Origin of the sequence: Paracoccus sp. SM22M-07, assembly GCF_001887735.1 — a bacterium.
In the GTDB taxonomy this organism is placed as follows: Bacteria; Pseudomonadota; Alphaproteobacteria; order Rhodobacterales; family Rhodobacteraceae; genus Paracoccus.
The window spans coordinates 261,572-317,914 of the sequence record NZ_JPKW01000003.1 but is presented as its reverse complement, the minus strand read 5'-3'; the positions used below and the strand labels follow the sequence as shown (position 1 = coordinate 317,914).

Here is a 56,343-nt window from a genome sequence, read left to right as displayed (position 1 = left end):
GCCGGTCCCATCATCCGGTCGCAGCGGGTGACCGACCATTCCAGCCGCCAGGTGGTGCCGCATTTCACCGGCCAGACCCCCGCGCCCGATCTGCCCAAACCCGATCCCTCCGCGCCCGATCCCTCCAAGCCCGATCTGCCCGGCCCGACCCTGCCGCGCCTGATCGCGGGCAGCCGGCTGGTCCTGCGTGACAGCGCCATGGAATGGATTGCCCTGCCGACCGATCTGGCGGCATGGTCGCGGCTGACGCGGCTTTTGTCCTTGGGCAAGCGCCGGGCAGCCAAGGGGCAATGCCACCTGACGGGGGCGGATCTGGCCGAATGGGGCGCGGGAATGGTGCTGATCGCGCTGCCGCCCGACCCTTTGGGCCAGGCCCCCGACAAGGACGACCTGCTGGCCGTGGCGCGGCGCTTTCCGGGCCATGCCTATCTGGGGGCGGCGCCGCGCTATGACGGGCGCGACCAGGGGCGGCTGGATGCGCTGGCGCAGGTTTCGGCCGCCACGGGCCTGCCGATGGTGGCGGTGGGGGACGCGCTGATGCATCGCGCCTATCGCCGTCCCGTGGCCGATGTGCTGACCTGCCTGCGCCTTGGGCGCAGCATCGACAACATCGGCGCGGCGCGCCTGCCCAATGCCGAACGTCGCCTGAAATCGGGGGCGGAAATGGCGCGGATGTTCCACCGTTATCCCGCCGCACTGAACCGCAGCATCCAGATCGCGGCGCGCTGCACCTTTGCGCTGGACGATCTGCGATACCAGTATCCGCAGGAGGACAGCAGCTCTGAGACCGCCCAGCAGCGGCTGGAGCGCCTGGCCCGTGAAGGCGTGGTCTGGAGGTATCCCGCAGGCGCCCCCCAGAAGGTGCTGGACGGCATCGGCAAGGAACTGGCCCTGATCGCCGACATGGAATACGCCCCCTATTTCCTGACCGTCCATGACATCGTGGCCTTTGCCCGCAGCAAGGGCATCCTGTGCCAGGGGCGGGGGTCGGCGGCCAATTCGGTGGTCTGCTACCTGCTGGGCATCACCGAGGTGCCGCCCGAATCCATCACGCTGATCTTCGAGCGCTTCATCAGCAAGGACCGGGGCGAGCCGCCCGATATCGACGTCGATTTCGAACATGAACGGCGCGAGGAGGTGATCCAGTGGATCTATGAGAAATACGGCCGCGAACGCGCCGGGCTGACCGCGACGGTGATCCATTTCCGGTCCCGCGCCGCCATCCGCGAGGTGGGCAAGGTCATGGGCCTGTCGCAGGACGTGGTGGCGCGGCTGACGGGGCAGATCTGGGGCTGGTCCTCGGCGGCGCCGGGCGATGACCGGCTGCGTGATGCGGGGCTGGACCCGCGTGACCGGCGGCTGCGCCAGACGGCCTGGCTGATTTCCCAGATCATCGGCTTTCCCCGCCACCTGTCCCAGCATGTCGGCGGCTTCATCATCACCCGCGACCGCCTTGATGAACTGTGCCCCATCGAAAATGCCGCGATGGAGGGGCGGACCATCATCGAATGGGACAAGGACGACATCGACACGCTTGGCCTGCTGAAGGTCGACATCCTTGCCCTGGGGATGCTGACGGCGATCCGCAAATCCTTTGCCCTGCTGGCCGATCACCGCGCCCGTCACCTGACGCTGGCCAACATCCCCCCCGAGGATCCCGCCGTCTATGACATGCTGTGCCGCGCCGATGCGGTGGGGGTCTTTCAGGTCGAAAGCCGCGCGCAGCTGAATTTCCTGCCGCGCATGCAGCCCCGCGCCTTCTATGACCTGGTCTGCGAGGTCGCCATCGTCCGCCCCGGCCCCATCCAGGGCGGCATGGTCCATCCCTTCATCAACCGCCGTCAGAAACGCGAACCCATCCAGGATCTGGGCCCCCAGATGATGGAGGTTCTGGGCCGCACCTATGGCGTGCCGCTGTTTCAGGAACAGGCCATGCAGATTGCCGTGGTCGCCGCGGGCTTCACCCCCTCCGAGGCCGACCGCCTGCGCCGGTCGCTGGCGACCTTCAAGCGGATGGGCACCATCGGCAGCTTTCGCGACCGCTTCGTGTCGGGAATGCTGGCGCGGGGCTATGACGCGGATTTCGCGCAGCGCTGCTTTGCCCAGATCGAGGGGTTCGGCAGTTACGGCTTTCCCGAAAGCCATGCGGCCAGTTTCGCGCGGCTGGTCTATGTCTCGGCCTGGCTGAAATGCCACCACCAGGCGATCTTTACCTGCGCGCTGCTGAACAGCCAGCCGATGGGGTTCTATGCACCCGCCCAGCTGGTCCGCGATGCCCGCGACCGCGGCGTCGAGGTGCGTCCGGTATCCGTCAACCATTCCGACTGGGATTGCACGGTCGAACCGCGGCAGGACGGGTCGCTTGCCATCCGTCTGGGGTTTCGCCTGATCCGCGGCATGAAATCCGAGGATGCGGCCTGGATCGGGGCGGCGCGCGGCAATGGCTATGCCGATGTCGAGAGCCTGTGGCGCCGCGCCGGCGTGCCGCCCGCCACGCTGGAACGGCTGGCGGAATCCGATGCTTTTGCCGCCTTGGGCCTGACGCGGCGCGATGCGCTCTGGGCGGCCAAGGCGCTGAATGCCCCCAAACCCCTGCCGCTGTTCGGCCTGGATGGCGAGGGCGGGGATGAGCCGCAGGTGATCCTGCCCACCATGTCCCTGGGCCAGGAGGTGGTCGAGGATTACGTATCCCTGCGCCTGTCGCTGCGCGCCCATCCGCTGGAGCTGTTGCGTCCCGACCTGCCGGGCTGCGTGCCCCATGAACGGCTGGGGCAGGCGTCGGGGCGCATTTCGGTCACCGGGCTGGTGATCACGCGTCAACGTCCCGGCACGGCATCGGGCGTGATCTTCCTGACGCTGGAGGATGAGACCGGCAACGCCAATGTCGTCGTTTGGAACAAGGTCTATGAAGCCTTCCGCAAACAGGTGGTCACGGGGCGCCTGCTGCGCGTTCGGGGCCGGGTCCAGCGCGACGGCCAGGTGATCCACGTGATCGCCGAACAGATCGAGGACCTGTCACCCCGCCTTGGCGAACTGGGCCGCCCCGTCACGATGCAGGTGAATGACGGGCGTGCCGACGAAACCCGCCGCCCGGTCGGGGGCAGCATGGGGTGCGGTGCGCGCCATCCCCGCGACCAGGCCCGCCAGCTGTTCCCCAGCCGCGATTTCCACTAGGCCGATCTGGCGGCGGGCTGCGCCACTCCGTGCCGCCCCAGGGGCAGCATCAGCGGCCGCCCCGAGGCCGGGTCGCTGATCACCATGCTGTCCAGCCCGAAAACGCGGCGCACCATGTCGCGCGTCAGCACCTGGTCGGGCGGGCCGAAGGCGTCGATGCTGCCCGCCCGCATCGCGACCAGGTGATCGGCATAGCGCGCCGCCAGGTTCAAGTCGTGCAGCACCATCACCACCGTCGTGCCACGCGCGCGGTTCAGATCGACCAGCAGGTCCAGGACCTCGACCTGGTGACAGATGTCCAGATACGTGGTCGGTTCGTCCAGCAACAGAAGGTCGGTCTGCTGGGCCAGTGCCATGGCGATCCAGACCCGCTGACGCTGGCCGCCCGACAATTCGTCGACCGCGCGTTCGGCCAGATCCTGCGTGCCGGTGGCCTGCAGCGCCTCGGCCACGGCCTGATCGTCCCCGGCGCTCCAGCGCGACAGGAACCCCTGATGGGGGTGGCGGCCGCGCCCGACCAGATCGGCCACCGTGATGCCTTCGGGGGCGATGGGGGATTGCGGCAGCAGGCCAAGGGTCCGGGCCAGATGCCGGGGGGACATGGCGTGGATCGATTTGCCGTCCAACAGCACCTGCCCGGCCTTGGGCGCGATCAGCCGCGACATGGTCCGCAGCAGGGTGGATTTCCCGCAGGCATTCGCCCCCACGATGGCGGTGATCCGGCCCGCGGGGATCTGCAGGTTCAGCCCCTGGAAAATCATCCGCTCGGCATAGCCCGATGACAGGTCATGGGCGGCAAGGCTGTGCTGGGTCATGCGGTCTGGCATCAGGTCGCTCCGGTCTTGTTGGCGCGGATGATCAGGAGGATCAGATAGGGGGCCCCGATGGCGCCGGTCACGACACCCACCGGATAGCGCCCCGGCAGCAGGAACTGGCCCGCGAAATCGCCTGCCAGCACCAGAAGCGCACCGACCAGCGCGGCGGGGATCAGGACCGATCCGCGCGGCCCCACGATGCGCGCGGCGATGGGGCCGGACAGGAAGGCCACGAAGGCGATGGGGCCGGTGATGGCGGTCGCCACCGCGATGATGCCCACCGCCGTCAGGATGACGATCAGCCGCGTGCGGGCGACATCCGTGCCAAGGGCCGCGGCGGTGTCATCGCCCAGCCTCAGCATCTCCAGTCCGCGCCGCTGGCCGATCAGCAGGCTGCCGCAGGTCGCCAGGGCCAGCGCGGGCCATAATGCCTGGTCCAGCGTCGCGCCGTTCAGGCTGCCGGTCAGCCAGCGCATCGCCTGCTGCAGGTCCCAGGCCGGTGCCTGCGCCAGCAGGAAGGCGATGGCGCTGTCCAGCATCGCCGACACCCCGATCCCCACCAGGATCAGCCGCCCCCCCGAAATGCCGTCCCCGAAGGACAGCCCGAAGATCGCCGCCGCCACCGCCAGCCCCGCCACGACCGCCATGATGGCGACCCAGGGCCCGCCAAGCGACAGGGTGACGATGGCAAAGACCGCCGCCGCGCTGGCGCCCGCATTGATGCCGATGATGTCGGGGCTGGCCAGCGGATTGCGCAGCATCACCTGGAACGCCGCGCCGCCCAGACCGAAGGACAGGCCCGACAGCACCGCCAGCACCGCGCGCGGCAGGCGCAGCTGCCCCACGGTGAAGGACGCGCCGGGAACGTCGATCCCGGCCAGCACGCGCAGCACGTCGCCAGGCGGCGTCACGGATTGCCCGACGCAGAGCGTGATCAGGAAGGCCAGGATCAGCGCCCCCGACAGGCCGGCCACGGCCCGCGCATGGGTGGTCCGACGCCGATGGCGGGCGGTCCGAAGGCGGGTCAGGGTGGTCTGCAGGGTCACAGGCTGGCGATCCTCTGGCGGCGGACGATCCAGATGAAGAAGGGCGCGCCGATCAGGGCGGTGACGATGCCGACCGGCAGTTCGGACGGGCGGATCAGGATGCGCCCAAGCGTGTCGGCCCCCAGCAGCAGGCAGGCCCCCGTCAGCGCCGACAGGGGCAGCAGCCAGCGATGATCGACCCCGAACAGCAGCCGGCACAGATGCGGCACGACCAGCCCGACAAAGCCGATGGGCCCGCAGATCGCGGTCGTGGCCCCACACAGCAGGATGGCCGACACCGCCGCCAGCCCGCGCGCGATGGCGGGGCTTTCGCCAAGGCCGCGGGCCAGATCCTCGCCCAGGGCCAGCATGTTCAGGCGGCGGGCGGTGGGGATGGTCAGCATCAGCCCGACCGCCAGAAAGGGTGCCACCTGCGCGATGCCCGCAAAGGTCGCGCCGCCCACGCCGCCGATCTGCCAGGATCGCACGCCGCCCGCGATGTCGTTGCGCGGCAGCACCACCGCGATCACCATCGAAGACAGCGCGACCGATGTCGCAGCCCCCGACAGCGCCAGCTTCAGCGGCGTGGCACCGCCCCGGCCCATCGACCCGATGGCATAGACCAGCACCGCCGCCGCCGCCGCGCCCAGGATCGCGACCCAGACATAAGCCGCGAGGGTGGACATGCCGAACCACGCGATGCCGATCACCACCGCCAGCGAGGCGCCCATGTTCACGCCCAGGATGCCCGGATCGGCCAACGGGTTGCGCGTGACCCCCTGCATGATGGCCCCCGCCAGCCCAAGCGCGGCCCCCGCCATCACGGCCAGCACGGTGCGCGGGATGCGGGTGGCGACGGCGGCCTGGCCGATCGTGTCGGCGTGACCGGCCAGGGCCGCCAGAATGTCATCCGCGCCGACGTGACGCGTACCCACCACCACCGACAGCACGCACAGCGCCGCCAGCGTCAGCAGGGTCGCGCCCAGCCAGAATCCCTGTGACCGGGTCCGGGTCATCGCGCGTTCTGAGCGGCCTGCGCCAGCTGCGCGACATAGCCCGGCAGGACATAGGGGATGGCCAGTGGCGTCGGATTGGCGGCCGCCGCCTGCGGCCCCGTGCCCAGCATCACCACCGCATCATTGGCCACCGCCGGCATCCGGCCCAGCAGCGGGTCGGCGCGCATCTGTTCCAGCAGCTCTGGCCCGCCATAGGTGACGATGATGTCCACGTCGTCGAACATGTCCACCCGCTCGGCGCTGATCGAACCCGAGAACTGGCCCGGCTCGGTCGCTTCGATCACGCTGGAGGGCGAGGCCAGCCCCAGGTCGTGAAAGAAGCGCACGCGGGCATCGTTGTCGTTGTAGAAATTCACCACGCTCAGATCGGTCGGGTCCAGATGGGTGACGAACATCGCCGTCTTGCCCCGGATCTGCGGATGCCGGGCCACGGCCTCGGCGATCTTTGCCTCGGTGCTGGCGATCAGGGCGTCGCCTTGGGCGGCCATCCCCATGCCCGCGCTGTCCAGGCGGATCATGTCGCGCCAATCGGTGGTCCAGGGTGCCTCGGGATAGGCGACGACCGGGGCGATCATCGACAGTGTGTCGTATTCGGACTGTTCCAGCCCCGAATAGGCGGCCAGGATCACGTCGGGACGCGATGCGGCGACGGCTTCGAAGTCGATGCCCGCGCCTTCCTCGAACAGCGGCGGGGGGGATGCGTCCAGCTGATCCAGCCGCGCGCTGACCCAAGGCAGGATGCGGTCGTCATCGTCATCCCCGAATGTGGCCGCCGCAAACCCCACAGGCAGGACGCCAAGCGCCAGGGGAACCTCGTGATTGGCCCATCCGACGGTGGCGATGCGCTGCGGCTTTGAGGGGATGGTGGTGGTGCCAAGCGCGTGGGTGATCACCTGCGGATAATCGCTGCCCCCGGCCAGGGACGGCATCGCGGCTGGCAGGGACAGGCAGGCGGCAAGCGCGGCCACGCAGGGCAGGGATCGGCACCACATCGGCGTCACTCCGTTGAAATTGATCGGTCTTTCGGCGAACGGGCCGGGATTTCAGGGTCGAGGCGTCGCATTTCTGCGACAGTCGGTCAGTTTCTTACAAAAACACTAGGAATAAGCAAGACGTTTACTGACGCCGGGATTAAAAGGCCCCGATCAGCAATCCGGCAGCGCGGCGCGACATGGCGCGGCCCCCGGTAGCCAGCAAGACAACATTACATTGCGGAAGATCTTCATGCGGATCACGACAGGAAACGGCCTTGCGACGGGCCGTCGGGGCAGGGTGCTGATCGCAACCCTGCTGGGATGCAGCTCGGTCATTGCGGTGATGGCCACGGGGCTGCACGCGCAACAGGCGGATGACCAGGTGGTCGTCCTGGAACCCATCGTCGTCGATGGCGAGGATAACGGATCGATCGTGGCATTGCGGTCGGGCGGCGCGGGCAAGCTGGACACGCCCTTCCTGGACAGCTCGGCCTCGGTGTCGGTCGTGACCGAGGCCGAGACGCGCGCCCGCGGTGCCGAAACCATCGAGGACGTGCTGGCCTATACCGCCGGCGTCGTCACCGACCAATATGGCGCCGATGAGCGGTTCGATTATTTCAAGGTGCGGGGTTTCGACCCCAATACCTATCGCGACGGCCTGCCCCTGGGCGCCCCCTTCGGCTCGATCCGCGAGGAGGCCTATGCCTATGACCGGTTCGAGATCGTCAAGGGCGCCAATTCCAGCGCCTTTGGCGTGTCGGACCCCGGCGGGGCGGTGAACTATCAGACCAAGCTGCCGAAAACCGACCGCTTCGGCGAGGTTTATACCACCCTCGGGTCCAATGAACGGGCCGAGGCGGGGTTTGATTTCGGCGACAACCTGACCTCGGACGACACGCTCTCCTATCGCCTGACGGGCAAGCTGCGCGATGGAGAGGCCGATTACGAACCGTCCCGCAACGACGAGAAATTCCTGATGGGCGGCCTGGCCTGGCGTCCCGATGCCGCGACCAGCGTCAGCCTGGTGGTCGATGTGCTGGACCGCGACGGCATTCCCGGCAGCGGTGGCTTTCCCATGGGCACGCGTTTCGACCGCAGCGATTTCTTCGGAGAGCCGGATTTCAACTATCGCGGCACCGACCGGACCACGGCGTCGCTGATCATGGATCATGATTTCGGCGGCGGCCTCAGCCTGTCCTCGACACTGCGCTACAGCGATACCGAAAGCGATTTCGGCTATGCCTATATCTCGGGGACGCCCGCCGAGGGGACCATCGCGAACCGTGCCTTCTTCACCGACGACAACCGCGAACATCGGCTGATCGGCGATGCCCGCCTGACATACGACACGGCCTTGGGCGGCATCGACAGCCGCAGCCTGCTGGGGGTCGAGTTCAGCAAATCCACCCAGACGCGGTCATACGGCTTCGGCCCGGCCCCCGATATCGACTGGACGAACCCCGTCTATACCGGCGCGCCGGGCAGCGTGCCGATCATCACCGATACGCAGACGCAGCAGCGCGGTCGCGCGATCTATGGCCAGCAGGAACTGACCTTCGCGGGCAAATATGTGCTGTCGGCGGGCCTGCGCCATGACTGGCTGGACACCAGCATCGACAACCGCTTGGCTGGCACCAATGCCAGCGGCGACATCAGCGAGACCAGCGGTCGTCTGGGCCTGACCTACAAGGCCACGGACGAACTCTCGGTCTATGGCAGTTTTGCCCAATCGGTGGTTCCCGCTGCCGTGGGTCTGGCCCCCGAACGCGGCGAGCAGTACGAATTGGGCGTGAAATATGCGCCGCTGTCCAGCCGTTCGATCTTCAGCGCGGCGGTCTATGACCTGACCAAGGACAACATCACCCGCACCGATCCCGTCACCAACCGCGCCTCGACCATCGGCGAGGTCCGGGTGCGCGGGCTGGACCTGGAAGCCAAGTCCGAGATGACGCCGAACATCACGCTGACCGCCGCCTATTCCTATGTCGACAGCAAGATCGTGCGGAACGGCACCGCCGGAAACGAGGGAAACCAACTCGGCCTGGTTCCCGAACACACGGCGTCGGTCTGGGTGGATTACCTGGTCGAAGGCGAGGGCCGCCGTGGCGACATGACCTTCGGGCTGGGGGCGCGTTATGTCGGCAGCTATGCCTATGACGATACGAACACGTCCTCGACCTCGGGGCATGTGCTGCTGGATGCGGCCTATTCCTATCGGGTGAACGACCAGACCAGCCTGTCGGTCAATGTCAGCAACCTGACGGACGAAACCTATTCGGCCTATGGCGGGCTTTATGCCGATTTCTACAATGCGGGCCGCGAGGTTTCGGCCACGCTGCGCCGCAGCTGGTAATCACATCGCCCCATCCGCCCGCGCGGGTGGGGCATCATTCGGGTTCCGACGGCTCGGCCTGTTCGGCGGCCCAGGCACCGGCAGCTTCGACCGCGACGGGCGACGTGGTCGGGATCACCCCCAGATAGCTTTCGGTCTGCGCCACGGGAATGGCCGCCCGTTGCGTCATCCGATAAAGCGCATAGAGCGCGATGGTCGTGAACAGCGCCCCCAGCACCGACCAGAAACCCGCCGGCCCCAGCCTTTGCATGGCCCAGCCCGCAATGATCGGCCCGGCGATCGCCCCCAATCCGAAGGTGAAGACCAGCCCGCCCGACGCGGCCGGCATGTCCTGGGGCGCAAGGGCGTCGTTGGTATAGGCCAGAAACAGCGCATAAAGGGGCGTCGTCACCCCGCCCGCGAAAAACGCCGCCGCCATCAGCGGCCACAGATCGCCCCCCACCATGATGCCAAAGGCGCAGAACAGCGCGCCCAGCAGCGCCGCCCCGAAGATCAGCTTGCGCCGGTCCATGCGGTCCGACAGCCAGCCGATGGGATATTGCAGCAGCAGCGCGCCCCCGAACAGCATCGCCACGAACAGCGCGATCTGCGATGCGGTCATGCCGATCTGGGTGCCAAAGACCGCTGCCATTCCCGATTGCGTGGCATAGACGCTGCCCAGCAGGAAGATCCCCACGGTGCTGAGGGGGGCGGCGCGCAGCAGGTCCGTCATCGACATGGGTCGCGCGACCTCGACCACAGGGGCCGGGGCCACCGACAGCAGGATCGGCGCGAAGGAAATCGACACCAGGATCGAGGCGACAATGAACAGCGCCGAATTGCCCGCGTTCCCGAAGGGCAGCAGCGCCTGCGCCCCGATGATGCCCAGGGTCTGCGCGATCATGTAGGCCGACAGGACCTGGCCCCGCGTCTGGTTGGTCGATGCCGCGTTCAGCCAGCTTTCGGCGGCCACATAGATGCCCGACATGCAGAAACCGATGATGGCGCGCAGGATCGTCCAGGCCCATGGCTCGGGGACCAGCGGCAGCGCGATCAGACCTGCCGAGGTGAAGCTGCCAAGGGCGGCGAAGACCCGCACGTGACCCACGCGGCGGATCATCACGGGCGTCAGCCGTGCCCCCGACAGGAAGCCCACGAAATAGCCCGAGGTGACGATGGCCAGCGCGATCGAGGAAAAGCCCTCGATCTCTCCGCGCAGGCCGATCAGCGTGAACTGCATGCCGTTGCCCATCAGAATCAGCACGACGCCGACAAGAAGGGCCCAGACCGACATGAGGGTGCTGATCATCGCGCTTGTCCTTGCAGGTTTCCCGGTCCGGGCACCTTGTCAGGGAATGACCCGCGCGTCACACCGATTTCGCCATCCCCCGGCCGGTTTGCGACTCTGGGCGCCGGCAATAGACCCTAGACGTCCAGTTCTTCGACGAATTGCGCGTTTTCCTGGATGTACTGAAAGCGCAGCTCGGGCTTCTTGCCCATCAGGCGTTCGACCAGATCGCCGGTTTCGCCGCCTTCGTCATCGTCGATGCTGACGCGGATCAGCTTGCGGGTGGCGGGGTTCATCGTGGTGTCCTTCAGGTCCTTGGCGTCCATCTCGCCCAGACCCTTGAAGCGCTGCATGTCGATCTTGCCGCGTCCGCCCAGACCCTTGGCCATCATCCGCTCCTTCTCGGCGTCATCCGAGACATAGACGCGATGCGCCCCCTGCGTCAGGCGGTACAGCGGTGGGCAGGCCAGGTACAGATGCCCGCGGTCGATCATCGGGCGCATCTGCGTGAAGAAGAACGTCATCAGCAGGCTGGCGATATGGGCGCCGTCCACATCGGCGTCGGTCATGATGATGATCTTGTCATAGCGCAGATCGTCGACGTTGAACCTGGTCCCCATCGACACCCCAAGCGCCTGGCACAGGTCGTTGATTTCCTGGTTGGCGCCCATCTTGGAAGACGCCGCGCCCAGCACGTTCAGGATCTTGCCGCGCAGGGGCAGCAGGGCCTGTTTCGTGCGGTCGCGCGCCATCTTGGCGCTGCCGCCGGCGCTGTCGCCCTCGACGATGAACAGCTCGGTTCCTTCGCGGTTGGTGGCGCTGCAATCGACCAGCTTGCCGGGCAGGCGCAGCTTTTTCGTGGCGGTCTTGCGGGCGGTTTCCTTTTCCTGGCGGCGGCGCAGGCGTTCGTCGGCCCGCAGGATCAGAAAGTCCAGAATCGCGCCGGCCGATTTCGTGTCCGATGCCAGCCAGTTGTCGAAATGGTCGCGCACGGCGTTTTCCACCAGGCGCGCGGCCTCGACCGTGGCCAGGCGGTCCTTGGTCTGACCCACGAATTCCGGTTCGCGGATGAAGCAGCTGACCAGCGCGCAGCCGCCCGTCAGCAGGTCCTCGCGCGTGATGTTGTTGGCCTTCTTGTTGTTGACCCGTTCGCCATAGGCACGCACGCCCTTCAGGATGGCCGACCAGAAGCCCGCCTCGTGGGTGCCGCCTTCGGGGGTGGGGACGGTGTTGCAATAGGACTGGATGAAGCCGTCGCGCGCGGGCGTCCAGTTGATGGCCCAATCGACCTTGCCGGGCGCGTTGAAGCGCTTGAAATCGATGCTGCCCGCGAAAGGGCGTTCGGCATAGGTCGTGGCGCCCGACAGGGTTTCCGACAGGTAATCGGCCAGGCCGCCGGGGAAATGGAACGTCGCCTCGCGCGGGGTTTCGCCGTCGTCGATCTCGGTCTTCCAGCGGATTTCCACGCCGCTGAACAGATAGGCCTTGGACTTGACCATCTTGATCAGCCGGGCGGGCTTGAACCGGTGATGGCCAAAGATCTGTTCGTCGGCGTGGAAGGTCACGGTGGTGCCGCGCCGGTTCGGGGCGGCACCGATCTTGGCCACCGGCCCTTCGGGAATGCCGCGCGAAAAGCGCTGTTCGAACAGTTCCTTGTTGCGCGCGACCTGCACGACCATGCTGTCGGACAGGGCGTTCACCACCGATGCGCCGACCCCGTGCAACCCGCCCGATGTCTCATAGGCATCGCCCGAGAACTTGCCCCCCGCATGCAGCGTGCACAGGATCACCTCCAGCGCCGATTTGCCGGGGAATTTGGGGTGGGGGTCGATGGGAATGCCGCGCCCGTTGTCGCGCACCACGACGCTGTGATCGGCCAACAGCTCGATCTCGATGCGGCTGGCATGGCCCGCCACGGCCTCGTCCATCGAGTTGTCCAGGATTTCGGCCACAAGGTGGTGCAGCGCCCGTTCGTCGGTGCCGCCGATATACATGCCGGGGCGCTTGCGGACAGGTTCCAATCCCTCCAGAACCTCGATCGAGGATGCGGAATAGCTGTCGGTGCTGTTGCCACCGGAGAGAAGATCATCGGCCATCGGGTATGCTCGTTTCGTCGCGTGTTGGGGGCGGTTATCTCACGCCCAAGGGGCGGGCGGCAAGGGCTTGTGGTCCCCCGCTTTGCCCGCCACCAAGGATTGCGGCGCGATCAGGCAGGTTCGGCCTCGCGCAGGGCGACCATCTGGACAAAGCCCTGCCGCTGCTGACAGGCGGTCAGCCAGTCGCGGGTCGCGGGGAATTGCGACATCAGGTCGTCATGCCCCTGGGCATAGCGCAGCACCTCGGCCATGTTCAGGTCCGCGACGGTAAAACGGTCGCCGACCAGATGGCCCTGCGTTGCCAGCTGCTGTTCGACGACCTTCAGGGGGCGGATCAGCCGCGTCGCGGCCTCGGCCACCAGGCCCGTATCCTCGGCCGATTGCAGGGTGCCGCGGTTGTGCAGGAACAGGATCGTCAGCGCATCGGGCTCGATGCTGGTCGCCGCATAGAACGACCACTGCATCATCAGGGCGTCTTCGTTGTCATCCTGCGGACCCAAGGGACCGCCATGCTTGCGCGCCAGATACAATGTGCAGGCCATGGATTCCGACAGCGTCAGGTCCCCATCCTGCAGGACAGGCACCGCGCCCGCGGGTGACAGGGCCAGGAAATCCGGGCTGCGCGTGTTGGTCGGCGCGTCCGCTGCCCCTGCATCGGCCAGGCGATAGGCCTGAATGACGGGGCGGTGCAGGAACGGCAGGCCCAGTTCGTGGCACAGCCAGATGATGCGCGAGGCGCGCGACCGCGCGACGCCGTGAATGGTCAGCATGATGCCCCCTTGTGATCTGGCCCTCAAGGTGGAGGTTCGGCACGCGGGGCGCAAGCCTCCTCAGCGGATGCCCGCCCGCGCGGCGGCCCGGTCGATGGCGTCGACGATGGCCTGCGGATCGGCGTGATGGGGCATGTGCCCGATGCCCGGCAGCACGGTCAGGCGGGCATTGGGCAATTCGCGCGCCATGCGGCTGGAATGGACATCCAGATAGACGGTATCGTCTGCATCGCCATGCACGATCTCGATCGGCATGGTCAGTTCGGGGTATTTGGGGGCCATCGCCGCCAGATAGGGCTTCAGGTTGCCCACCTGTTCGGAATTGGCGATCAGGCTTTCGCGCCGCGCCGACAGTCCGGCCCCGATGTAATCGACATAGCCCTTGGGCGGGTCCTGCGGTTCGAAGATCCCCGCGACGATGTCGTCCACCCGGCTTTCGGGGGCGAATGCGGTGATCAGCGGCACGGCGGTATGTTCGCCGATGCTGCTGTTCATGAAATCGTACCAGCGGCTCAGCTCTCCGGGCCAAGGATAGGTCGCGCCCGAGACCAGCACCAGCGCCGAAGGCCCCGACGGGTCGCGCAGCGCCCAGCCCATCGTGACGGCCCCGCCATAGCTGTGGCCCAGCACGATGGGGTCCCTGACATCCAGCTGATTGGCGGCCGCCCGCAGCAGATCGGCCTGCGCCAGCGGGTTGTCGGTCTGATCGCCGATGGAATCGGTCCAGCCCAGCCCGGGTCGGTCCAGCGCGATGACGCGATAACGGTCGGTCAGGCGCCCGACCAGGTCGAAGGTGAAATCGCGCGTGTTGCCGCTGGCCCCGTGGATCAGGACCAGGTCCGGCCCGCTGCCGCGCACGTCGGCATGGACCGTGGTGCCGTTTACCTGCAGCAGCTGGCCCGTCGGCGGGAACTGCGCCTCGAAGGCGTTTTCGCGGGATGTGGCGCGTTTGTCGACCAGGGCGGCACATCCGCCCAACAGCAGCGCCGCCGCAAGTCCCAGAAGCAGCGGTTTCGTCTTCGGCATGGAGGAGGTCCCTTTCGCGTTCCCTTGGGCAACAGACACGCATCGGATCGGGTTCCAGTGCAGGCCTGCGTCAAACCGCCGGTCGGCGCATCGTTGATTTGCACCGAACCCGTTTGCGCCGTAACTGGGGGCGATCCGCCGCTACAAGGTGCCCCAGCCCCATGAACGCCCGTCTGACCCTCATGTCGCTTGCCCTGACGCTGGCCCCGCTGGCCGCCGGGGCCCATCCCCATGTCTTCATCGATGCCGGGCTGCGGCTGGCCTATCGCGATGACGCCCTGCAGCAGGTGCAGGTCGAATGGGCCTATGACGCCTTCTATTCCCTGCTGATCATCGAGGATCTGGGCCTTGACCCCGATGGCGACGGCATCCTGACCCAGGACGAACTGCAGCGGCTGCAGGGATTCGACGCGGATTGGGAACCGGGCTTCGACGGGCGGCTGTTCCTCAGCGTCGATGACCGAGCGGTCGCGATGGGACCGGGGACGGATTTCAAGGCGCGCTATCAGGACGGGCAGCTGATCTCGACCCATCTGCGGACGCTTGAAACGCCCCTGGCCCAGGATGCCCCGCTGACGATCCAGGTCTATGACCCCGAATATTACGTCCAGTTCAGCATGCCCGATGCGCCCCTCATCACCGGCCGCGCGCCTTGCCGCATGACCCAGCAGACAGGCGACCCCCAGGCCGCCGCCAAGGCCTATGACGATGCCGTCGAAGCGGCCCTGGCCCAGGTTGACGGCACCCAGCCCGAAATGCTGACCGTCGATATCGGCAATGTCGGCGCCGATCAGGTCCGCATTGATTGCGGGGCCGGGGGATGATGGCCGCGGCGATGCGCCCAATCGCCCTGACGGGGCTGGTCGTCGCCGCGATGCTTGCGGCGCTATGGTTTGCCGGGGGGCTTGATGGCATCCAGAACTGGGCCGCCTTGCAGCAAAGGCAGGCGCAGGATCTGATGGCCGGATCGCTGCGCGCCCTGCGTGGCGGACAGCCGGGGGCCTTGCTGGGGCTGATGGCGGTCTGCTTCGGCTATGGGTTCGTGCACGCGGTGGGGCCGGGGCATGGCAAGCTGGTCATCGGCAGCTATGGCTTTGGCACGCAGGTGCCGCTGGGCCGGCTGGCGGTGCTGTCGGTCCTGTCATCGGTCGCGCAGGCCGGGACGGCCATCGCGCTGGTCTGGGGCGGCATCACGTTTCTGAACCTGACGCGAGAGGCGCTGACCGACCTGACCGAGGATCACATGACCACCATCAGCACCGCCCTGATCGCGCTGATCGGAATGTGGCTGGCATGGCGGGGCGCGCGGATGCTGATGGCACGGGCCGCGCATGACCATCACGACCGCCATCACGGCCCGGATTGCGGCTGCGGCCACGCCCATGGACCGACGCCGCAGCAGGCGGTCCAGGCGCAGTCCTGGCGCGACGCGATTTTGCTGGTCGCCAGCATCGCGGCACGGCCCTGCACCGGCGCGCTGTTCCTGCTGATCCTGACATGGCGGATGCAGATCTTCGGGGCGGGGGTGCTGGGAACGCTGGCGATGGGGCTGGGGACGGCCTCGGTCACGCTGGCTGTGGCGGGGCTGTCGGTCTGGGCGCGGCAGGGCAGTTTTGCGCTGTTCCCGCAGACGGGGCCCCTAGCGCGCGTGGGGCAGTGGCTGCCGGGCGCGATGCAACTGGGCTCGGGCTTGCTGATCGCCGCCGTGTCGGCGGCGATCCTGCTTTAGGCGGCCCTGCTTTAGGCGGTCAGGCCCAGCTGATCCAGAAAGGCCCGCATCTGCGGCCCCTGGGCGGCGCGATTGGCAAAGAGCGTCGCCTGCGACCGCAGGATCGGTTCCGCCTGAAGGATGCGCAGGTTGTTGGCCTGCAGCGTCGCCCCCGACGACGTGATGTCCGCGATCGCCTCGGCGGTCAGGTTGGCCACGGTGCCCTCGGTCGCGCCCTGGCTGTCGACCAGTTGGTAGTCGGCGACCTCGTGCAGGGCCAGAAAGGCGCGGACCAGGCGGTGATACTTGGTTGCGATGCGCAGGCGGAAGCCGTGTTCGGCGCGGAAATCGCGGGCGATGGCCGCGAAATCGTCCAGATCGCGGCAATCGCGCCAGCAATCGGGCACCGCGAGGATCAGGTCGGCATGGCCGAAACCCATCGGCGCCAGTTCCACCACGTCCGAGGTCCATCCGGCCAATTTTTCGCGCACCAGATCGGTGCCGGTGACGCCCATCTCGATCCGGCCCGCGGCCAGTTCGCGCGGGATCTCGCCCGCCGACAGCAGGACCAGGGACACGCCCTCGGCCCCGTCGACACGGCCCGCATATTCACGGTCGGACCCGCTGCGCGACAGCGTCACGCCGCGTTCCGCGAACCAGTCGAAGGTCTGTTCCATCAGCCGCCCCTTGGACGGCACGCCAAGGCGGATCATGCGCTGGCCTCCAGTTCGGCGATCAGGCCGGGGCGGATGATGCCACCCACGGCGGGAATTTCGCGACCCTTGCCCAAAACGCGGGTCAGCGCGTCATAGCGACCGCCCGATGCGATGGCCGGCCAGCCGTCGCGGTCGGCGACGAAGCTGAAGGTGAAGCCGTCGTAATATTCCAGCGTGGTGCGGCCGTGGCTGGCGTCGAAGACGATGCCGTCCAGATCGATGCCGCGATCCGCGATGGCCTGCATGCGCGTCGCGATGCGCGCCACGGCGGGCGCGATCGAGGGCATGTCGGCGGCCAGGTCGCGCAGCGCGGGCAGGGCCTGCGGTGCGGGCACGCGCAAGGCGAACAGGCGGTGCAGGCGTTCGGACCAGATGGCGGGCAGGGGGGGGACGGCGGCATCGGCCTGCAGGCGTGCGATGCGGCGGGTCATCTCATCCTGCGTGCGCATCCCGGCCCAGGCCGCGCCCGGCTGATCGAACTGCCGCATGGTCGAGGGGGTCGAGAAACGCTGCAGCAGGCGGTCGAAACGCCCCGGCCGCCAGATATGGTGCGACAGCGCCCGCGCCCGGTCCTGCGTCAGCGGCAGCCCCGCCACCGCATCCAGAAGCAGCCCCATGTCGCCCATCCGCGCGGTCAGCCCGTAGGGGGCGACCAGCCCATGGAACAGGGCGAACAGTTCGGCATCGGCATCGGGGTCGCGGCTGAACAGCTCGAACCCCGCCTGCAGGTATTCGTTGTCGCGGGGGTTGGCGGGGCGGGTGTCGCCCATGTCCTGCTTGCGAAAGACTTCACCCAGATAGCAGTACCGCGCGGGTTCGGCGCCGTTTTCCATATGCGCCTGGACGACCGGAACGGTGAAGTCGGGACGCAGCATCATCTCTCCGCGGATCGGGTCGGCGGTGACATAGGCGCGGGCGCGGATATCCTCGCCGTAAAGGTCCAGCAGGCTTTCGGCGGGCAACAGGATGTCGGGTGCGATTTCCGCCGCACCCGCATCGCGGAACGCCGCCAGCAGCCGCTGGCCGATGACCTGCTTGTCGCGCTTGCCGATCATCCCAGGATCCGCCGGACTTCGGCGACCAGGTCGGCGCGGGCGACTTCGGTCTGGGCGGGCTGGGATTTCCATTCGTCCAGCGTGGCGTCGGCGGCGATCCTGGCGCCCAGGACCAGGTCCTTGACCTGCACGACGCCGCGCTCGGCCTCGTTGCCGCCCTGGATGATGGCGACGGGCGATCCGCGTTTATCCGCGTATTTCAGCTGGTTGCCGAAATTCTTGGGATTGCCCAGATAGACCTCGGCGCGGATGCCTGCGGCGCGCAGGTCGGCGGCCATGGATTGGTAATCCGACATGCGGTCGCGGTCCATGACGGTCACGACGACGGGTCCGATATCGGTTTCACCGGCCAGACCCTTGGCCCGCAGGGCGGCCAACAGGCGGTCGACGCCGATGCTGACGCCGGTGGCGGGGACCTTCTGGCCGGTAAAGCGTTCGACCAGCCCGTCATAGCGACCGCCGCCCGCGACCGACCCGAACTGCCGCTTGCGGCCCTTTTCGTCCAGGATCTCGAAGGTCAGCTCGGCCTCGAAGACGGGGCCGGTGTAATAGCCAAGGCCGCGCACGACGGACGGGTCGATGACGGCGCGATCCTCGGCCACGCCCATCGCGGCCAGCATCTCGGCGATCTGGGTCAGTTCGTCCACACCCTCGGCACCGATTTCCGATGCCCCGACCGCGGCGCGCAGATTGGCCAGGGTCGCGGCGTTGTCGTCCCCCTTCGAGGTCAGGAAGGCCAGCACGGGGGCCGCCTGTTCGGTGGTCAACCCGACGCCGTCGATCTGGGCGCCGCTGTCGTCGCGCCGCCCCGTGGTCAGCAGGGCCAGCACGCCCTCGCGCCCGACCTTGTCGAACTTGTCGATCGTGCGCAGCACGTCGTCGGATTGATCGGCGCTGACCGAAGCCGCCTCCAGCACGCCGTTCAAGACCTTGCGGTTGTTGATGCGGACCATGTAATCGCCGCGGTCGATGCCCACGGCCTCCAGCGCGTCGGCCAGCATGGCGCAGATTTCCGCATCCGCCGCGACCGAGGCGCTGCCGACCGTGTCGGCGTCGCATTGATAAAACTGGCGGAAGCGGCCCGGCCCCGGCTTTTCATTGCGCCAGACCGGCCCCATCGCATAGCGGCGATAGGGGCTGGGCAGGTCGTTGCGGAACTGCGCGGCCACGCGCGCCAGGGGCGCGGTCAGGTCGTAACGCAGCGCCAGCCAGTCGCCTGCGGTGCCGCCACCGGGGACGGCTTCCTCCTGCCAAGCAAAGACGCCGGCATTGGGTCGGTCCACATCGGGCAGGAACTTGCCCAAGGCATCCACCGTCTCGACCGCGCTGGTTTCCAGCGGATCGAAGCCATGGCGATGATAGATCGCGGCGATGCGGTCCAGCATCTGCTTGCGTTCGGTGACATCCGCGCCGAAATAGTCGCGGAAGCCCTTGGGCGTCTCGGCCTTGGGCCGGGGCTGCTTCTTTTGATCTTTTGCCATGGTTCCTGTGCCTTTACGGGGCCAAATCCAAGCGCCGACTTAACGGAAGGATCCGACATGGACAAGAAGCCCGAAGACCGTATCACCGAACTGGAGGAGGCTTTGGCCTATCTGACCCGCGTCACCGACGACCTGTCCGAGGTGATCGCGCGGCAGGATGGCGACATCGCGCGGCTGACGCGCCGCCTGGACATGCTGATGCGCGCCGAGGCCGAGCGCCAGTCCCTGGGCGAAGGCAGCGTGGCCGTCGCCGACCGGCCGCCCCCCCATTACTGAAGCGCGGTTTGAAATCGCGGCTTCCCCCGCGCGGGCCGATGCGCTAAGGCCGGTCCGAAAAGATTTCGGAAAACGGAAGGATCGTCCATGGCCAATGTTGTGGTTGTCGGAGCGCAATGGGGCGACGAGGGCAAGGGCAAGATCGTCGACTGGCTGTCTGAACGCGCGGATGTGATCGCGCGTTTCCAGGGTGGCCACAATGCCGGCCACACGCTGGTGATCGACGGGAAGGTCTTCAAGCTGTCGCTGCTGCCCTCGGGCATCGTGCGCGAGGACAAGCTGGCCGTCATCGGCAACGGCGTCGTGCTGGACCCCTGGTCGCTGTTCGCGGAGATCGACAAGCTGGCGGGCCAAGGCGTCAAGATCAGCACCGAGAACCTGATCATCGCGGAAAACACGCCGCTGATCCTGCCGCTGCACCAGGACCTGGACAAGCTGCGCGAAGAAGCCGCCGGCAAGGCCAAGATCGGCACGACCGGCCGCGGCATCGGCCCCGCCTATGAGGACAAGGTCGGCCGCCGCGCCATCCGCCTGGCCGATCTGGGCGATGAAAAGACGCTGGACGACCGCATCGACCGCCTGCTGGCCCATCACGACGCGCTGCGCACCGGTCTTGGCGCCGAGGCCATCGACCGCGCCGAGCTGAAGGCCAAGCTGCTGGAGATCGCGCCCAAGCTGCTGCCCTATGCCCAGCCCGTCTGGAAGATCATGTCCGACGCCCGCAAGGCCGGCAAGCGCATTCTGTTCGAAGGCGCGCAGGGCAGCCTGCTGGATATCGATTTCGGCACCTATCCCTATGTCACCAGCTCGACCACGACGTCGGGGGCGGCGGCTTCGGGGACCGGCATGGGTCCGGGCGCGATCGATTTCGTGCTGGGCATCGTCAAGGCCTATACCACCCGCGTGGGCGAGGGCCCGTTCCCGACCGAGTTGCAGGACAAGGACGGCCAGCGCCTTGGCGAACGCGGCCATGAATTCGGCACCGTGACGGGGCGCAAGCGCCGCTGCGGCTGGTTCGATGCCGTCCTGGTGCGCCAGACCTGCGCCATCAGCGGCGTCAACGGCATCGCGCTGACCAAGCTGGACGTGCTGGACGGTTTCAAGACGCTGAAGATCTGCGTCGGCTATGAGATCGACGGCGTGAAATACGATTATCTGCCGACCGCGGCTGCGTTGCAGACCAAGGTGACCCCCATCTACGAAGAGATGGACGGATGGCAGGAATCCACGCAAGGTGCACGCAGCTGGGCCGATCTGCCCGCCGCCGCCATCAAGTATGTCCGCCGGGTCGAGGAACTGATCCAATGCCCCGTGGCCATGCTGTCGACCAGCCCCGAACGTGACGACACCATCCTGGTGACCGACCCGTTCGAGGACTGAACCCCGCCTGAACCTGCCTTGGGGGCGCACGGTCGCGGTGCCCCCTGCAAAGGAAAGACCCGGATGAACCTCAAGTCCCGCAAGCGCCTGTCGCTTCTTGTCCTGCTGGTGCTGATGCCGCTTTACGTGGTCGTCGCCGTCACGCTGATGAACTGGATGGATGCGCGCTTCGGTCGCCAGCATATCCTGGTCGAGGTCGCGATCTATGTCGTCCTTGGCATCCTCTGGGCGCTGCCCTTCAAAAAGGTGTTCCTCGGCGTCGGCAAAGAGGAATGACCGCAGACCCCGTGATGCGCCCCATCACCAGCGACCGGGGCATCACCGTCATCGGGGGCGGCCAGGTCAGCGATGCCGATCTGGCCCTGGCCATGACCATCGCGCCCGTTCTTGTCGCCGCCGACGGGGGGGCTGATCGGGCGCTGGAACTGGGCCGCCTGCCCGATTGGGTGATCGGGGATCTGGACAGCATTTCCGATCGGGGGCGGGCCGCCGTGCCGCCAGACCGGCTGCTGCATGTCGAAGAACAGGACAGCACCGATTTCGTCAAATGCCTGACGCGTATCGATGCGCCCATCGTCATGGCGGTGGGTTTTGCGGGGCTGCGGCTGGACCATACGCTGGCGGCACTGACGGCGCTGGTGGCCCAGGACGTGCCGCGGGTGATCATGATCGCCTCGGATGACGTGATCTTCGTGGCGCCACCCCGGGTGACGTTGCCGCTGATGCCGGGCACGCGCGTCTCGCTCTATCCGATGGGACCGGCACGCGGGACCAGCAGCGGGCTGGAATGGCCCATCGACGGCATCGATTTCGCGCCGGGTGCGCGCGTGGGGACGTCGAACCGGGCGACGGGGCTTGTCTCGCTGCGGATCCAGGGCAAGATGCTGGTCATCCTGCCGCGCAAATCCCTGGGCACCGTGCTGACCGCCCTGTCGGTGCCTGCGGGCTGATCCCGACAAGGTGATCGGGCCGTGGCGGTTGTCGTCGCGCCCCGCATGGCCTATCTGAGGGGCAACCCGTCCCCCGGAGGCTTGCAGATGTCGCTGAACCCGATCCGCCCCTGGCGCAATATCGAGCGTCGGAAATCCCGTCAGATCATGGTCGGCAACGTGCCCGTGGGTGGTGATGCGCCGATCAGCGTCCAGACGATGACGAACACGGACGGGCATGACGTGCGCGCCACGCTGGATCAGGTCATCCGCGCCGCCGATGCGGGGGCCGACATCGTGCGCATCAGCGCCCCCGATCAGGACACGACGCGGGCGTTGAAGGAGATCTGCCGCGAAAGCCCGGTGCCGATCGTGGCGGACATCCACTTCCACTACAAACGCGCCATCGAGGCCGCCGAGGCCGGTGCCGCCTGCCTGCGCATCAACCCCGGCAATATCGGCAGCGCCGACCGCGTCCGCGAGGTCATCAGGGCCGCCCGCGACCACGGCTGTTCCATCCGCATCGGCGTCAATGCGGGCAGCCTGGAACGCCATCTGCTGGAGAAATACGGCGAGCCTTGCCCCGACGCGATGGTCGAAAGCGGCATGGATCACATCAAGATCCTGCAGGACAACGATTTCCACGAATTCAAGATCAGCGTGAAGGCCAGCGACGTGTTCCTGGCCGCCGCCGCCTATCAGCAGCTGGCCGAGGCGACCGACGCCCCGATCCATCTGGGTATCACCGAAGCGGGCGGCTTTGTCGGCGGCACGGTGAAATCGGCGGTGGGACTGGGCAACCTTCTGTGGGCCGGCATCGGGGACACGATCCGCGTCAGCCTGTCGGCCGACCCCGTCGAGGAGGTCAAGGTCGGCTTCGAGATCCTGAAATCCCTGGGCCTGCGCACCCGCGGCGTGCAGATCATTTCCTGCCCAAGCTGCGCCCGGCAGGGCTTTGACGTCATCAAGACGGTCGAGGCGCTGGAAAAGCGGCTGGAACATATCAAGACCCCGATGAGCCTGTCGATCATCGGCTGCGTGGTCAACGGCCCCGGCGAGGCGCTGATGACCGATCTAGGCTTTACCGGGGGCGGGGCGGGCAGCGGCATGATCTATATGGCCGGTCGCCAGAGTCACAAGCTGTCGAACGAGAAGATGGTCGATCACATCGTCGAACTGGTCGAAGCACGCGCCGAAAAACTGGAGGCGGAAGCCTCGGGCGAATGATCTCGGCCCGCGCTGGCCGGGGGCGTTCTGACCTCCGGCCACTGCGGGTCATCACGATCAGGGTGTGTCAGCCGCCCGTATGGCTCATGTGGCGGGTCATCTGACCTTCGACCTTCTGGCGGGAATAGTCGAAATCATGGCCCTTGGGCTTGCGCGCGATGGCGTCGCGGATTTCCTGGCGCAGGACGGTGTCGTCCGAATGCGCCCGCAACGGCGCACGCAGGTCGGCGCGGTCTTCCTGACCCAGGCACATGTACAATTCGCCCGTGCAGGTCACGCGGACCCGATTGCAGCTTTCGCAGAAATTATGGGTCATCGGTGTGATGAAGCCGATCTTCTGCCCGGTTTCGGCCAGCTTGACATAGCGTGCGGGGCCGCCGGTGCGTTCGGCCAGATCCAGCAGGGTGAAACGTTCGGCCAGCTGGGCGCGCAGGTCCGACAGCGGCCAATACTGGTCCAGCCGATCCTCGTTGCCCAGATCGCCCATGGGCATCACTTCGATGAAGGTCAGGTCGTGGCCTTCCGCGCCGCACCATTCCACCAGCCGGAACAGTTCGACATCGTTGAAGCCCTTCAGGGCGACGGCGTTGATCTTGACCTGCAGGCCCGCGTCCTGTGCCGCCCTGATGCCGTCCAGAACCTGCTGCAGGCGTCCCCACCGGGTGATCTGGGCGAATTTTTCGTGGTCCAGCGTGTCCAGCGACACGTTCACCCGGCGGACGCCGCATTCGTACAGTTCGGCCGCGTGGCGGGCCAGCTGGCTGCCATTGGTGGTCAGGGTCAGTTCGTCCAGACCGTGACCCAGATGGCGCGACACGTTGCGGAAGAAACCCATGATGCCACGGCGGACCAGCGGTTCGCCGCCGGTGATGCGCAGCTTGCGCACGCCAAGGCCCACGAAGGCCGTGCAAAGACGGTCCAGTTCCTCCAGCGTCAGCAATTCGGCCTTGGGCAGGAACTGCATATGTTCGGCCATGCAATAGACGCAGCGGAAATCGCAACGGTCGGTGACCGAGACCCGCAGGTAATTGATGGGGCGGGCGAAGGGGTCGATCAGGGGGGCGTGCGTTTCCATGGCTGCAATCTAGGCATGCCGGGCGCCGCTCACAATGGGCAGGATCACGGGACTGCCAGTGGACCTTTCGTTTTTGTCGTGCCTAAACTGCGCCAACACATAATCGCAGGAGACGCCGATGCGCATGACACCCCTTGCCGTGACGATGGGACTGGGGCTGGCGCTGGCCGGATGCAGCCAGATGACCAAGACCCAGACCCGCCCGGATATCCAGCCCACCCAGACCGTCAGCGCCGAACAGGTCGCGGCCGCGACCGCCATCACCCGCGCGCCCGCGCCGCGTCCGGCCGCCCGCGCCACCCCCGCGCAGCTGGACACGACCACCCAGGAACAGCGCGAGGCCGCCGCCAAGGCGCCCGAGGCCAGCGCCGAGACCAAGCTGGGGTCGACCGTCGGATCGCTTGGCAATCCGTCCGAAGGGGGCTTCTGGATCAAGACGCCGCTGGTCAAGACACGGGCCATGGGGCGCATCGTGAATCCGGCCAACGGCAAATCCGCCAAGGTCGAGCTGATCCCGCTGACCAGTGGCGGCAGCGGCAGCCAGGTTTCCCTGCCTGCGCTGCAATTGCTGGGCATTTCGCTGACCGATCTGCCGACGCTGGACGTCTACAAATCCTGATCGCTGGCCGGGTCCGTTTCGGCGGGCCCGGTTGTATCCGGCGCATCGGCGTCATCTGATTTCTGCGCCTGAACCTGCGCTTGCGCCTGTGCGATCGCGGCTTCGCGATCCTTGCGCCATTCGGCGACACGTTCGGGCGCTCGCTTGGCCAGGTCCCGCAGCCAGGTATCGACCGCCTGGCGCACGGCGCCGTTGCCGTCATCGGCCAGATGCGCCGCCCAGTCCAGCACGCGTTCGCGGATCTCCAGATCGGCGGGCTTGGGGTTGTTCATCTTGGCCCATGGCAGGGTGCCCATCAGCGCCGCACGGCGCATGAACGGGTTCGGGGATTGCGCCCAGTCCAGCATCTCCTCGATCCGGGCCGGATCGGCGACAAGGCGCTTGGCGCCTGCGACCATCACCGCATCGGCGATCTCGGGGCCGTCCATGCCCGGCGCCCATTCGCGGATGGTGTCCCAGACGGCATCGTCGGGACGGATGCGCGCCTGTACCAACAGGCGGGCGGCGGCCAGGCGGGCCTCGTGGATGTCGCTGTCCCACAGGGCGCGGGCCAGCGCGACGCGGCCGTCGATGTCCAGATTGTCGCGCCAGCCGGCAACGGCGGTCTCGATCTGGGCAGGGGTCAGGCCAAGCGTCTGGCGGCCGGTCTTGTGACGCGCGGCGTTGCGTTCGGCCAGTTCGGGATTGGCCAAGGCGCGAAGCTGGTCCAGTTCCTGCATGAAATTCTCCTGTTTTCCGATCTCCTTCTAGGCGCGTGCGGGCCAAGCCTCAAGAAGATGGTGGAAGCGGGGCTGGCGGCGCGGTAAAAGGCCCGCAAAATCACGAGGTAACCCATGTCGCATTCCGCCCCAGCCCGTCCGATGACCTCTCGCCGCAGCGGCCCCTTGACGGGCGAAGCGACGGTGCCCGGTGACAAGTCGATCAGCCACCGCGCGCTGATCCTGGGGGCCCTGGCCGTGGGCGAAACGCGCATCACCGGCCTTCTGGAGGGCGAGGACGTGCTGGACACCGCCAAGGCCATGCGCGCCTTCGGGGCCGAGGTGACCCAGCACGGTCCCGGCGACTGGAGCGTGCATGGCGTCGGCGTCGGCGGTTTTCGGTCGCCCGAAGGGGTGATCGATTGCGGCAATTCCGGCACCGGCGTGCGGCTGATCATGGGGGCGATGGCCACGACCGACATCACCGCCACCTTCACGGGCGATGCCAGCCTGTCGCGCCGCCCCATGGCGCGGGTGACGGTGCCCTTGGCGCAGCTGGGCGCACGGATCACCGCCCGCGAGGGCGACCGCCTGCCCATCACCATCGAAGGGGCCGCCGATCCCGTGCCGCTGACCTATCGCACGCCCGTGGCCAGCGCGCAGATCAAATCCGCCATCCTGCTGGCCGGACTGAACGTGCCGGGCGACACGGTGGTCATCGAATCCGAACCGACCCGCGACCATTCCGAACGGATGCTGGCAGGTTTCGGCGCCGAAATCCGGTCCGAGACCACCGATGAGGGCCACAGGATCACGCTGAAGGGCCGCCCCGAACTGCGCGCCCAGCCCGTGGCGGTGCCCCGCGACCCCTCCAGCGCGGCATTCCCGGTCGCGGCGGCGCTGATCGTGCCGGGCAGCCATATCCGCGTGCCGGGCGTCAGCCGCAACCCGACGCGCGACGGTCTCTATGTCACGCTGCAGGAGATGGGCGCCGACATCGCCTTCGAAAACCCGCGTGAGGAAGGCGGCGAACCCGTCGCCGATCTGGTGGTCCGCCATGGTCCCCTGAAGGGCGTGTCCGTCCCTGCCGAACGCGCCGCCAGCATGATCGACGAATTCCCGATCCTGTCGGTCATCGCGTCATTTGCCGAAGGCAAGACGGTCATGAACGGCGTCGCCGAACTGCGCGTCAAGGAAAGCGACCGCATCGACGCTATGGCCCGCGGGCTGGAGGCCAACGGCGTCACTGTCGAGGAAACCCAGGACAGCATGACCGTCCATGGCGCTGCATCGGTGGCGGGCGGCGGTCAGGCCGTCACCCATCTGGACCACCGCATCGCCATGTCCTTCATGGTGCTGGGCCTTGCAACCGAAAACCCCGTGCAGATCGACGATGGCAACCCGATCACCACGTCCTTCCCCGATTTCGTGCCGCTGATGACGCGCCTTGGTGCGCAGATCGACTGATCCCTAGCGTTTGCAGGGATAACCGACGCCGGCTAATGCGGCCCTGATCTCGTCCAGGATGGCGGGATCGTCGATGGTGGCGGGGGTCTTGACCTCTTCCCCATCGGCGATCTTGGCCATGGTCGCGCGCAGGATCTTGCCCGAACGCGTCTTGGGCAGGCGATCGACGACGCAGGCCGTCTTGAAGGCCGCCACAGGGCCGATCCGGTCGCGGACCATGGCGACCACCTCGGTCATGACCTGCTGCGATGTCGCGGTCACGCCCTTCTTCAGACACAACAGACCCACGGGTGCCTGACCCTTTAACGGGTCCGCAACGCCGATCACCGCGCATTCCGCGACGGCGGGATGGGCGGAAAGGACCTCCTCCATCGCGCCGGTGGACAGCCGGTGTCCGGCCACGTTGATGACGTCATCGGTGCGCGCCATGATGAAGACATAGCCGTCATCGTCGACAAAGCCCGCGTCACCGGTTTCGTAATAGCCGGGGAAATGGTCCAGATAGGCTTTGCGGAAACGGTCTTCGGCATTCCACAGCGTCGGCAGCGTGCCGGGGGGCAGCGGCAGCTTCAGCGCGATGGCGCCAAGCGTGCCGGGTGCCACGGGGTGCCCGGCCTCGTCCAGCACATGCACCGCATAGCCCGGCATGGGCACCGAGGGACTGCCCTTGCGCACCGGCAGCAGCCCGGCCCCAAGCGGGTTGGCGGCGATGGGCCAGCCGGTTTCGGTTTGCCACCAGTGGTCGATGACAGGAACCTTCAGATGGTGTTCGGCCCAGGTGATGGTGTCGGGATCGGCCCGTTCCCCCGCCAGGAAAAGCGCCCGCAGGCTGGAGAGATCATAGTTGCCGATCAGCCCCCCTTGTGGATCGTCACGCTTGACGGCGCGGATGGCGGTCGGCGCGGTGAAGAAGCTTTTGACCTTGTGATCGGCGACGATGCGCCAGAACGTGCCCGCATCCGGGGTGCCAACGGGCTTGCCCTCGAAGATGACGGTCGTCGCCCCCGCGATCAGCGGCCCATAGACGATATAGCTGTGGCCCACGACCCAGCCCACATCCGAGGCCACGAAGAACACATCCCCCGGCCCGATGTCATAGATCTGCGGCACGCTCCAGGCCAGGGCGACCAGATGCCCGGCGGTGTGGCGCACGACGCCCTTGGGCTGACCGGTCGTCCCCGAGGTATAGAGGATATAGGCCGGATGGTTGCCTGCGACCGGCACGCAATCGACGGGGGTGGCCGATGCCACCGCGGCGTCCCAGTCCAGGTCGCGACCGGGCGTCATGTCGGCAGTGCATTCCGGGCGCTGATGGACCACGCACAGACCGGGTTTATGGCGCGCCTCGTCCAGGGCCTTGTCCAGCAGCGGCTTGTAGGGGACGGTTCGGTTCGGCTCCAACCCGCAGGAGGCGGCAAGGATGGCCTTGGGCTGCGCGTCGTCGATCCGGACCGCCAGTTCATGCGCGGCAAAGCCGCCGAAGACCACCGAATGGATGGCCCCGATCCGCGCGCAGGCCAGCATCGCCTGCAGCGCCTCGGGGATCATCGGCATATAGATGATGACACGGTCGCCCATGCCCACGCCATGCGCCGCCAGAACACCCGCCAGCCGCGCGACCCGGTCCTGTAATTCGGCATAGGTCATCCGGGCGACCTGACCGGTCATTGCGCTGTCATGAATGACTGCGATCCGGTCGCCATGTCCCGCCGCGACGTGGCGGTCGATGGCATTCCAGCAGGTGTTGACCATCCCGTCCGCGAACCATTCGCCCACGGGCCCCTGGTCAAAAAAGGCGCGGCTTGAGCTGCGGGTCCAGTCGATGGCACGGCTTGCGCCCATCCAGAACCCCTCGGGGTCCGATTGCCACTGTGAATAGATGTCCCGATAAGCCATGTTTCCCCTCCCTCGACACGCGCAGCCGCAGTGTTGCGCGGATCGGGGGGGTGCAGGCAAGCCTGTTAGCGCGTGGCAGGCGCACCATTCTGCAAAATGCGTTCCGCAGGGCAGGCGGGGTTTTGCAAACCGCCGATGCCCAGGGGTTTCGGCTTTTCCAGGCGGAACGGTTTGCAAAGCCGGGCGCGCGAATCGCGTTCGCGCGCCCGTCATGGATCAGCCGTAATGGGTGACCGGCGTGCCGGCCAGGACGCTCATGTTCAAGAGGCCGCGCGTGGTGATCGAGGGCGTCACGATATGGGCGCGGTTGCCCATGCCCATCAGGATCGGACCGACCTCGAGGCCGCCGGCGCGCATCTTCAGCGCGTTCCTGACGCCCGAGGCCGCATCGGTGCCCGCAAAGATCAGCACGTTGGCAACGCCTTCCAGGCGCGAGTTCGGGAAGATCCGTTCGCGCAATTCGGGATCCAGCGCCGCGTCGACATGCATTTCCCCATCATACATGAAATCGGGTTCATGCGCGTCCAGCAGCTCCAGCGCCTCGCGCATCTTGCGCCCCGAGGCACTGTCGGTATTGCCGAATTGCGAATGGCTGCACAGTGCGATCTTGGGGGCCAGGCCAAAGCGGCGGACATGGCGGGCGGCGCCCATCACGGCCTCCATCACCTGATGGGGCGTGGGGTCGTTGTGGCATTGCGTGTCGGCAATGAACAGCGGCCCTTCCTCCAGGATGATCATCGACAGCGCACCCACCGGATGCAGGCCGTCGCGGGCCAGGATCTGGCGGACATAGTCCAGATGCCAGCTGTATTGCCCGAAGGTGCCGCAGATCAGGCTGTCGGCTTCGTTGCGATGCACCATGACCGCGCCGATGGCGGTGGTGTTGGTGCGCATGATCGCGCGCGCGATGTCGGGGCTGACGCCGCGCCGCGCCATCAGGCCGTGATAGGTTTCCCAGTAATCACGATAGCGCGGGTCGTTTTCGGGGTTCACGATCTGGAAGTCGATATCGGGGCGGATCGGCAGGCCCGCACGTTCGGCGCGCATGGCGATGACGTCGGGACGGCCGATCAGGATCGGCACGTCGGTCGTTTCCTCCAGCATGGCGTTGGCGGCGCGCAGGACGCGCTCATCCTCGCCCTCGGCAAAGACGATGCGGCGTTCGGTGGTGGCGGCGGCCTCGAAGACGGGGCGCATGATCAGCGCGGATTTGAAGACCGAGCCGTCCAGCTTCAGCTTGTAGGCCTCGAGGTCCTCCAGCGGACGCGCGGCGACGCCCGTCTCCATCGCGGCCTTGGCGACCGCGCTGCTGACGACGCCGACCAGACGCGGGTCGAAGGGTTTGGGGATCAGGTATTCCGGTCCGAAGGTCAGCGTTTCACCGCGATAGGCGGCGGCGGCTTCGGCGGCGGTGGTCGCACGCGCCAAGGCCGCAATGCCCTCGATGCAGGCGATCTTCATCTCGTCGTTGATGGTCGTCGCGCCGACATCCAACGCCCCGCGGAAGATGAAGGGGAAGCACAGGACGTTGTTGACCTGGTTGGGATAATCGCTGCGTCCCGTGGCGATGATCGCGTCGGGCTTGACGGCGCGGGCGGCATCGGGGTCAATTTCGGGATTGGGGTTCGCCAGGGCGAAGATGATCGGGCGGTCGGCCATGCGGGCGACCATGTCCGGCGACAGGACGCCCGGACCCGACAGACCCAGGAACAGGTCGGCCCCGTCGATCACCTCGGTCAGGGCGCGCTTGTCCGAGGCTTGGGCATAGGCGGCCTTCTGCGGGTTCATGTCCTCGGTCCGGCCTTCGAAGACCAAGCCGTGAATGTCGCAAAGCCACACGTTTTCGCGGCGCACGCCCAGCTTCAGCAGCATGTCCAGGCAGGCGATGCCAGCGGCCCCGCCGCCGGTCGAGACGATCTTGATATCCTCGAACCGCTTGCCGGCGATGCGCAGCGCGTTGGTGGCGGCGGCGCCTACGACGATGGCGGTGCCGTGCTGGTCGTCATGGAAGACGGGAATGTTCATCCGTTCGCGGCACAGCTGTTCCACGACAAAGCAGTCGGGCGCCTTGATGTCTTCCAGGTTCACGGCCCCGAAGGTCGGTTCCAGCGCGCAGACGATCTCGGCCAGCTTGACGGGGTCGGGTTCGTTCACCTCGATGTCGAAGCAGTCGATATCGGCGAATTTCTTGAAGAGGACGGCCTTGCCCTCCATCACCGGCTTCGATGCCAGCGCCCCGATATTGCCCAGGCCCAGCACCGCGGTGCCGTTCGAGATGACCGCCACCAGGTTGCCCTTGGTGGTGTAACGCGCCGCGGTCGAGGGGTCGGCCTTGATCTCGAGGCAGGCTTCGGCCACGCCGGGGGAATAAGCGCGGGCCAGGTCGCGGCCGTTCGCCATCGGCTTGGTGGCGCGGATCTCCAGCTTACCGGGTCGCGGAAATTCATGATAATCCAGTGCTGCCTGGCGCGCGCTGTCCTGCCTGCGGTCTTCCATTCTGCCCCTCCGGTTTCGGAATTGGTTTACCGTTAAACCATATTGCGGACGGGGAACAGCGGGCTTGTGCGCCGCGTTTGCACGGGCCTGCAGGAGGGTCCGCTTGCACTGTTCGGCGCGGACGCGCAAATTGAGGCCGACGACACCAAGGGGGCTGACCGATGTCATTGCTGGATGCTGCGCGCGACGTGCGCGAAAATGCCTATGCGCCTTATTCGAAATTCAAGGTGGGGGCGGCGATCCGTTCCGCCTCGGGGGTGGTCTATACGGGCTGCAACGTCGAAAACGTGGCCTATCCCGAAGGCACCTGCGCCGAGGCGGGCGCCATCGCCGCCATGGTCGCCGCCGGAGAGACGCGCCTGACCGAAGTCGCCGTCATCGCCGACAGCCCCAGCCCCGTGCCCCCCTGTGGCGGCTGTCGGCAGAAACTGGCCGAATTCGCCGAAGGCCATACCCCCGTCCTTCTGGCGACCACCGATGGCGGCCGGATGGGAACCACGGTCGGCGACCTGCTGCCGGGCCGTTTCGACGCCGGCCACATGACCAACGCATCATGACCGATCCACGTCCGGTCATTGCCGCCATCCGCGACGGGCGGGGTCTGGATGGTCCGGGCGCGGCCCTGATCGCCCAAGGTCTGGCCGATGGTTCGGTCAGCGACGCCCAGGCCGGAGCCTTTGCGATGGCCGTCCTGACCAAGGGCGTCGGGCCTGCGGGGCGCGTCGCCCTGACCCGCGCCATGCGCGACAGCGGGCAGGTCCTGCAATGGGACCTGTCGGGGCCTGTGGTCGACAAGCATTCGACCGGTGGCATCGGCGACACGGTCAGCCTGGTGCTGGCCCCGCTGCTGGCGGCGCGGGGCGTCTTTGTGCCGATGGTGTCGGGGCGTGGCCTTGGCCATACCGGCGGCACCCTGGACAAGCTGGAGGCGATCCCGGGCTTTCTCTGCGATCAAAGCCAGCAGGATTTCACCCGCATCGTGCGCCAGATCGGATGCGCCATCGTGTCGGCCACCGGCGATGTCGCGCCCGCCGACAAACGGCTTTACGCGATCCGCGACGAATCGGGGACGGTAGAATCGATCGACCTGATCACCGCGTCGATCCTGTCGAAAAAGCTGGCGGCGGGGCTGGATGCGCTGGTGCTGGACGTCAAGGCGGGGTCGGGCGCGATCATGAAAAAGCCTGACAGCGCCCCGCGTCTGGCGCAGGCACTGGTCGACACGGCCAACGGGGCGGGCTGCGTCACATCCGCCCTGATCACCGATATGGACCAACCGCTGGCCCGCAGCGCCGGAAACGCGCTGGAGGTGCTTGAGGCGATCCGCGTGCTGCAGGGCGAAAGGGGCGCGCTGCGCGACCTGACGCTGGCCTTGGCCGCGGAATGCCTGCGCCTGGTCGGACAATCGACCGAGGGTCTGGAGGGCACGCTGGACAGCGGTGCCGCCGCCGAAGTCTTTGGCCGGATGGTGGCCGCGCAGGGCGGGCCCGCGGACCTGATGGAACGCCCCAACGCGCATCTGGCCGCAGCGCCCGTCATCCGTGCCGTTCCCACGCCGACCGGTCGCGTGGCCCGGATCGACGTGACGGCCCTGGGTCACGCGGTCGTGGCCTTGGGGGGCGGTCGCGTCCGCGCCGGTGATCCGGTCGACCCGCGCGTCGGTCTGGACCGGATGGCCAAGCTGGGCGACCAGGTCGGCCCCGACCGCCCGCTGGCCTTTGTCCATGCCGCCGATGATACCGCCGCGCAGGTGGCCGTCGCCGCCGTGCAATCGGCCTATCACCTTGGGGACGAGGGCCAGTCCGGCCCCCTGATCCGCGAAAGGATCACCCCATGACCCGCGCCTTCCTGATCGTCATGGACAGCGTCGGCATCGGCGGTGCCCCCGATGCCGACCAGTATTTCAACGACGGCCAGCCCGATACCGGGGCCAATACCGTTGGCCATATCGCGCAGGCCCGCCCGCTGAGCATGCCGCATCTGTCGGGGCTTGGCCTGGGGCACGCCGTGCGGCTGGCCTCGGGGCAGGATGCGCCGGGGTTGATGGTCGATCCGCAAGGCGCATGGGGCGCCGCGACCGAACTGTCGCGCGGCAAGGACACCCCCTCGGGCCACTGGGAGATCGCGGGCGTTCCCGTGCCATGGGACTGGCATTATTTCCCCGACACCACGCCTGCGTTTCCGCCCGAGGTGACAGCGCGCATCTGCGAATTGGCGGGAACGGGCGGCATCCTGGCCAATTGCCATGCATCGGGCACAGAGGTCATCGACGATTTCGGCCCCGAGCATCTGCAGACCGGCTGGCCGATCTGCTATACCTCGGTCGACAGCGTGCTGCAGATCGCCGCGCACGAGGATGTCTTTGGCCTGGACCGCCTGATCGACCTCTGCCGCGACCTGGCGCCCATGCTGCACAAGATGCGGGTCGGTCGCGTGATCGCGCGGCCCTTTCTGGGCCAGCCGGGCAGCTTTCAGCGCACCCCGAACCGGCGCGACTTTGCCATCGCGCCGCCCGCCCAGACCATCCTGGATATCGCCACCAAGGCGGGGCGCGTCACCCATGCCATCGGCAAGATCGGCGACATCTTCAGCCATCGCGGCATCGCCCATCTGCACAAGGGCAAATCCGATGCGGATCTGGGCGAACACCTGATCCGCCTTGGGCGCGAAGCCCCGGAAGGCAGCCTGACCTTTGCCAATTTCGTCGAATTCGACACGAATTTCGGCCATCGCCGCGACGTCGCGGGGTATGCCGCGCAGTTGGAATGGTTCGACACGGTCGCCGGGCGCTTTCTGGCCACGCTTGGGCCGGGCGATCTGGCGATCTTCACCGCCGATCACGGCAATGATCCGACATGGCGCGGCACCGACCATACGCGCGAACGCGTGCCGGTGCTGGTCCACGGCGCAGGGTCGCGGTCGATGGGGCAGGTGGGCTTTGGCGATATCGGGGCCACGGTCATGGATCACCTGGGGCTTGCGGCCCCCGAACACGGGACCTCATTCCTATGAAGAAGATCGAGTTGCACCTGCATCTGGAGGGGGCGGCACCGCCCGATTTCATCCGCGCCGTCGCCAAGGAAAAGCGCACCGATCTGAGCGGCGTCTTTGATGAACGCGGCGCCTATGCCTATGATGATTTTCCGGGTTTCCTGCGCTGCTACGAGGCTGCGACCGCCGTTCTGACGACGCCCCGCGACTATGCCCGTCTGCTGGCCGAGGTGCTGGAACGCTGCGCCGAAGAAGGCGTCATCTATACCGAGCTGTTCGTGTCGCCCGAATTCTGCGGCGGGGGTGATCTGTCGGCCTGGCGCGATTACCTGGCCGCGATGACCGAGGTTGCCGACAAGGGCCGCGCCATGGGCATCGACAGCCGCGGCATCATCACCGCCATCCGCCACATGGGTCCGGACCACGCCCGGCTGTCGGCGATCTGCGCGGCCGAAACGGCCTTCGACGCGGGCGGCGGCTGGATCACCGGTTTCGGCATGGGCGGGGCGGAACAGGTCCACAAGGCCACAGATTTCGCCTGGAGTTTCGACTGCGCCCGCGAAGCGGGCTTGGGCCTGACCTGCCACGCCGGCGAATGGGGCGGGCCCGAAAGCGTGCGGCAGGCGCTTGATCTTGGCTGCACCCGCATCGGCCACGGTGTGCAGGCGATCGAGGACCCGCAGCTGGTCCGCGACCTTGCCGAACGCGAGATCACGCTGGAGGTCTGCCCGGGGTCGAACATCGCGCTTGGGGTCTATCCGTCCTGGGACCGCCATCCCATCGTGCGGTTGGCCGATGCGGGCGTCCGGGTGACGGTGTCGACCGATGATCCGCCGTTCTTTCACACCACGATGCGCGACGAATACGACCGGCTTGCATCGGTCTTTGGCTGGGGCGATACCGAGTTCCGACAGATCAACCTCTGGGCCGCCGAAGCCGCCTTCTGCGACACCGCCACCCAAGACCGCCTGAAAAAGGAATTCGCCTAATGCCTCATCTGACCGTCGTCGATCACCCCCTGATCCAGCACAAGCTGTCGATCATGCGCCAGGAACAGGTCTCGACCGCCGGTTTCCGACGCCTTCTGCGCGAGATCAGCCTGCTGCTGGCCTATGAGGTCACGCGCGAGCTGGAACTGACCACGATGACCATCCAGACCCCCATGTGCGAGATGGAAGCCCCCACGCTGGAGGGCAAGAAGCTGGCGCTGATCTCGATCCTGCGGGCGGGGAACGGTCTGCTGGACGGGATCCTGGAACTGATCCCCGGTGCGCGCGTCGGCTTCGTGGGTCTCTACCGCGACCCCGAGACGCTGAAGCCCGTCGAATATTACTGCAAGGTCCCCAAGGAACTGGATGCGCGGATGACCATCGTCGTCGATCCGATGCTGGCCACCGGCAATTCCTCGGTCGAGGCGATCAACATGCTAAAGGCGCGCGGGGCCAAGAACCTGCGTTTCCTGTGCCTGCTGGCCGCCCCCGAAGGCGTCGAACGCATGCGCGAAGCCCATCCCGACGTGCCGATCTTCACGGCCTCACTGGACGAAAAGCTGGACGATCACGGCTATATCGTGCCGGGGCTGGGCGATGCCGGCGACCGGATGTTCGGCACGAAATAAGCCCCGCCGTTAACCGCCGTTTCACGCTTTGGCCCTAGCTTCGGGCCAAAGCGGAAAGTGGATGGCAGATGCGGTTTGAACATTGGGTGGCGGCGTTGATCATGACGGGCGGGTCGGCGCTGGCGGCGCCGAACCCTCCGCCGCCGGGTGATTTCACGGGGACGCAATATATCGACGGCGCGGGCTGCGTCTTTCGCCGCGATGATGCGGGCTGGTCTGCGCGCATCGATGGGGCAGGGCAGCCGCTTTGCGGTTTTCCCCCCAGCATCGCGCAGGCTCGTCCAACCGACGCGCCGGCTGAACCGGATGCCGAGACCTTGCTGATGGAGCAGCTGACCCACCAGTTGCGCCCCGGCGAATGGGCCGCCGATCCCGCCCAGCCGGAAACACGCCGCCCGGCAGAACCTGCCCGTCATCCCGATCCCTTGCAGACGACCTTGACGGATGCGCTGAAAGTGGCGCCCGCCGTCAGAGAGGCTGCGGCGATCGAGCCCGCCGATGATCTCTGCACGCGTCTCGGGTATCGCCCAGGGGATGAGGCCGCGCCGGGTGCCGCGTTGGGGCTCTGTCCGGGGATGAAGATCAAGACAGCCACGGCGGCTGCGCCTGTCACCAAAGCCGCGCCGAAGACCGTGCCAGGAAAATCCCGGGCGGCGAAACCGGCATCCAAACCCGTCAGTGCCCCCGTCAGTGCCGTCGTGGCGCGCAGGCCCGCGCCCGTCGCCGCGCCGAAACCGATGGTCGAGATGATCCCGGCCTCGGCGCGTTATATTCAGGTGGGGGCGTTTCAGGACGGCGAAAATGCCCTGATCGTGCTGCGCGCCCTGTCGTCCCGCGGCTATCGCGTGGCGCAATCACGCATCAACGACAAGAACAGGGGCATGCGGGTCATCATGGCCGGACCCTTCCCCGACCGGCAGAAGCTGGTCGAGGCCTTGGCCGAACTGCGCCGCACGGGCTATGCAGGGGCGGTGCCGCGCTAGGCGGTGCGAACCGCCTCGATCATGCGGGCGACATTGTCGGGATCCGCGTCGGGCGTGATGCCATGGCCCAGGTTGAAGACATGCGGACCGTTCCGCAGCGTGCGGGTGATCCGCTGCGCCTCGTGGACCAGTTCGGGGCCGCCGGTGACCATGTGGCCCGGTGCCAGATTGCCCTGCACGCAGCCGTCGACCTGCACGTTCTGCGCCGCCCATTCCGCCGACACCGAGTTGTCCAGCGCAACGCAATCGGCGCCCGTGGCCTTGGCGAAACCGATATAGCGGTCGCCCGCCTCTCTCGGGAAGACGATGACCGGGATGCCGGGGTGGCGCTCCTTCAGCGCAGAGATGATGCGCTTGGCGGGCGCCAGCGCGAAATCATCGAAATCCTGGCCTTTCAGGCTGCCCGCCCAGCTGTCGAACAGCTTGACGACCTCGGCCCCGGCTTTGATCTGGGCCGAGAGATAGAGGATCGTCGCCTCGGTGATCAGATCGATCAGGGCGCTGAAGGTTTCGCGATCGGCGGCCTTGAAGGCATGGGCCGGACCCTGGTCCTTGGTGCCGCGACCGGCGATCATATAAGTGGCCACGGTCCAGGGCGCGCCTGCAAAACCGATCAGCGTGGTTTCACGCGGCAGTTCCTGCGACAGGATGCGCACCGTTTCATAGATCGGCGCAAGGCGTTCGTGGATCTGCTCGGCGGGCTTCAGCCGTGCGAAATCCTCTGCCGAGGTGATCGTGGAGAGCCGCGGCCCTTCGCCTGTCACGAACCACAGATCGGCCCCAAGCGCCTGCGGCACGAGCAGGATATCCGCAAACAGGATCGACGCGTCGAAGCCGAAACGCCGGATCGGCTGCAAGGTCACCTCGGCCGCCAGTTCGGGATTGTAGCACAGCGACAGGAAGTCGCCCGCCTTGGCCCGCGTCGCGCGATATTCCGGCAGGTATCGACCAGCCTGGCGCATCATCCAGATCGGTGGGGTGGGCAAGGTCTCGCCCGCCAGGGCGCGCAGCAGAAGTTTGGTCATATGGCCTCCTGCGCCCCTTGAAGGCGAGGCGACAGACGTTGTCAAGCGTGCGTCCGGCCGCTATCCATGCGCCATGACACAGATGCCCGACACCTCCCGCCCCATCAAGATCGGCACCCGCGGATCGGTTCTGGCATTGGCCCAGGCCCATGAGACGCGTGACCGGATAATGGCCGCCCATGGCCTGCCTGCCGATGCCTTTGAAATCGTCGTCATCAAGACGACCGGCGACCGGATCACCGATCGCCCCTTGAAGGAGATCGGCGGCAAGGGCCTGTTCACCCGAGAGATCGAGGAAGCCCTGACCGCGGGCGCAATCGACATCGCGGTCCATTCCATGAAGGACATGCCGACGCTGCAGCCCGACGGTCTGATCATCGACTGTCTGCTGCCTCGGGAAGATGTGCGCGACGCTTTCGTCAGCCCTCATTTCGGTTCGATTTCGGACCTCCCGCTTGGGGCGACCGTCGGATCGTCAAGCCTGCGCCGGCGCGCCCAGCTGGCACATCGCCGCCCCGATCTGATCCTGGTCGAATTCCGCGGTAACGTTCAGACAAGACTGAAGAAACTGGATGATGGCGTGGCGGTCGCGACGTTCCTGGCAATGGCAGGTCTTCGCCGTCTGAACATGGTGCATGTGGCCCAAAGCGGCATCGATCCTGCCGAAATGCTGCCTGCGGTTGCCCAGGGCGCCATCGGTGTCGAACGTCGCGCCGATGACGCACGGATCGCTGACCTTCTGGCGCCGTTGCACGATACGGAAACCGGCTTGCGCATCGCGGCCGAGCGGGCGTTTCTGAAGCGACTGGATGGTTCCTGTCAGACGCCCATCGCAGGTCTGGCCGAAGTCATCGGCGATGGTCTGACCCTGCGCGGAGAGATCTTGCGCCCCGATGGCAGCGCGGTCGTCAGCGGTACCAGAAATGGCAGCACGGCGGACGGTGCCGCGATGGGTACGGATCTGGCGGAGGAACTGCTGACGCGGGGCGGACCGGGCTTCATGACCCTGTGACGGGGTCGCTGCGCGGTCATGCCGCAGGATCATCATCGGGCGCGCCAAGAAAGGCGCGCCCGTATCATCTTCAATAACTGCGGATCAACCCGACCAGGCGGCCCTGAATGCGCACCCGGTCTTCGGGCAGCAATCGGGTTTCATAGGCAGGGTTCGCGGCCTCGAGGGCGATCATCGCGCCCTTGCGACGATAGCGCTTCAGGGTCGCTTCCTGATCGTCGACCAATGCCACGATGATGTCACCGGTTTCAGCCGTGTCCTGTTCACGGATCACCACCACGTCGCCGTCGTTTATTCCGGCATCGATCATCGAATCGCCGGTCACCTCCAGCGCATAATGATGTTCGCGCCCTGTCAGCATCGTCCCGGGAACCGCTACGTGATGCGACACCTCGGAGATGGCTTCGATGGGCACGCCTGCCGCGATGCGACCCATCAAGGGCAGCTGGACGGCGGGGCTGTCCACCACAGTCATGGCACCGCGCGGCCGCGAGGGCCGCGTGTTGGAGATCACGCGCGGCGTGAATGCGGGCTTGGCCCCGGTCTCCGGTTCCGCCGCATCGGCCAAGTGCGCCAGTGCGTCCGGCAAACGCAGGACCTCCAGCGCACGGGCACGATGGGGAAGGCGCCGGATGAACCCACGCTCCTCAAGTGCGGTCACAAGACGATGGATTCCCGATTTGGACCTGAGGTCCAAGGCATCCTTCATCTCGTCGAATGACGGCGGTACGCCGTCGCGAACCATCCGCCTTTGGATGAATTCCAGCAGTTGGATCTGCTTTTTTGTCAACATGGCCCGGCCTCATCGATATGTTCCGTTAATGTTCTAGCCGATGGCCCGAATCACGTCAATCATTTGACGCAATGAAGATAAAAAAACAGTTAATTGTCAGAGACCAAGAGGAATGTACTCCATCACCTCGCCGGGGCGTCGCGCGGGATCGTGGGCCGGACGGATCAACAGGGCATCGGCCTGCGCCATCAGGGAAAGCCGGGCGGAATCCTGATCCTCGAACGGGGTGATGACCGATATGTCGCCTGCGCGGTCCAGCCGGGCCCGCAGATAGTGCTGGCGCGGACCTTCGGCAGGCAGCTCGCGTCCAAGTTGGGCACGACCGGTGGGGATGCCCGCCGGAAGGCCCTGCATCGCGCGGATCAGAGGTTGCATGAATAAGATCCCGCAAGTCATTGCCGAGACAGGGTTTCCCGGCAGGCCAAGCATGGCTGAACCGTGCAGCCGACCTGCCATCAGCGGCTTTCCGGGCCGCATCGCGATCTTGTAGAAGGCGCGATCCAATCCCAGTTCAGCCGCGATCTTGCCGATCAGGTCGTGATCGCCGACCGACGCACCGCCGATGGTCACGATCAGGTCGGCATCGCCCGCTGCCGCGAAACTGTCGCGCAGGCTTTCATCCGTATCCTGGGCAATCGGCAGGATGCGGGGCACACCCCCCGCCTGCGACACCATCGCCGCAATCGCCAGGTCGTTGGAGCTGATGATCTGTCCGGGTCGCGGATCACTGCCCGGAGGCAGAAGTTCGTCGCCGCCGGCAAGAATGGCTACACGCGGCTGCCTGGCCACGGTGACGGTCGGCAGGTTCATGGCCGCCAGCAGGCCGATATGCGCGGCGGTCAGGATCTGCCCCGCTTCCACTTGATCACCCGTGGCGAAGTCATTGCCACGAGCCCTGATATTGCTGCCCGAAGACCGTGTCTGGACGCGGATGCTGTCCCCGTCACGCAGGATGTTTTCCTGCAATTCGACATGGTCGAACCCGGCGGGAACGGGCGCGCCGGTGAAAATCCGGATGGCTTGACCTGGGCCGGGTTGCCCGGTCCAGGGATGCCCCGCCGCGGCGGTGCCGACGACCTGCATGGGGCCCGACATATCGGCGGCGCGCATGGCATAGCCATCCATCGCCGACGCATCGAAGGGCGGTTGCGTCAATCTGGACACGGCAGGTTCCAGCAATGCCCGACCGTGCGCCTGCGCCAAGGGCACGGTTTCGGCTACGGGTGCCTTGGCCAGTGTCAAGACGCGTTCCAGCGCCTCGGGGACGGGGATCATGGCTGCGCCTCATAGAGGCCCGATTTCCCGCCCTCTTTCCGAAGCAGCCGGATATCGGTGATCTGCATCCCCTTTTCGGCCGCCTTGAGCATGTCATAAATGGTCAGACAGGCCGTCGTCACCGCCGTCAGGGCCTCCATTTCCACGCCCGTGCGACCCGTGGTGCGCACCGTCGCCGTGACGCGGATGCCGGGCAGGGTGTCATCGGGGATCAATTCCAGCGCGACCTTGGCGATGGGCAGGGGGTGACATAGAGGGATCAGATCTGCCGTCCGCTTGGCCCCCATGATGCCTGCCAGCCGGGCGACGCCCATGACGTCGCCCTTGGCGGCTCCACCCTTGGCCAGGGCCAGCGTGTCGGCGGTCATGATGACACAGCCGGTCGCCACGGCCTCGCGTGCGGTTTCTTCCTTGCCGGAAACATCGACCATATGGGCCTGACCGGCGGCGTCGAAATGGGTCAGGCTCATGCCGGCACGTCCAGAATGGCGCGTGTCGCGGCGGCGACGTCGTCCTGACGCATCAGGCTTTCGCCGATCAGGAAACGGCGCGCGCCGACCTGCATCATGTCGGCCAGATCCGCAGGCGCGAAAAGACCGCTTTCGCAGACCACCTGACGGTCGTCGGGAACGCGCGGCGCCAGTTCGCGCGTCACATCAAGGGTGACGTCGAAGGTCTTGAGATTGCGATTGTTTATCCCGATCATCGGTGATTTCAGGCGCAGGGCGCGGTCCAGTTCATCCGCGTCGTGAACCTCGATCAGCGCGTCCATGCCCCAATGGGTCGCGGCATCTTCCAGTTCGGCCGCCAGGACGTCGTCGACGGATGCCATGATGATCAGGATGCAATCGGCGCCCCAGGCCCGCGCTTCGGCCACCTGATAGGTGTCATGCAGGAAATCCTTGCGCAGCGCCGGCAGATCGCAGGCATCGCGGGCGGCCGTCAAATATTCGGGGGCGCCCTGAAAGCTGGGTCCGTCGGTCAGAACCGACAGACAGGCCGCGCCCCCGGCCTTATAGGCGCGGGCCAGCTCGGCGGGCGCGAAATCGGACCGGATCAGCCCCTTCGAGGGGCTGGCCTTCTTGATCTCGGCAATCAATGCGGGGCCGGTTTCCGCCGCCGCATCCAAGGCGCGGGCGAAACCACGGGGGGCCGAAGCGGCACGTGCGGCGGCCTCGACATCGGCCAGCGGACGTGCGGCCTTGGCGGCGGCGATTTCGTCCAGCTTGTAGGCCTTGATCTTTTCCAGAATATCCATGGGTCCGGTTCTAGCGCTGCGAGTGTGTCGAGGGAAGGGGACCTATGCGGTCCAATCGATCGGTTGGCGACCCTGATCGACCAGCCAGTCATTGATCCGGCTGAAGGGACGACTGCCAAAGAAGCCCCGCCGCGCCGACAGGGGCGACGGATGCGCCGTGGCAATCACCAGATCCTGCGGTCTGGCCAGATCGGCCAGCGTCTTCTGCGCATGGTTGCCCCACAGCAGGAAGGCCAGCGGCCCATGATCCTGCGCGGCGGCGACCGCCTGTCGGGCCAGATGCTGCCAGCCCCATTTCGCATGGATGCCCGCTTGGCCCGGCAGGACGCTCAGCGCGCTGTTCAACAGCAGCACCCCCTGTCGCGCCCATCCCGACAGATCACCGGTCGGGGGCGTTGCACCCACATCATCTTGCAGCTCGGCAAAGATGTTGCGCAGCGACCGCGGCAGCGGTGTTTCGGGTGTGACCGAAAAGGCCAGCCCGTTGGCGTGGCCGGGTGTCGGATAGGGGTCTTGGCCCAAAATGACGACGCGGGTTTTTGCGGGACTGGTGGCCTGCAGCGCCGCAAAGACGTTGGCCGGGCCGGGCAGCCAGTCCTGACCCGCCAGCCGGTTGCGGATGGCGGGCCATTCCTGTCGAAAAAAGGGCAGGTTGGCCCAGGCTTCCGGCGGGGTCATGCCTCGGGCGGGCCGGTCACTTGGGACAGCGCGACAAGACGGGCCTTGGCCGCGCCGCTGTCGATGGATTCGGCCGCCATCCGCGCGCCGTCGCGCAGATCGGTCACCTTGTCGGCCACCAGCAGGGCCGCTGCCGCATTCAAGAGCACGGCATCGCGATAGGCACCGGTCTGGCCCTCCAACAGGGCGCGGAAGGCGGCGGCGTTCTGTTCGGGTTCGCCGCCGATGATGTCCTCGAACGGATGACGCGGCAGGCCGGCATCCTCGGGGGCGATGGTGAATTCGGTGATCTGGCCATCCTTCAGGGCGGCGACATGGCTTTCCGCGGCGATGCTCAGCTCATCGGTGCCGTCGCCGCCATGGACCAACCAGGCCGCATCGGAACCCAGATCGCGCAGCACCTCGGCCATGGGGCGGATCCATTGGGCGCTGAAAGCGCCGGTCAGCTGGCGCCGGACGGATGCCGGATTTGTCAACGGTCCCAAAAGGTTGAAGACGGTTCTTGTCCCAAGCTCCGCACGCGGCGGGCCGACATGGCGCATGGCCGGGTGATGCATCGGCGCCATCATGAAACAGATGCCCGCCTGGCTCAGGGCCTGTTGCGCCACGGCAGGCCCGCCCATGACGTTGATGCCCATCTTGACCAGCGCATCCGCAGCACCCGATTTCGACGACAGGTTGCGGTTGCCATGCTTGGCCACGGGCACGCCCGCGCCGGCCACCACGAACGCCGTCGCGGTCGAGATGTTCAGCGTGCCTTTGCCGTCGCCACCCGTTCCGACGATGTCCATCGCGCCGGCAGGGGCCGTCACGCGGTTCATGCGGTTGCGCATGGCACGGGCGGCGGCGGCAATTTCCTGGACCGTTTCGCCGCGCACGCGCAGGGCCATCAGCAGGCCGCCGATCTGGGCCGGGGTGGCCGCGCCGTCGAACAGGGCGGAAAAGGCGGTTTCGGCCTCGGGGCCGGTCAGCGGACGGGTCGCGGCGATCCCGATCAACGGGCGGATGTCGGTCATGCGGCGGCCTCTGCCTTGGTGCAGCGGGACAGGAAGGTGCGGATCATCTCGTGCCCGTTTTCCGAGGCGATGGATTCTGGGTGGAACTGGACGCCTTCGATCGGCAGATCGCGGTGGATCAGCCCCATGATCGTCCCGTCATCCGAGGTCGCGGTGACGCGCAGGCAATCGGGCAGGCTTTCGGGCTGCACCGTCAGCGAATGATAGCGCGTGGCGTTCATGGGGGATGGCAGGCCCGAAAAGACGCCCGAACCGTCATGGCTGATCGCATCGACCTTGCCATGTAGGATGCGGGTCGCGCGCACGATCTTGCCGCCGAAGGCCTGGCCGATGGCCTGATGCCCCAGACACACGCCCAGCAGGGGAATGCGCCGGTCGGCCGCCGCGGCGATCAGGTCCAGGCAAATGCCCGCCTGATCGGGATCGCAGGGACCCGGAGAGATCACGATGCCGTCGGGGTTCAGCGCCAGCGCCTGATCGACGGTCAGCTGATCGTTGCGGCGCACCGTGACCTCGGCCCCCGCTTCGCCCATGTAATGGACCAGGTTCCAGGTGAAGCTGTCGTAATTGTCGATCAGAAGGATCATCGGCTTGGCACCTTGTCGTCAGGGAACTTGGATCTTCGCGCGGCGGCGTGAAAGGAGGCGGTGAATGGGGGCGGTTTCCCCCCGCAAAAGCGTCCGCTATAGATGGGGCAAAGCGCGGCCAAGGGTCAAGACCGGGCGATCAAAATGGCGCGACGGCGTCGCGAAGGACAAGAGGGGCAGATGGCACGGGGAATTCTGACAGGCGCGGTTCATGGCGCACTGCTGGGCGCGGCGGCTCTGGTGGGGCTGTCGCTGCTGGCGCCCCTGCCGCAGCCGCAGGACGCATCGCCGATGGTCGCCACCCCCGACGACGAGGCGACGCCTTCGGGGCGGATGGACCTGCCGGTGGGGTCGGAATTCGGACGTGCGGGCGATGTGGCCCCGCGTGCGCCCACGCCGATCCGTGCCGGCGAAAGCGAACGTCAATCCGAACCCGTGGCGGTCACCGCCCCCGTGGCCGAGCCCGCGCCGCGCCCCGTGACGGATGACAACGCCCGGCCCGATACCCTTGCGGGCGACAGCATGCCGGCGCAAAGCCAGCCCGCGCCCTTCGATGCCGCGCCGGGCCTGCAACTGCCCGGTGGCGCCGCGGATGCGCCGATGACGCGCAGCCTGCCGGGGCTTGCGCCCGATGCGCCCCAGGACAGTCTGCCGCAGCTGGCCGACAGCCCCGAGGCCCAGGACGCGCAGCCCGATCCGGCCCCCGAAATGCCCGCGCCGGGGCTGGACCTGTCGCTGCCCCCCGATCTGACCGATCTGCGCAAGATGGAGCGTAACTGAGATGAAGCCGATCAACCCCGCCCTGGCCGCCACCTTTGCCCCGCCGGTCATGGAGGCGCGCCGCTGGTTGCAGGGCGTCGATTTCCCGCCCGACCGGCCGCTGATCAATGTCAGCCAAGCGGCCCCCGTCGATGCGCCGCCCCTGGGTCTACGCCAGGCCATCGCCGAGGCTGCCCTGAACCGCCCCGAGGCGCATCTTTACGGTCCGGTGCTGGGCAATGGCGATCTGCGCGACGCGGTGGCGGCGCGGTTCGGCGCGGCCTATGGCGGGTCGCTGACGGGCGGCAACGTGGCGATCACCCAGGGCTGCAACCAGGCCTTCTGTGCGGCAATGACGACATTGGCCGGGGCGGGGGACCAGGTGATCGTACCGACGCCCTGGTACTTCAACCACAAGATGTGGCTGGACATGTCCGGCGTTCAAACGGTGCCCTTGCCCTGTGGCGACGCGATGCTGCCCGACCCCGAAAAGGCGCGCGCCCTGATCACGCCGCGCACCCGCGCGATCGTGCTGGTGACACCGAACAACCCATCGGGGGCCGAATATCCGGCCGAACTGGTGGGGCGCTTCTTCGATCTGGCGCAAAGCCATGGGCTGGCGCTGGTGGTGGATGAGACCTATCGCGATTTCGACAGCCGCACCGGCGCCCCGCACGACCTGTTCCAGCGGCCCGATTGGGACCGCACGCTGATCCAGCTTTACAGTTTTTCCAAGGCCTATCGCCTGACCGGGCATCGGGTCGGCGCGTTGGTCGCGGGCCAGGACCGCCTGGCCGAGGTCGAGAAGTTCCTGGATACGGTCGCGATCTCTCCGGCGCAGCTGGGGCAGGTGGGGGCGGTCTGGGGGCTGGCGAACCTGGACGACTGGCTGGCGGGCGAACGGGCCGAGATCCTGGCCCGCCGCCATGCCACCGAAACGGCGCTGGCCGATCTGACCGGTTGGACGCTGAAAAGTGCGGGGGCGTATTTTGCCTGGGTGGAACATCCCTTCGCCGAAAGCTCTGCCGATCTGGCACGGCGGATGGTGTCGGAAATCGGGGTGCTGGCGCTGCCTGGAACGATGTTCACGCCCGACGGCGATCCGACCGGCGCGCGCCACCTGCGACTGGCCTTTGCCAATGTCGATGCGGACGGGATCGCGCAATTGGCAGGGCGGCTGGCGCAGCTTGGGGCCTGATCCACTTGTGGCGCGGGGCGCGGCGTCCTAAAGACGGCAAAGACACGACCACGAGGAAGGCCGCGCCATGTCACAGCTGCGAACCAAGGGCAAATCAACCGTCGTCTGGATCCTTTTGGGTCTGATGGTCCTGGGGTTGGGGGGCTTCGGCGTCACCAGCTTTTCAGGGGGCACGACCGAGGTGGGCTCGGTCGGTGATACCAAGATCACCGCGGATGAATATGCCCGCGCCCTGCAGAACGAGATGCGCAACCTGTCGCAGCAGACCGGCCAGCAGATCACGATGGCGCAGGCTCAGCAGATGGGGCTGCCCGCGATGGTCCAGGGCCAGCTGATCGGGGCGGCGGCGCTTGCCGAACAGGCCCGCCGCATCGGCGTTTCCGTGGGCGATGAGAAGGTCGCGGAAACGATCATGCAGGCCGGCGCCTTCCAGGGGCCGAACGGCAGGTTCGACCGCACCGCCTATTCCGAGATCCTGCGCCGCGAACGTCTGACAGAGGCCGATTTCGAAGCGACCGTCCGCGACGACGAATCTCGCCTGATCCTGCAGCGCGCCATTGCGGGCGGCGTCGAGGCGCCCACGCCGATGGTCGATCAGACCGCGCGCTGGCTGCTGCAGACGCGTGATTTCGCATGGTACGAACTGACCGCGGATGATCTGGCCGAACCCATCGCCGATCCCGACGAGGCGACGCTGAAAGCCTGGCACGAGGCCAATGGCGATCGCTTCACCGCGCCCGAAACCCGCAAGATCAGCTATGCCTGGATCAATCCGGACATGCTGTCATCGGAGGTCGAGGTCGACGAAGAGGCCTTGCGCGCCGTCTATGACCGCAACATCGAGCAGTTCCAGCGCCCCGAGCGCCGGATGGTCGGCCGCCTTGTCTTCCCGACCGAGGCCGACGCGCAAGCCGCCCGTGACCAGATCGACGCCGGCGAAAAGCCCTTCGAATCCTTCGTGATCGACCGCGGCCTGTCGCTGGATGATATCGACCTGGGCGAGGTGACGCGCCAGGATCTGGGGCAGGCCGCCGATACCGTCTTTGCCGCCGAACAGCCCGGTGTGGTGGGCCCCGTCCAGACCGATCTGGGCCCGGCGCTGTTTTCCGTCAACGCGATCCTTGATCCCGTCGACATTCCGTTCGAAGAGGCACGCGACGATCTGCGTGGCGAGGCGGCCCTGAGCCGTGCCGCCCGTCAGATCCAGGACCGTGCGCCCGACTATGAAGACCTGCTGGCCGGTGGCGCCACGCTGGAGGAACTGGCCGAGGAGACGGAGCTGGAGCTGGGGCAGGTGGACTGGACCGCCGAGGGCAATCCCGAGGAAGGCAGCATCGCCGGTTACGAAGGCTTCCGCGAGCGTGCCGCCGACATCACCGCCAGCGATTTCCCGCAGCTGTTCGAACTGGCCGATGGCGGTGTCTTCGCCATGCGCCTGGACGAAATCGTGCCGCCGACGTTGAAGCCCTTCGACGCGGTCCGGGACGAGGTTCTGGCCGATTGGAAACAGGCCGAACTGCAGCGCCGCCTGCTGGACCTGGCCGCCGAACAGCGACTGGCTGCCGTGGCGCAGAACTCGCCCGGCGCCGATGCCGAACCGCAGGCCGAACCGGCCGAAGAACCCGCAGCCGTCGATTGGACGACCGAAACCGGCATGTCGCGCAGCGATTACATGCGTGGTTTGCCGCCCGAGATCCTGTCGCAGGCCTTTGCGATGGCCGAACCGGGCGATGTCGGGGTCGTCGATGCGGGCGACCGGGTCTTTGTGTTGCGCCTGGATCAGATCAGCGATGCGGACCTCTCGACCGAGGATGCGACGCAGGTCGTCGACAGCGTCAAGTCGCGTCTGGACCAGTCCCTGCAGGCCGACATCTTCGACTATTACGCCCGCCATGTTCAGCGCAATTCCAAGGTGCAGATCGACCAGCAGGCCATCAACGCCATCAACGCGCAGGTCCAGTGATGCAGCTGACGCCCGATTTCGAATCCTTCAAGGCGCAATGGGCCGCGGGTCACAACCAGCTGGTCACCATCCGTCTGGCGGCCGATCTGGACACGCCCGTCAGCCTGATGCTGAAACTGGCCGAGGCTGCCCCGCAGAGCTTCATGCTGGAATCCGTCACCGGGGGCGAGGTTCGCGGTCGTTATTCGATCGTCGGCATGAAGCCCGACCTGATCTGGGAGTGCCGCGACGGCAAGGCGCGGATCAACCGGCAGGCCCGCTTTACCGAGGAATTCGAGGATGATGCCCGTCCCGCCCTGGACAGCCTTCGCGCCCTGATCGCCGAGAGCCGGATCGAGACCATGCCCGAGGGCGTGCCGCCGGTGGCCGCGGGGCTGTTCGGCTATCTGGGATATGACATGATCCGGCTGGTCGAACACCTGCCGCATGTGAACCCCGACCCGCTGGACACGCCCGATGCGATGATGATGCGGCCATCCGTCGTGGCGGTGCTGGATGGCGTCAAGGGCGAGGTGACGCTCTGCGCCCCTGCCTGGCATGACGGGAACGACAATGCCCGCGCCGCCTATGCGCGTGCCGCCGAACGGGTGATGGATGCGCTGCGGTCGCTGGACCGCCAGCCAACCGAACCGCGCGCCCTGGGCCATGACATGCAGATCGGTGCGCCGGTGTCGAATTTCGCAAAGGCCGATTACCTGGCCGCGGTCGAAAAGGCCAAGGAATACATCCGCGCGGGCGACATTTTCCAGGTGGTGCCCAGCCAACGCTGGCGGCTGGATTTCCCGCTGCCGCCCTTTGCGCTTTATCGCAGTCTGCGGCGCACCAACCCGTCGCCCTTCATGTTTTTCCTGAACATGGGCAGCTTCCAGATCGTCGGCGCCAGCCCCGAGATCCTGGTCCGTCTGCGCGACGGCGAAGTCACGATCCGCCCCATCGCGGGCACCCGTCCGCGCGGCGCGGACGAAGCCGAGGACCGGGCGCTGGAGGCCGATCTGTTGGGCGATCAGAAGGAACTGGCCGAGCATCTGATGCTGCTGGATCTGGGGCGCAATGACGTGGGGCGGGTCGCCAAGCCCGGTACCGTGCGGCCGACCGAGAAATTCGTCATCGAACGCTATAGCCACGTGATGCATATCGTGTCGAACGTGGTGGGGCAGTTGCGCGACGGCGAGGATGCCCTGTCGGCGCTTCTGGCGGGTCTGCCCGCGGGTACCGTATCAGGCGCGCCCAAGGTTCGCGCGATGCAGATCATCGATGAGCTGGAGCCGGAGAAGCGTGGCGTCTATGGCGGTGCGGTCGGCTATTTCGCCGCAAATGGCGAAATGGACATGTGCATCGCGTTGCGCACGGGCGTGGTCAAGGACCAGGCCCTGTATATCCAAGCCGGCGGCGGCGTCGTCTATGACAGCGACCCCGAAGCTGAGTTCGAGGAAACGATGAACAAAAGCCGCGCCCTGCAACGTGCCGCCGAAGCGGCCGCGCAATTCGTCCGCGGAAACTTTTGATCGCCTGCAGCCAGCCTGCGTGACTATGGAAAAGGCGGCCCGATCGGGCCGCCTTTCTGTCAGATCCCGTATCGGGTCCGAACCATGCCGATCAGTTGGCGGGTGCGGTTTCCGTTTCGGTTTCCATCTCCATTTCCTCGGCGGGAGCGTCTGCATTCATGTCGCTCTCCATTTCGGCATTGTCTTCCATGGCATCTTCGGTTGCCATCGGCTGACCTTCGACGGTGCCTTCGGTTTCCATCGTGTCCATGGTGGCCGGGTCGGTTGCCATGGTGTCGGTGGCCGCCGGATCGGTTGCCATCGTGTCCGTGGCCATCTCACCCTCGGGTGCCTGGTCGCGGAAGACGTATTCCGGTGCCGCGTCGGCTTCTTCTTCGGTCAGATCGGTGGTGATCTGCTGGGCGTCCGAATTGATCATCAGGTCGGTCCACGGCAGGGCGATCTGCTTTTCACCGATACCCAGGAAACCGCCGACGCCGATGACTGCTGCCTTCATCTCGCCGGTTTCGCTGTCGACGATCAGGTCGTTGATATCACCGATGGCATTGCCTTCGGGCGAGGTCACCGAAGTGCCGGTGATCCAGTCGACGCGCCATTCGTTCTCGGCCTGCTGCTGTTCGACCTTTTCGGCGGCCGATGCTGCGGCTGCGGCGTCGTCACCTTCGGACGTTTCCATCGCGGGATCGGCCATGGTGTCGGCCGTGTCCGTGCCCATCGGCGCGGTTTCAGTCGTTTCCATCGCGGGATCGGTTGCCGGCGCGGTGTCCTGAGCGAAAGCGGCGCCAAAGGTCATCGGCAGGGCAACGGCAGTGGTCAAAAGAAGATTACGCATAGTGTCCTCCTGGTTTTCCATTTGCGGGCGGCGTTTGCATCCCGCGATTGAGTTCACAATGCGCAGATCCCGACAGAGGTTCCCCGCCGAAATCAGTTCGGCGGGGACCAGGCAGCAAGTCTTTGTGATGGAACCTTAGTCCTCGCCGCGGAACGGCTGGACATATTGCAGCGCCATGTCCCAGGGGAAATAGATCCAGGTATCCTGGCTGACCTCGGTGACATAGCTGTTCACCATCGGCTTGCCCTTGGGCTTGGCATAGACGGTGGCCATATGCGCCTTGGGATACATCTCGCGGATCAGTTCCAGCGTGCGGCCGCTGTCGACCAGATCGTCGACGACCAGAATGCCGTCGCCGTCGCCCATCAGTTCGGGATCGGGCTTTTTCAGGACCGTCAGCCCCGACTGTTCCTGCCGGTGATAGGATTTCACGCTGATCGTGTCGATCGTGCGGATGTCCAGTTCGCGCGCCACGATCATCGCGGGGACAAGCCCGCCCCGGGTCACGGCCAGAACGGCGCGCCATTCCTGTTCTTCCATGCGCCATGCCAGCGCACGCGCATCGCGGTGCAGCTGATCCCAGCTGATGTGAAAGCCTTTTTCGTGGGGCAGACGATCCGTCATGCGTCTTTTTCCTTCCTCAGGGATTCACGACCAGCGAAAGGCCCAGCAACGCGATTGCCAGGCCGGCCCCCCGGTCGATCCAGAACTTTGCGGCATAATAGCGGTCCCGCAACCACGGCAGCGCCATCAGACTGGCCAGTGCGGTATAGAATAACAGCTCGACGGACAAGGCTGTGACATAGATCGCGCCCTTGTCGGCGATGCTCAGCGCAGCGGGGAAGATCGACAGCAGCACCGCCGAATAGAAAAGCGCGGGCTTGGGGTTCGACAGGTTCAGGGCCATCCCCGACCACAGGCCGATGCCGCGTTTCGCGGATGCGGGATCGGGCAGGGGCTCGGCGGCGTGGCGCCACATCTTGGCGCCGATCCACAGCAGATAGACCCCGCCCAGGATGCGCATCAGCGTCAGGGTCCATGGCAACAGGCGGAAGATGACCGTCAGGCCCAGCAACGCAAACAGGCACCAGACCGAGGCCCCGACCGCCAGGCCCCAGCCATAGGGCAGGGCACGCCTGCGGCCATAGGCGAAGGACCCCTGGCTGATGGCGATGACGCCGGGACCCGGCGACAGGATCGCCACGGCCAGGGTCGCCACGAAGATGCCAAGCTGGTCGGCCGAGATGGTGATCATGCCCGGCCGCCCCGCGGATCTCAGTCTTTCTTGACGGTGGCGATGTCGGGCGCGTCGACGGCCTTCATGCCGACCACGTGATAGCCCGCATCGACGTGATGCGTCTCGCCCGTGACACCGGCCCCAAGGCGCGACAGCAGGTAGAGGGCGGAATTGCCGACATCCTCCTGCGTGACATTGCGACGCAGCGGAGAGTTCAGCTCGTTCCACTTCATGATGTAGCGGAAGTCGCCGATGCCCGATGCGGCCAGCGTCTTGATGGGGCCCGCGCTGATGGCGTTGACGCGGATGTTGTCCTTGCCGAAATCCTCGGCCAGGTAGCGGACCGATGCCTCCAGCGCGGCCTTGGCGACACCCATGACGTTGTAATGCGGCATGACGCGTTCGGCGCCGTAATAGGTCAGCGTCAGCATCGACCCGCCATCGGTCATCATCGCGGCTGCCCGGCGGGCGACGGCAGTGAAGGAATAGACCGAAATATCCATGGTCATCAGGAAGTTGTCGCGCGTGGTCTCGGCATAGCGACCGCGCAGCTGTTCCTTGTCGGAAAAGCCGATGGCGTGGACGATGAAGTCCAGCTTGTCCCATTCCGCGGCCAGTTTCTCGAACAATCCGTCGATCGAGGCGCCGTCGGAAACGTCGCAGGGCAGCACCAGATCCGAGCCGAGCTGGGCTGCCAGCGGGTCGACGCGCTTCTTCAGCGACTCGCCCTGATAGCTGAAGGCCAGCTCTGCGCCCTCGGCGGCCAATGCCTTGGCGATGCCCCAGGCAATCGACTTGTCATTGGCCAATCCCATGATCAGACCGCGCTTGCCGGCCATCAGGCCCGACCTCTGCTCGCTTGACATGTCCCGTCCCTCGCGCTTTCAACCGTTTCAGCGGTGATTATGCCGTTTACCCTGCCGCATCAAGCACAAGGAACGGATGATGACAGATCGGACCGGAATCTTTGCGGGTGATGACCCGTTCGACATCACGCGCTCCTGGTTGGCCGAGGCCGAGACGTCCGAGATCAATGATCCCAATGCCATCGCGCTGTCCACCGTCGATGCCGAGGGCATGCCCGACACGCGGATGGTGCTGCTGAAGGATATCGACGGTCAGGGACCCGACGGGTCGTTCGTGTTCTATACCAATTACGACAGCGCCAAGGGCCGCCAGATCAGCGCCACCGGTAAGGCGTCCTTCGTGATGCACTGGAAATCGCTGCGCCGTCAGATCCGCGTCCGCGGCACCGTCACCCGCGAGGAAGGGCCGCAGGCGGACGCCTATTACGCCAGCCGCGCACTGAAGAGCAGGCTGGGGGCATGGGCCTCGCCGCAATCGCAGCCGCTGGAGGACCGTGCGACCCTGGTTGCGGCTGTTGCCAAAATGTCATTGAAGCACGGAACCAATCCCGCCCGCCCACCTTTCTGGGGAGGCTTCCGAATCACTCCGACGCAGATCGAGTTCTGGGCCGATGGCGCGTTTCGCCTGCACGACCGTTTTGTCTGGGTCAGACAGGCGGAAGACTGCTGGAAAATCACCCGGCTTGCACCCTGAGCTTGACGAATTGTTTACTTGGGCCAAGATGGAGTGGCTTGGTTGGTCGCTCTGTTTCGGGTGATGGTATTTTGTTGTAGTCCGATTTGTGCGGTCCTAATGTCCGCGCAAATTTGGCATTTCGTGGAAACATGCAGACGATGACTGAAGATACTGGCCTGACACGCGTTACCGGATTGGTGAAGTGGTTTGACGCGACCAAGGGCTATGGTTTCATCGTGAATGACGAGGGTGGAGAAGACATTCTTCTGCACGCCAATGTCCTGCGCAATTTCGGGCGCAGTTCGGTCGCGGATCAATCCAGCGTCGTCGTGATGGTCCAGGCGACGAAGCGGGGCACCCAGGCCGCCGAGGTCGTGTCGATCGAGCCGCCGGCCACCGACGGCCATCCGCCGATCGCCGACCTGGATCCCGAAGTCATCGAGCATATGGACAGTCTTCCCCTTCGGCCCGCGCGGGTGAAGTGGTTCGACAAGAGCAAGGGCTTCGGTTTTGCAAACATCTTCGGACATCCGGAGGATGTTTTCATTCATATCGAGGTTGTGCGCCATTCCGGTTTTGCTGACCTTGCCATCGGCGAGGCGATTTGCCTGCGCGTGATCGAAGGTCCGCGCGGTCTGATGGCGGCGCAGGTCGCATCCTGGGACAATGCGGTCCCGGCATCGGCCCACGAACTGAAGACCGATATCCGTGAAGATATGCAGGATGCCGAATACCTTGCCCATGTTGCCGAATAGGCTTGCAGCCGCGCTCCTCGCGGCGCTGATCCTTGGCCCGCTGTCGGCTTCGGCGCAGGGAAGCTGCGCCGAGGATCTTGCCCTGATCCGGCTGGAAGACAGCCAGGTGCTGGAATTCGACATCGAGGTCGTCGACACGCCCGCATCGCGTGCGCAGGGCCTGATGTATCGCAAGAATGTCCCGCCGGGGACCGGAATGTTGTTCGTCTATGAACAGCCCCAGCCCGTCAGCTTCTGGATGCGCAACACGCTCGTTCCGCTGGACATGATCTTTCTGGATGCCACGGGCGTGATTCGCCACATCCACCCCAATGCCCGCCCGCTGGACGAAACACCCGTGCCCGGCGCGATGGTCGGCGACCCCGATCCCGCACGTCTGATGGTGCTCGAGATCGCAGGCGGGGAGGCGGCCCGTCTGGGGCTGGCAAAAGGGCAGGTTCTGGCGCATCCGGCCCTGGATCAGGACCGCGCGGCATTTCCGTGCAACTAGGCCTTTTCACAGCCCGATCAATCGTCTAAAGCGAAGCTGTCGGGGCGTAGCGCAGCCTGGTAGCGCGACGGTTTTGGGTACCGTAGGTCGGAGGTTCGAATCCTCTCGCCCCGACCACAATTGAGCTGTTCTGTGGCAAAGCGTTCTGCCTTTTCTGTCTGGCGGTCTGGTTCGCGGGATTGCCTGCTTTACGAAAGTGGACATGCGTGGATATTTCCAATTTCGACGCGAAGGGCATAAGCTGCCGAACCTTACAACGAACATGAACGTCGGCTTCAGCACTTAGTAGGCCATCGTTTGCCGGGACCAAGGTCCAAAACTGACCGCAACTAGTGTACATTTTAGTAATTTTATATTGAAAACCAGTGGGTTGAGTGACTAACACTGGTCAGGGCCAGACGAGGCAAGCGATATTTTTGGCCGAGAGTACAGCAGATGCGACGCATTCAGCCGTTCTTTACCAAGGTCCGGGGCGCGTTCGATATACAACCGCAAGGGTCTAAGCGGCATCATCTGTGTCAAACTGAGCCACTTCCTGCGAATCGGACAGTGATTTCGGCTACGATCTGTCGTCTTCTGATCTCCAGGAACGAGGTGATCAGAAGATGAAGAGGCCATGACGCGGGGTTCAAAGCCTGCGTGGCCCTAGAAGCGCTGAAGGGCGAGCGCACAGTGACCGAACTGGCCGCCGATTACGGTGTGCATCCGACCATGATGCATCAGGGGAAGAAGGCGTTGCTCGATGGAGCGGCCGACATCTTCGAACGGAGCAGCCGAAAGCCCGCGGGGGTGGACGAGGAGACGGTCCGGTCCCTGCACGCCAAGATCGGAGAGCTGGCCGTCGCCAATGATTTTTTGTCAGGAAAGCTGAAGCCCTAGGGCGGGAAGTGAGATGCAGGACGATCGAACGGACCCATCCCAAGCTGTCGGGGCGCGCAGTGCTGCCTGCTGTCGATCGCGCGACCCTCGTTCTACTATGCCCACGCAAGGCGAGACGGCGTTGAACCTCGGCCTGATGCCGATGGACGAGCAGTTCCTGGACACGCCGTTCTTCGGCGTCGGGCAAATGGCCTGGCATCTGCGCAACGACGGACAGCTGGTGAACGAGAAGCGCATTCGTCGGCTGATGCGCCTCATGCGTCCGATGTCGATCTACCCAAGACCCGATACCAGCAGGCCGGCAAGGGGCCACAAGACCTATCCCTGTCTGCCGAGAGGGTTGCGGGTGGACCGGCACAACCAGGTCTGGTGCCGGGACATCACCTATCTGCCGATGCGGCGTGGCCT

General features: G+C 66.2%; 52 protein-coding genes, 1 tRNA gene and 1 pseudogene (1 of these 54 running past the window's edge). 27 read left to right on the top strand and 27 right to left on the bottom strand.

Annotated elements, in window-relative coordinates; all coding sequences use genetic code 11:
- Positions 1–3,174, top strand: partial view of an error-prone DNA polymerase gene (locus IE00_RS06605; RefSeq protein WP_072296278.1) — the 3' portion only. The gene continues 204 nt to the left of window position 1, outside the view; the window shows 3,174 of its 3,378 coding nt (coding positions 205–3,378); its start codon lies off the left edge, out of view; its stop codon occupies positions 3,172–3,174.
- Here the strand turns inward: IE00_RS06605 and IE00_RS06600 are convergent.
- Genes IE00_RS06600 through IE00_RS06585 form a run of 4 tightly spaced genes read right to left on the bottom strand, consistent with a single transcriptional unit; the run spans position 3,171 to position 7,022 of the window.
- A complete protein-coding gene (locus tag IE00_RS06600; protein WP_072296358.1) occupies positions 3,171–3,989 on the bottom strand; it encodes an ABC transporter ATP-binding protein in 819 nt (272 codons plus the stop codon). The two genes, IE00_RS06605 and IE00_RS06600, sit on opposite strands and share 4 nt — an antisense overlap.
- An 11-nt stretch (positions 3,990–4,000) precedes the next feature.
- Positions 4,001–5,035, bottom strand: a complete 1,035-nt coding sequence (locus IE00_RS06595; protein ID WP_240493806.1) for an iron chelate uptake ABC transporter family permease subunit — start codon at positions 5,033–5,035, stop codon at positions 4,001–4,003.
- The gene (locus IE00_RS06590; RefSeq protein ID WP_072296277.1) at positions 5,032–6,030 is read right to left on the bottom strand and encodes an iron ABC transporter permease; all 999 of its coding nucleotides are present in this window, start codon (positions 6,028–6,030) and stop codon (positions 5,032–5,034) included. The genes IE00_RS06595 and IE00_RS06590 overlap by 4 nt, the downstream gene beginning before the upstream one ends.
- Entirely contained in the window at positions 6,027–7,022 is a 996-nt protein-coding gene (locus IE00_RS06585) for an iron-siderophore ABC transporter substrate-binding protein (protein WP_083554129.1), read from the bottom strand. The genes IE00_RS06590 and IE00_RS06585 overlap by 4 nt, the downstream gene beginning before the upstream one ends.
- A 232-nt stretch (positions 7,023–7,254) precedes the next feature.
- On the opposite strand from IE00_RS06585, the gene IE00_RS06580 reads away from it, so the two are divergent.
- A complete protein-coding gene (locus IE00_RS06580; RefSeq protein WP_072296355.1) occupies positions 7,255–9,357 on the top strand; it encodes a TonB-dependent siderophore receptor in 2,103 nt (700 codons plus the stop codon).
- Between the two features lie 34 nt (positions 9,358–9,391).
- Here the strand turns inward: IE00_RS06580 and IE00_RS06575 are convergent, their stop codons facing one another.
- The 4 genes from IE00_RS06575 to IE00_RS06560 form a co-directional block, all read right to left on the bottom strand.
- Entirely contained in the window at positions 9,392–10,645 is a 1,254-nt protein-coding gene (locus IE00_RS06575; protein ID WP_072296276.1) for an MFS transporter, read from the bottom strand.
- 116 nt (positions 10,646–10,761) lie between these two features.
- Entirely contained in the window at positions 10,762–12,720 is a 1,959-nt protein-coding gene (gene parE, locus IE00_RS06570; RefSeq protein WP_072296275.1) for a DNA topoisomerase IV subunit B, read from the bottom strand.
- 110 nt (positions 12,721–12,830) lie between these two features.
- Positions 12,831–13,490, bottom strand: a complete 660-nt coding sequence (locus IE00_RS06565; RefSeq protein WP_072296274.1) for a glutathione S-transferase family protein — start codon at positions 13,488–13,490, stop codon at positions 12,831–12,833.
- A gap of 60 nt (positions 13,491–13,550) precedes the next feature.
- Entirely contained in the window at positions 13,551–14,516 is a 966-nt protein-coding gene (locus IE00_RS06560; RefSeq protein WP_072296273.1) for an alpha/beta fold hydrolase, read from the bottom strand.
- A gap of 161 nt (positions 14,517–14,677) precedes the next feature.
- On the opposite strand from IE00_RS06560, the gene IE00_RS06555 reads away from it, so the two are divergent.
- Together IE00_RS06555 and IE00_RS06550 are read left to right on the top strand one after the other, a co-directional pair.
- Positions 14,678–15,340 (top strand): DUF1007 family protein, encoded by a 663-nt coding sequence (locus IE00_RS06555; RefSeq protein WP_072296272.1) that lies wholly within the window; start codon positions 14,678–14,680, stop codon positions 15,338–15,340.
- 11 nt (positions 15,341–15,351) lie between these two features.
- Complete coding sequence (locus IE00_RS06550; protein WP_072296354.1) at positions 15,352–16,245, top strand: nickel/cobalt transporter; 894 nt, start codon at positions 15,352–15,354, stop codon at positions 16,243–16,245.
- Positions 16,246–16,256: 11 nt separating this feature from the next.
- Here IE00_RS06550 and hisG read toward each other — a convergent pair whose 3' ends face one another.
- From hisG to hisS, 3 genes are read right to left on the bottom strand one after another with little or no spacing between them, the layout of a single operon-like run.
- The gene (gene hisG, locus IE00_RS06545; protein ID WP_072296271.1) at positions 16,257–16,937 is read right to left on the bottom strand and encodes an ATP phosphoribosyltransferase; all 681 of its coding nucleotides are present in this window, start codon (positions 16,935–16,937) and stop codon (positions 16,257–16,259) included.
- The gene (locus IE00_RS06540; RefSeq protein WP_139291360.1) at positions 16,934–17,992 is read right to left on the bottom strand and encodes an ATP phosphoribosyltransferase regulatory subunit; all 1,059 of its coding nucleotides are present in this window, start codon (positions 17,990–17,992) and stop codon (positions 16,934–16,936) included. Before IE00_RS06540 ends, hisG begins: the two co-directional genes overlap by 4 nt.
- On the bottom strand, positions 17,992–19,476 hold the full coding sequence (gene hisS / locus IE00_RS06535; protein WP_072296269.1) for a histidine--tRNA ligase: 1,485 nt from the start codon (positions 19,474–19,476) through the stop codon (positions 17,992–17,994). The genes IE00_RS06540 and hisS overlap by 1 nt, the downstream gene beginning before the upstream one ends.
- A gap of 57 nt (positions 19,477–19,533) precedes the next feature.
- Between hisS and IE00_RS06530 the strand changes: the two genes are divergently transcribed.
- From IE00_RS06530 to ispG, 5 genes are all read left to right on the top strand, one after another.
- The gene (locus IE00_RS06530; protein WP_072296268.1) at positions 19,534–19,752 is read left to right on the top strand and encodes a SlyX family protein; all 219 of its coding nucleotides are present in this window, start codon (positions 19,534–19,536) and stop codon (positions 19,750–19,752) included.
- Between the two features lie 87 nt (positions 19,753–19,839).
- Positions 19,840–21,132, top strand: coding sequence for an adenylosuccinate synthase (locus tag IE00_RS06525; RefSeq protein ID WP_072296267.1), 1,293 nt, complete (start codon positions 19,840–19,842; stop codon positions 21,130–21,132).
- A 63-nt stretch (positions 21,133–21,195) separates the two neighbouring features.
- Entirely contained in the window at positions 21,196–21,408 is a 213-nt protein-coding gene (locus tag IE00_RS06520) for a DUF2842 domain-containing protein (protein ID WP_072296266.1), read from the top strand.
- Entirely contained in the window at positions 21,405–22,082 is a 678-nt protein-coding gene (locus IE00_RS06515) for a thiamine diphosphokinase (protein ID WP_072296265.1), read from the top strand. Before IE00_RS06520 ends, IE00_RS06515 begins: the two co-directional genes overlap by 4 nt.
- Positions 22,083–22,169: 87 nt before the next feature.
- Positions 22,170–23,288 carry a flavodoxin-dependent (E)-4-hydroxy-3-methylbut-2-enyl-diphosphate synthase gene (gene ispG / locus IE00_RS06510; protein ID WP_072296353.1) on the top strand — a complete coding sequence of 373 codons (1,119 nt, stop codon included), beginning with the start codon at positions 22,170–22,172 and terminating at the stop codon, positions 23,286–23,288.
- Between the two features lie 67 nt (positions 23,289–23,355).
- On the opposite strand, the gene moaA is transcribed toward ispG, so the two are convergent.
- Entirely contained in the window at positions 23,356–24,363 is a 1,008-nt protein-coding gene (gene moaA / locus IE00_RS06505) for a GTP 3',8-cyclase MoaA (protein WP_072296264.1), read from the bottom strand.
- A gap of 118 nt (positions 24,364–24,481) precedes the next feature.
- Here moaA and IE00_RS06500 point away from each other — a divergent pair, with 118 nt between their 5' ends.
- On the top strand, positions 24,482–24,982 hold the full coding sequence (locus IE00_RS06500; RefSeq protein WP_083554127.1) for a hypothetical protein: 501 nt from the start codon (positions 24,482–24,484) through the stop codon (positions 24,980–24,982).
- Here the strand turns inward: IE00_RS06500 and IE00_RS06495 are convergent.
- Positions 24,970–25,701: a DNA alkylation repair protein gene (locus IE00_RS06495; RefSeq protein ID WP_072296263.1), complete on the bottom strand. Its 732-nt coding sequence runs from the start codon at positions 25,699–25,701 to the stop codon at positions 24,970–24,972. The genes IE00_RS06500 and IE00_RS06495 overlap by 13 nt on opposite strands.
- A gap of 114 nt (positions 25,702–25,815) precedes the next feature.
- Here IE00_RS06495 and aroA point away from each other — a divergent pair, with 114 nt between their 5' ends.
- Positions 25,816–27,147 carry a 3-phosphoshikimate 1-carboxyvinyltransferase gene (gene aroA / locus IE00_RS06490; RefSeq protein WP_072296262.1) on the top strand — a complete coding sequence of 444 codons (1,332 nt, stop codon included), beginning with the start codon at positions 25,816–25,818 and terminating at the stop codon, positions 27,145–27,147.
- 3 nt (positions 27,148–27,150) lie between these two features.
- Here aroA and IE00_RS06485 read toward each other — a convergent pair whose 3' ends face one another.
- Both IE00_RS06485 and IE00_RS06480 read right to left on the bottom strand, forming a co-directional pair.
- The gene (locus IE00_RS06485; RefSeq protein ID WP_072296261.1) at positions 27,151–29,043 is read right to left on the bottom strand and encodes a propionyl-CoA synthetase; all 1,893 of its coding nucleotides are present in this window, start codon (positions 29,041–29,043) and stop codon (positions 27,151–27,153) included.
- Positions 29,044–29,259: 216 nt separating this feature from the next.
- Positions 29,260–31,539: an NADP-dependent malic enzyme gene (locus IE00_RS06480; protein WP_072296260.1), complete on the bottom strand. Its 2,280-nt coding sequence runs from the start codon at positions 31,537–31,539 to the stop codon at positions 29,260–29,262.
- A gap of 161 nt (positions 31,540–31,700) precedes the next feature.
- Between IE00_RS06480 and IE00_RS06475 the strand changes: the two genes are divergently transcribed.
- The 6 genes from IE00_RS06475 to IE00_RS06450 all read left to right on the top strand — a co-directional run bounded on the left by IE00_RS06475 (position 31,701) and on the right by IE00_RS06450 (position 37,131).
- Positions 31,701–32,096 carry a cytidine deaminase gene (locus IE00_RS06475; RefSeq protein WP_072296259.1) on the top strand — a complete coding sequence of 132 codons (396 nt, stop codon included), beginning with the start codon at positions 31,701–31,703 and terminating at the stop codon, positions 32,094–32,096.
- On the top strand, positions 32,093–33,376 hold the full coding sequence (locus IE00_RS06470) for a thymidine phosphorylase (protein WP_072296258.1): 1,284 nt from the start codon (positions 32,093–32,095) through the stop codon (positions 33,374–33,376). Before IE00_RS06475 ends, IE00_RS06470 begins: the two co-directional genes overlap by 4 nt.
- Positions 33,373–34,551: a phosphopentomutase gene (locus tag IE00_RS06465; protein ID WP_072296257.1), complete on the top strand. Its 1,179-nt coding sequence runs from the start codon at positions 33,373–33,375 to the stop codon at positions 34,549–34,551. Before IE00_RS06470 ends, IE00_RS06465 begins: the two co-directional genes overlap by 4 nt.
- Complete coding sequence (locus IE00_RS06460) at positions 34,548–35,519, top strand: adenosine deaminase (protein WP_072296256.1); 972 nt, start codon at positions 34,548–34,550, stop codon at positions 35,517–35,519. Before IE00_RS06465 ends, IE00_RS06460 begins: the two co-directional genes overlap by 4 nt.
- Positions 35,519–36,148: a uracil phosphoribosyltransferase gene (gene upp / locus IE00_RS06455; protein ID WP_072296255.1), complete on the top strand. Its 630-nt coding sequence runs from the start codon at positions 35,519–35,521 to the stop codon at positions 36,146–36,148. Before IE00_RS06460 ends, upp begins: the two co-directional genes overlap by 1 nt.
- A gap of 68 nt (positions 36,149–36,216) precedes the next feature.
- Positions 36,217–37,131, top strand: a complete 915-nt coding sequence (locus IE00_RS06450; protein WP_072296254.1) for an SPOR domain-containing protein — start codon at positions 36,217–36,219, stop codon at positions 37,129–37,131.
- Here the strand turns inward: IE00_RS06450 and hemE are convergent.
- Positions 37,128–38,156 carry a uroporphyrinogen decarboxylase gene (gene hemE, locus IE00_RS06445; RefSeq protein WP_072296253.1) on the bottom strand — a complete coding sequence of 343 codons (1,029 nt, stop codon included), beginning with the start codon at positions 38,154–38,156 and terminating at the stop codon, positions 37,128–37,130. The two genes, IE00_RS06450 and hemE, sit on opposite strands and share 4 nt — an antisense overlap.
- 73 nt (positions 38,157–38,229) lie before the next feature.
- On the opposite strand from hemE, the gene hemC reads away from it, so the two are divergent.
- A complete protein-coding gene (hemC, locus tag IE00_RS06440; RefSeq protein WP_139291350.1) occupies positions 38,230–39,168 on the top strand; it encodes a hydroxymethylbilane synthase in 939 nt (312 codons plus the stop codon).
- Positions 39,169–39,238: 70 nt separating this feature from the next.
- Here the strand turns inward: hemC and lexA are convergent, their stop codons facing one another.
- The 7 genes from lexA to IE00_RS06405 all read right to left on the bottom strand — a co-directional run bounded on the left by lexA (position 39,239) and on the right by IE00_RS06405 (position 44,775).
- A complete protein-coding gene (gene lexA / locus IE00_RS06435; protein WP_072296251.1) occupies positions 39,239–39,961 on the bottom strand; it encodes a transcriptional repressor LexA in 723 nt (240 codons plus the stop codon).
- A gap of 96 nt (positions 39,962–40,057) precedes the next feature.
- On the bottom strand, positions 40,058–41,236 hold the full coding sequence (gene glp, locus IE00_RS06430; RefSeq protein ID WP_072296250.1) for a gephyrin-like molybdotransferase Glp: 1,179 nt from the start codon (positions 41,234–41,236) through the stop codon (positions 40,058–40,060).
- Positions 41,233–41,706, bottom strand: coding sequence for a cyclic pyranopterin monophosphate synthase MoaC (gene moaC / locus IE00_RS06425; RefSeq protein ID WP_072296249.1), 474 nt, complete (start codon positions 41,704–41,706; stop codon positions 41,233–41,235). The genes glp and moaC overlap by 4 nt, the downstream gene beginning before the upstream one ends.
- Positions 41,703–42,494, bottom strand: a complete 792-nt coding sequence (gene trpC / locus IE00_RS06420; protein ID WP_072296248.1) for an indole-3-glycerol phosphate synthase TrpC — start codon at positions 42,492–42,494, stop codon at positions 41,703–41,705. Before trpC ends, moaC begins: the two co-directional genes overlap by 4 nt.
- Positions 42,495–42,536: 42 nt before the next feature.
- A complete protein-coding gene (locus IE00_RS06415; RefSeq protein ID WP_072296247.1) occupies positions 42,537–43,172 on the bottom strand; it encodes a uracil-DNA glycosylase in 636 nt (211 codons plus the stop codon).
- On the bottom strand, positions 43,169–44,188 hold the full coding sequence (gene trpD, locus IE00_RS06410; protein ID WP_072296246.1) for an anthranilate phosphoribosyltransferase: 1,020 nt from the start codon (positions 44,186–44,188) through the stop codon (positions 43,169–43,171). Before trpD ends, IE00_RS06415 begins: the two co-directional genes overlap by 4 nt.
- Positions 44,185–44,775, bottom strand: coding sequence for an aminodeoxychorismate/anthranilate synthase component II (locus tag IE00_RS06405; RefSeq protein WP_072296245.1), 591 nt, complete (start codon positions 44,773–44,775; stop codon positions 44,185–44,187). Before IE00_RS06405 ends, trpD begins: the two co-directional genes overlap by 4 nt.
- 180 nt (positions 44,776–44,955) lie before the next feature.
- Between IE00_RS06405 and IE00_RS06400 the strand changes: the two genes are divergently transcribed.
- From IE00_RS06400 to trpE, 4 genes are all read left to right on the top strand, one after another.
- The gene (locus tag IE00_RS06400) at positions 44,956–45,555 is read left to right on the top strand and encodes a hypothetical protein (RefSeq protein WP_072296244.1); all 600 of its coding nucleotides are present in this window, start codon (positions 44,956–44,958) and stop codon (positions 45,553–45,555) included.
- A gap of 1 nt (position 45,556) precedes the next feature.
- Positions 45,557–46,732: an aminotransferase gene (locus IE00_RS06395; RefSeq protein WP_072296243.1), complete on the top strand. Its 1,176-nt coding sequence runs from the start codon at positions 45,557–45,559 to the stop codon at positions 46,730–46,732.
- Between the two features lie 67 nt (positions 46,733–46,799).
- The gene (locus tag IE00_RS06390) at positions 46,800–48,695 is read left to right on the top strand and encodes a peptidylprolyl isomerase (protein WP_072296242.1); all 1,896 of its coding nucleotides are present in this window, start codon (positions 46,800–46,802) and stop codon (positions 48,693–48,695) included.
- On the top strand, positions 48,695–50,200 hold the full coding sequence (gene trpE, locus IE00_RS06385; RefSeq protein WP_072296241.1) for an anthranilate synthase component I: 1,506 nt from the start codon (positions 48,695–48,697) through the stop codon (positions 50,198–50,200). Before IE00_RS06390 ends, trpE begins: the two co-directional genes overlap by 1 nt.
- A 91-nt stretch (positions 50,201–50,291) precedes the next feature.
- On the opposite strand, the gene IE00_RS06380 is transcribed toward trpE, so the two are convergent.
- The 4 genes from IE00_RS06380 to fabI form a co-directional block, all read right to left on the bottom strand.
- Entirely contained in the window at positions 50,292–51,017 is a 726-nt protein-coding gene (locus IE00_RS06380; RefSeq protein ID WP_205949656.1) for a PRC-barrel domain-containing protein, read from the bottom strand.
- Positions 51,018–51,167: 150 nt separating this feature from the next.
- A complete protein-coding gene (gene gpt / locus IE00_RS06375; RefSeq protein WP_072296239.1) occupies positions 51,168–51,656 on the bottom strand; it encodes a xanthine phosphoribosyltransferase in 489 nt (162 codons plus the stop codon).
- A gap of 16 nt (positions 51,657–51,672) precedes the next feature.
- Entirely contained in the window at positions 51,673–52,287 is a 615-nt protein-coding gene (locus IE00_RS06370) for a LysE family translocator (RefSeq protein WP_240493805.1), read from the bottom strand.
- Positions 52,288–52,307: 20 nt separating this feature from the next.
- On the bottom strand, positions 52,308–53,135 hold the full coding sequence (gene fabI, locus IE00_RS06365) for an enoyl-ACP reductase FabI (protein ID WP_072296238.1): 828 nt from the start codon (positions 53,133–53,135) through the stop codon (positions 52,308–52,310).
- A 79-nt stretch (positions 53,136–53,214) separates the two neighbouring features.
- Between fabI and pdxH the strand changes: the two genes are divergently transcribed.
- From pdxH to IE00_RS20835, 5 genes and pseudogenes are all read left to right on the top strand, one after another.
- A complete protein-coding gene (gene pdxH, locus IE00_RS06360; protein WP_072296350.1) occupies positions 53,215–53,829 on the top strand; it encodes a pyridoxamine 5'-phosphate oxidase in 615 nt (204 codons plus the stop codon).
- Positions 53,830–53,969: 140 nt separating this feature from the next.
- Positions 53,970–54,566 (top strand): cold-shock protein, encoded by a 597-nt coding sequence (locus IE00_RS06355; protein ID WP_072296349.1) that lies wholly within the window; start codon positions 53,970–53,972, stop codon positions 54,564–54,566.
- The gene (locus tag IE00_RS06350) at positions 54,553–55,056 is read left to right on the top strand and encodes a DUF192 domain-containing protein (protein ID WP_072296237.1); all 504 of its coding nucleotides are present in this window, start codon (positions 54,553–54,555) and stop codon (positions 55,054–55,056) included. Before IE00_RS06355 ends, IE00_RS06350 begins: the two co-directional genes overlap by 14 nt.
- A 40-nt stretch (positions 55,057–55,096) precedes the next feature.
- Positions 55,097–55,173, top strand: a tRNA-Pro gene (locus IE00_RS06345).
- A gap of 522 nt (positions 55,174–55,695) precedes the next feature.
- Positions 55,696–56,343: pseudogene (locus IE00_RS20835) on the top strand (IS3 family transposase); the annotation flags it as partial.

Bases quoted from the DNA above. Each gene is read 5' to 3' on its own strand.
- IE00_RS06600 (WP_072296358.1), bottom strand. From the start codon at position 3,989: ATGACCCAGCACAGCCTTGCCGCCCATGACCTGTCATCGGGCTATGCC.
- IE00_RS06590 (WP_072296277.1), bottom strand. From the start codon at position 6,030: ATGACCCGGACCCGGTCACAGGGATTCTGGCTGGGCGCGACCCTGCTG.
- IE00_RS06585 (WP_083554129.1), bottom strand. From the start codon at position 7,022: ATGTGGTGCCGATCCCTGCCCTGCGTGGCCGCGCTTGCCGCCTGCCTG.
- IE00_RS06580 (WP_072296355.1), top strand. From the start codon at position 7,255: ATGCGGATCACGACAGGAAACGGCCTTGCGACGGGCCGTCGGGGCAGG.
- IE00_RS06575 (WP_072296276.1), bottom strand. From the start codon at position 10,645: ATGATCAGCACCCTCATGTCGGTCTGGGCCCTTCTTGTCGGCGTCGTG.
- parE (WP_072296275.1), bottom strand. From the start codon at position 12,720: ATGGCCGATGATCTTCTCTCCGGTGGCAACAGCACCGACAGCTATTCC.
- IE00_RS06565 (WP_072296274.1), bottom strand. From the start codon at position 13,490: ATGCTGACCATTCACGGCGTCGCGCGGTCGCGCGCCTCGCGCATCATC.
- IE00_RS06560 (WP_072296273.1), bottom strand. From the start codon at position 14,516: ATGCCGAAGACGAAACCGCTGCTTCTGGGACTTGCGGCGGCGCTGCTG.
- IE00_RS06555 (WP_072296272.1), top strand. From the start codon at position 14,678: ATGAACGCCCGTCTGACCCTCATGTCGCTTGCCCTGACGCTGGCCCCG.
- IE00_RS06550 (WP_072296354.1), top strand. From the start codon at position 15,352: ATGCGCCCAATCGCCCTGACGGGGCTGGTCGTCGCCGCGATGCTTGCG.
- hisG (WP_072296271.1), bottom strand. From the start codon at position 16,937: ATGATCCGCCTTGGCGTGCCGTCCAAGGGGCGGCTGATGGAACAGACC.
- hisS (WP_072296269.1), bottom strand. From the start codon at position 19,476: ATGGCAAAAGATCAAAAGAAGCAGCCCCGGCCCAAGGCCGAGACGCCC.
- IE00_RS06530 (WP_072296268.1), top strand. From the start codon at position 19,534: ATGGACAAGAAGCCCGAAGACCGTATCACCGAACTGGAGGAGGCTTTG.
- IE00_RS06525 (WP_072296267.1), top strand. From the start codon at position 19,840: ATGGCCAATGTTGTGGTTGTCGGAGCGCAATGGGGCGACGAGGGCAAG.
- IE00_RS06520 (WP_072296266.1), top strand. From the start codon at position 21,196: ATGAACCTCAAGTCCCGCAAGCGCCTGTCGCTTCTTGTCCTGCTGGTG.
- IE00_RS06515 (WP_072296265.1), top strand. From the start codon at position 21,405: ATGACCGCAGACCCCGTGATGCGCCCCATCACCAGCGACCGGGGCATC.
- ispG (WP_072296353.1), top strand. From the start codon at position 22,170: ATGTCGCTGAACCCGATCCGCCCCTGGCGCAATATCGAGCGTCGGAAA.
- moaA (WP_072296264.1), bottom strand. From the start codon at position 24,363: ATGGAAACGCACGCCCCCCTGATCGACCCCTTCGCCCGCCCCATCAAT.
- IE00_RS06500 (WP_083554127.1), top strand. From the start codon at position 24,482: ATGCGCATGACACCCCTTGCCGTGACGATGGGACTGGGGCTGGCGCTG.
- IE00_RS06495 (WP_072296263.1), bottom strand. From the start codon at position 25,701: ATGCAGGAACTGGACCAGCTTCGCGCCTTGGCCAATCCCGAACTGGCC.
- aroA (WP_072296262.1), top strand. From the start codon at position 25,816: ATGTCGCATTCCGCCCCAGCCCGTCCGATGACCTCTCGCCGCAGCGGC.
- IE00_RS06485 (WP_072296261.1), bottom strand. From the start codon at position 29,043: ATGGCTTATCGGGACATCTATTCACAGTGGCAATCGGACCCCGAGGGG.
- IE00_RS06480 (WP_072296260.1), bottom strand. From the start codon at position 31,539: ATGGAAGACCGCAGGCAGGACAGCGCGCGCCAGGCAGCACTGGATTAT.
- IE00_RS06475 (WP_072296259.1), top strand. From the start codon at position 31,701: ATGTCATTGCTGGATGCTGCGCGCGACGTGCGCGAAAATGCCTATGCG.
- IE00_RS06470 (WP_072296258.1), top strand. From the start codon at position 32,093: ATGACCGATCCACGTCCGGTCATTGCCGCCATCCGCGACGGGCGGGGT.
- IE00_RS06465 (WP_072296257.1), top strand. From the start codon at position 33,373: ATGACCCGCGCCTTCCTGATCGTCATGGACAGCGTCGGCATCGGCGGT.
- IE00_RS06460 (WP_072296256.1), top strand. From the start codon at position 34,548: ATGAAGAAGATCGAGTTGCACCTGCATCTGGAGGGGGCGGCACCGCCC.
- upp (WP_072296255.1), top strand. From the start codon at position 35,519: ATGCCTCATCTGACCGTCGTCGATCACCCCCTGATCCAGCACAAGCTG.
- IE00_RS06450 (WP_072296254.1), top strand. From the start codon at position 36,217: ATGCGGTTTGAACATTGGGTGGCGGCGTTGATCATGACGGGCGGGTCG.
- hemE (WP_072296253.1), bottom strand. From the start codon at position 38,156: ATGACCAAACTTCTGCTGCGCGCCCTGGCGGGCGAGACCTTGCCCACC.
- hemC (WP_139291350.1), top strand. From the start codon at position 38,230: ATGACACAGATGCCCGACACCTCCCGCCCCATCAAGATCGGCACCCGC.
- lexA (WP_072296251.1), bottom strand. From the start codon at position 39,961: ATGTTGACAAAAAAGCAGATCCAACTGCTGGAATTCATCCAAAGGCGG.
- glp (WP_072296250.1), bottom strand. From the start codon at position 41,236: ATGATCCCCGTCCCCGAGGCGCTGGAACGCGTCTTGACACTGGCCAAG.
- moaC (WP_072296249.1), bottom strand. From the start codon at position 41,706: ATGAGCCTGACCCATTTCGACGCCGCCGGTCAGGCCCATATGGTCGAT.
- trpC (WP_072296248.1), bottom strand. From the start codon at position 42,494: ATGGATATTCTGGAAAAGATCAAGGCCTACAAGCTGGACGAAATCGCC.
- IE00_RS06415 (WP_072296247.1), bottom strand. From the start codon at position 43,172: ATGACCCCGCCGGAAGCCTGGGCCAACCTGCCCTTTTTTCGACAGGAA.
- trpD (WP_072296246.1), bottom strand. From the start codon at position 44,188: ATGACCGACATCCGCCCGTTGATCGGGATCGCCGCGACCCGTCCGCTG.
- IE00_RS06405 (WP_072296245.1), bottom strand. From the start codon at position 44,775: ATGATCCTTCTGATCGACAATTACGACAGCTTCACCTGGAACCTGGTC.
- IE00_RS06400 (WP_072296244.1), top strand. From the start codon at position 44,956: ATGGCACGGGGAATTCTGACAGGCGCGGTTCATGGCGCACTGCTGGGC.
- IE00_RS06395 (WP_072296243.1), top strand. From the start codon at position 45,557: ATGAAGCCGATCAACCCCGCCCTGGCCGCCACCTTTGCCCCGCCGGTC.
- IE00_RS06390 (WP_072296242.1), top strand. From the start codon at position 46,800: ATGTCACAGCTGCGAACCAAGGGCAAATCAACCGTCGTCTGGATCCTT.
- trpE (WP_072296241.1), top strand. From the start codon at position 48,695: ATGCAGCTGACGCCCGATTTCGAATCCTTCAAGGCGCAATGGGCCGCG.
- gpt (WP_072296239.1), bottom strand. From the start codon at position 51,656: ATGACGGATCGTCTGCCCCACGAAAAAGGCTTTCACATCAGCTGGGAT.
- IE00_RS06370 (WP_240493805.1), bottom strand. From the start codon at position 52,287: ATGATCACCATCTCGGCCGACCAGCTTGGCATCTTCGTGGCGACCCTG.
- fabI (WP_072296238.1), bottom strand. From the start codon at position 53,135: ATGTCAAGCGAGCAGAGGTCGGGCCTGATGGCCGGCAAGCGCGGTCTG.
- pdxH (WP_072296350.1), top strand. From the start codon at position 53,215: ATGACAGATCGGACCGGAATCTTTGCGGGTGATGACCCGTTCGACATC.
- IE00_RS06355 (WP_072296349.1), top strand. From the start codon at position 53,970: ATGACTGAAGATACTGGCCTGACACGCGTTACCGGATTGGTGAAGTGG.
- IE00_RS06350 (WP_072296237.1), top strand. From the start codon at position 54,553: ATGTTGCCGAATAGGCTTGCAGCCGCGCTCCTCGCGGCGCTGATCCTT.